This window comes from Flavihumibacter sp. ZG627 (assembly GCF_000814325.1).
Lineage (GTDB): Bacteria > Bacteroidota > Bacteroidia > Chitinophagales > Chitinophagaceae > Flavihumibacter.
This window is the reverse complement of sequence record NZ_JPHF01000008.1, coordinates 115,343-165,586: the sequence shown is the minus strand read 5'-3', so window position 1 is coordinate 165,586 and position 50,244 is coordinate 115,343. Positions and strand designations below refer to the sequence as shown.

Sequence of the window (50,244 nt, the reverse complement as noted above, 5' to 3'; positions counted from 1 at the left end):
GGTTTTTTCAGGACGAGTCATGGGTCTGGAAATTCCACTGAAGCTGACCACCTTATTCCGGGTCTGAATGACCACTATTAGTCGGGTACAAATTTCGAATCAATTCTCTTATGGCAGCGATTTTGTCTCCATTAATTTCTGTGATTAATTATTGACGGAAAATAATGATTATGCAGAGTGGAATTTCCACTTAAGAATAATGAAGGACTTTTTTTCGGCATCCCTCCAAACAGCAGAACAAGAATGAGATTACGAAATGGTGAGTGAAAGGGCTATGACCCGTTCGTGCTTATTGGTTCGACAATCCTTCGAGGGTCCTTCGAGCATCCTTCGAGCGGGGTTCGGAACGCCTTAGAATCGGATGGATTTGCGAGATATTTTAATCCAAATAATACTTGAGTTTCCATTGACCATGATAGAACAATTATACGTTACGGAGGCAGGGGTTTCCAAATCAAACTGGACAAACAGACAATTGATATACACAAACGCCATATTTGATGCACGAACCCCCGATTTAGTAACCCATTTTTTATTTTTACCCCCCCCCATCCCTCCCAATGAGCCAATCGGGGTGGTTGGTGAAGCCCCGGTGCCTTCTCGGTTGGGCCTCGGTTAAAATTATGCCGGAGGATCCCCGGAGGATCCCAGGTTGATCCCCGGTTGATGATTTTTCATAAAAAGGGGAGATGTGGCTGCACCCCGCCTATTTCCGGATATAATAAGGTTTGGCTATCTCAATTCGAGCTCAAAGATTCCATCACAAAAGTTGAAATTGAAAAGAATCCATTTACAAAAGAACCCGGTTAATTGGCTCATCCATTCAAATAATTGGCTCATCAGCCGGTGACAATCGGCTCATTTCCGAATAATTGGCTCGCGCGGTTTTTCTTTTAAAATTTCTCAGGATAAAGGCTCCGGCCTCGGCGCACTGCCCGCCGGACGTGAATTATCATCTGGTAATGGAATGAACTCCTCATTATCGGTAGGGGGCAGGAGTATCCTTCCCTGCTTCCAATCCTCCTTTGCCTGCTCTATCCTTTCTTTACGCGATGAAACAAAATTCCACCAGATAAACCGCTCTCCCAATGGCTCACCGCCCATCATCATCAGCGTGCTGCTGGTTATGGCACTTATCAAGGAATCGGCGCCTTTTGTGAATACCAGCATTTGTCCTTCCCGGTAGCTGACACCATTTACTTCCAGCACACCTTTCGCTATATAAATGCCCCTTTCTTCATGCTCAGGGGGTAATCCAAAACGGGCACCCTGCTCCAGCTCAACATGTAAATAGAATAGGGGAGAATGGGTGGTCACTTTACCCGCTAGTCCATAGGCATTGCCGGCTATTAATCGCATCCACACTCCCGTATCAGTGAACACAGGAAGTTGTTCCGGCTTATAGTTTGCAAACGATGGAGCTGATTCCTCATCTTTCTCCGGTAACGCCACCCATGTCTGGATCATCTCCAATGCCCCACCCGCCAAAGCAGCCGGATTTTCAAATCGTTCCGAATGTGCTATGCCACTGCCGGCAGTCATCCAGTTCACTTCCCCGGGTCGTATCACCTGCTCCACTCCAAGGCTATCGCGATGCGTTACCTGTCCATTGAACAGGTAGCTCACCGTTGATAACCCGATATGCGGATGCGGTTTTACATCAAGTGACGACCATGTTTTAGGAACCTCTGCCACCGGACCTGCATGGTCAAGGAAAATAAATGGTCCAACCATTCGACGCAGCCTGAAAGGAAGTATCCGCTTTACTTTCATGGCCTCGCTGATATTTGCAATGCGCGCTTTTATAACTATATCGAGCATGAGTTCATTTGGTTGTGGCTAAGGTACGATACAGCATTCTTAATAGTAAACTCTTCTGATCTAGTCAACATACATCTTAATCGCCAGTATAGGAATGCCAAATGATTTTGTTTCATCTCAATAATTATTGGGCAAATTAAAAAAATAGAGGCCGGTAATCTTACCGGCCTCCTTCAAGCATAATACAAACGACTGCTACTAAAAAAGAAAAGATTTATTCTAATGCGCCCATATTAGCCTCCAAAGGCCAACCAGGGTTTTGATAAATTACTGAACTATTTATATCACCCGCTGTGGTTGAAGCCTGCAGGAAATGGTTAATTGCTATTGGCTCCAGGTAATGAGCAAAGGCCCACTTATAACCATTAACCCAAAAATTGCTGGATGTAAGGTTCACACGATAAGGCCTTAGGTAATTGCTTTCAGTTTTCAGTGAAACGTTGGCGGTTTTACCGGGAGTGCCTGCTTCTATAAGCCTCGATTGTCCCGTTGCATCTTTATACCAGTCCTGCATCGGTCCCCACAATCGGAAGCCTTCAATGATATATGGACTGGTTTTTAGCTGGTCCATTGATCGCCAACGTTTGAGGTCGAAGTAACGAAGTCCTTCGGCAATAAGTTCCGACCTTCTTTCGCGGCGGATATTGTACAGGATTGGATCAGATAATATTTGTGCGGCGGAATATGCCCCGAAATCATTTAGTGCCTCTTTATTCATATCGGTAGCCGCCACGGTGATCATATAATCAGGGTTAATGCCTGCCCGGCTACGTATTGCTTTCCAATACTGATCGGCCTTGCTGTTAATAGTACCCTCTTTTAAGTAGGAGGCCTCAATATAGTTAAGGTAGGCTTCTGCAGCGCGGAATACAATACTGCCAGTGGTACCCACATTTCCTTCAGCCTGTGCCGATAGGTATGACATTCCTTTTTTCAGCGCGTACCCGGTAACGTAACGTGTTTCCGCCAGACCGATGATATCAGGATTTCCTTCCACAATTGGATTTCCACCGGCCATTTTATCAGTAAAGCGGAGGTCGCCCGGCACCTTCATGAACAGTTGCAAACGGTTATCCCTACCCGATTTAACATCGTTCACATATTCGTCGCCCTCATACCCTGATCCCACTGCATAAATAGGCAGGCCGTTGGCCATAAGGAAATTATCCACTAATCCACGGGTGAATCCGGTATTTCCACCATTCTGATTCACATAATGATTCACGTTATGGTTGATTGTTTTTGTAGCGTCATAAGCCCTCCATAACAATACTTCGGAGTACTTGCCTGCATTTATGTCGCCGAACATAGTGAAGTAGGGATTAGCCGATGAATTGTAGCCGTCTTCCTTAGTATTATTCACCAGTTGTATAGCATCAGCCACTTCAGCAGATGCTTCCATAGCTTCTGTGAGGAAGTGACTTATTTCAGCATCTATATTTATGCTGAAATTCTCCACCTTACCGTTACCTGGCCAGTTGGCACCTCCCGGAACTTGTGCCGTTCCTTTGTGGTATTTTAGCCAGGTGGCTTCATGGAGTGCAACCCTTGATTTAAAGAGCAGAGCGGCATATTTGTTCAAACGGTTTTTTGCCCCCTGTGGTGCGCTTACACCTAATAGTGAGATGGCAGAATCAAGATCACTAAGTATAAACCGCGCTACCTCATTACGTGGCCTTCGTTTGGATGCTTCAACCAGCAATTCCTTAACATCGGGTAAGGTTTGGCGTATGATCGGGTAATCACCATAGGCTTGAACTTTGTCGAAATATTCATATGCCCGAAGAAAATATCCCTCTCCTACATAATGGTCGATGGCTGATGCAGCACCTGTGAGCGTTCCTGCTTTCCAGCGGGGCACCACTGTTTCCAGGTAATAGTTCAGATGTCTGATATTACCAAAGTTCCAGCTGCCCCCGTCTTGTGGTACGCGCCATTCGCCGGGAACCCAACGGGTAGAAGCTCCGCTGCTGGCCTGGTTATCTGTATGATTGTCGATACTGAAAGTACCCGGCCCCCAGCCTCCATGAGTTGGGAAATTATAGCGGGCAACAGTGTAGGCCGCAAGGTCAGCTTCCCTTAAAAGAAACTGATCAGGAGTGATACTGGATAAAGGTGGTCGATCGGTGAATTTATTACAGGCGGCTGCTGAAATGGCCAGCAACATCACGATACCTGTCTTCCTGATATTGATCATTGATATTTTCATTTTCTGTTTCATTTTTCCTGGCATGATTAAAAGTTAACATTGAGGCCGCAGGACAATACCTTGGCCAGGGGGTAGGTTTTACCATCGTTCCAGCCACTAAGAGCAACAGTTTCCGGATCAAACGTGTCTATCATCTTGGTGATGGTGAAAAGGTTCTCTCCTGATAAGAATATCCTCAGGTTGCTTACACCAATCCGGCGTAACATATTCCTTGGCAATGTATACCCAACCTGTATATTCTTTACGCGCATATAGGCTGCATTCTGCAGGTAGCGGGTTTGGGTCTGCTGGTTTTTACCTGTATTGAAATAGGGCTTTGGAAAATATGAATTCGTATTTACACCTGCCACGCCTGCTTTTACCATGGTGGAGTTCTCATCCCTGAAATAATCCATATGGGTTTCGAAACCTGCGGACTGCCACATGCCTCCGCTTGCCCCCCAGAAATAGGGACCATTCGGCATCCAGTCGCGCTTACCAACTCCCTGGAGGAAAACTCTCAAATCAAAACCATTGTAATCAGCACCCAAATCAAAACTGTACCTGAACCTGGGTGCAGACGATCCGATAATTTTGCGGTCGCCGGGATTACTTAATGTATTTGCACCACCATCAACTTTACCATCACCGTTCAGGTCGGCGTACATGATATCACCAGCGCCCCAGTTACCACCAAGCGGCTGGGTCGTTTTTGCCAGATGTGCATCCATCTCCTCCTTCGTCTGCGCTATACCGATAGTAGTGAATCCCCAGATCTCTCCAACCATTCTACCTTCATACCAATTGGCAAGTGATCCGGAAGTATTGGGATAACGGGTGATCTTTTGCTGGTCATCGGCTAGTACTGCCCGAACAGAATAATTTAGTTTTCCGATATGGTCTTTCCAACTGGCCTCCAATTCAAAGCCATAAGATTCCATATCTGTATTATTGATCTGTGGCACTCCAGTGCCCAAAGTCACCGGCAACTCCGGTGCGGGCCCAACCATATCAAATGTTTTCCTTTTGAAGTAATCGAAATTCAGTTGCAACCTGTTATTGAGCATACCGAGGTCAAATCCATAATTCCAGGTCTGCACCCTTTCCCAGGTCAGGAAAGTTGAGATCAGTCCAGGTGCGCTGGCAGTATTGGGTCGTTCGCCGTTGATCAGCCATCCGCCATTGTTAACTCCAACCGGCATGGTGAGGTAAAAAGGATACCAGCTATTGGTATTCTGATTGCCCAGTTCACCAAATGACGCCCTCAGTTTAAACATATCAACTTTATCAACAAACCAGAACTTTTCTTCTGCAACATTCCATCCAATTGAGGCTGATGGAAAAAAGTTCCAGCGCTTATCACGCATATACCTACTCGTTCCATCATACCTTGAGTTGATCTCCAGAAGATAGCGGCTCTTGTAGTTATAGTTGATTCTTCCAAAGAAACCCGATGTTGCCCAATGCTGGTACTCGCCGCCAATGCCACGGTTCTCACCAACAGCAAGGTTCAGAACAGGTATGTCTGGATTTATCAATCCATTTCTGCTGGCACTGATTGTTTGATGCTTATTTAGCTCCGAATTGAAGCCAGCCATCACTTTAAAAGCATGATCCTGCTTCAGTTTGAATTCATAATCGGAATAGATATTCGTATTGAAATAATTGCCTTTACTGTTGTATTCACCAACCGAAGTATAGTTGGCAGAATTCCAACCAACAGAAAGAGGGAAAGGATTGCCATTCACATCATAGCTGTAAGCGGGCTGGTATGCCTGGTGCCAGTTGTTATTGGTGATACGGAAGTTTCCGTCAGCAACAATGTTCCATCCTTTCAGGGGAGTAATGACCAGTTGAGCCTGCTGGTAGAGCCAGTCGGTCTGATCTTTTGTTCGGCCTCCCTGCCTGAGTTGTGCGATCTCACTTGCATCGGACCAATTGCCGTTTGGATCTTTTGCCGGAACTGTTGGCCACCTGCGTGCAATGTTATGATAGAACAGATCGAACATATGTGTTGCTTTCTCATAGTCTTCGCGGATATAGCGGGAAGTATAATTCAGTTTTATGTATTCGTTCAACTTCATATTGAGCTTTCCCGTAAGAGTGTATCGCTGGAAACCATCATTGGCGTGGCGACTCAGGCCTTCCTGGTCGAGGTAACTGCCACTGAACAGGTAAGTGATCATTTCACTTCCACCATTCAGGTTAACCGCGTGCTGTTGAGAGAAAGCTGATGCTTTGTATTGCTCTTTGAACCAGTCTGTATTGGCATTTGAACCTGTATACATCTGCCATCTATCACCATTGGCATTTGGAACAGTTGCATAATCGATCTCACCATTCTGGTATTGCACAATCCTGTCCAGCACTTCCTGACCGAACTTAGGAGCTTCACCATCATTTGCTGCAGCCTCATTCCAATAGAGGGCAAACTTGTGTGAATCCAGCATTTCTGGCAGATTAAGGGGCTTTGTCCAGCGGAAATTGTTGTTATAATTGAGCGTTGGTTTACCCACTTTGCCCTTTTTGGTTGTAATCAGAATTACACCGAATGCGGCCCTTGACCCATACACCGCTGATGCAGATGCGTCCTTCAATACTGAAATGCTTTCAACATCCTGCATATTGATGGCATTGAGGTTGCCCTCCATGCCATCAATTAAAATCAACGGTGCAGAACTGGTGTTACCAATTGTTCCACCCCCGCGGATATTTATAGCCATGGTATTATTGAGTTCGCCGCCAAGTCCACCAACCTGTAGATTAAGTCCTGGGATCATGCCCTGCAGCGCCTGACCCATATTTTGTACGGGCCTGGCTTCAAGGGCCTTTGAATTGATGGTAGAAACAGCACCAGTAAGGTTTACTTTTTTCTGTGTGCCGTAAGCTACCACCACAACATCTTCCAGATTTGTATTTTGCTTATTGAGCGACAAGCTAATTTGCTTATCTGTGGCAGATACTTTAATGGAGGTTTTAGCAAACCCAACCGTCGAAAATTCCAACACCTCTCCCGGCTGCGCCTGGATGGTGAACCGTCCATCGGCATCAGTAGTGGTTCCTCTGCTGGTACCGGCCACGGTTACTGACACGCCCGAGAGAGGATTGCCCTCATCATCGGTGACCCTGCCGCTGATTTCTACAAGCAACACTTCATCCATATATCTGCCTGTTGGGGCAGCTATTGATGCAAAAGGCACAGTGATAATCAGAAGCGTAAGGAGTTTTAAAAAGAACAATGAATGGCGAAGCGTTCTTCCTGATAAACAGGAAGTCATGCAAAGAAAGTTTTGCATAATTTTGGTTACATTTTAAGTTATTAATGAATCAATCTTCCCGGATTGAAAATTTCAAAGCTTCTTAAAGTGATGCCATCTTGTTTTGCACAACAGGATGGTTTTTTATTTTAAGGAGCCGGATGAAAATAAAGTATTATGTACTACAATATTCTTTTTGATAAGAAAGTGTTAATACAGGGTAAAATTTAGTTAAGTAGGGCCTGAATGAGCTGATTAAATGCATTCAATTATTAAGCAATCAGATTAGTGTAGTCTGGTTATCAATGAATTATGCACATTAATAAACAAAAACAACTTTCTTAAAGAAGAAAGTTGTCTGATACATATTTGAGTCATATTTTATTTCTTGCCGCTTTCCGCCGACCTGATCACCGATCTGTCGAGGTACATTATCACTCTGTCGATCTTATCATTGGCATCAAAATGCATATCGGTGTGTATCCACTGGCTCATGCTGTTGCCTGATTTATATTTTGCATTCACCCTGTACCAGCTCATCAGCCATACACCCGGCGCTTCAATGCTCTGTGGTTGGTTAACCCTCACCGGTAGAAAGATGGCATCATGAAAGGTGATTGAATCGATCACTTCTGTCCTCCTTTTTTTCCAATAAGCAGTGATGGCCGGCTTTCCTACAATACTGTCTCCATTGTTCCAGGCATAGACTGCATTGTCGGCATAGTCTTTCATCCAGCCGTCAATATCTCCGCCCGATAGCGCAGCGATGGCATTTTTGCCCATATCAATGTACTTTGACTCCGCTACAATTTCTGCCGGCATCCTGGTAGCAGCGGTGGTAGTGGTAGTGGTGGTGGACTCATCTGCGTTTTCGGCAGCAGGCTTCTCATTGTTGCAGGAAATAAGGAACATGGCAATCATGCCCCATAGGAATAACTGTTTCATTATATGGTTATTTGGGTTAAAGAAACAATGTTGGGGGCAACGAAACTAAAGGAGGGTAGTAGAGGGGTAGGATCTTCTCTCTGAATTTAGTTACTTAAATTAGCTCTGGCAAAAATATCTGCGTTTGCATTTCCCAATCAAATTATCTGAATGTTAGCCAGGTCAATAATTTTCTTGTTGCTCTCCTTATCTGCTTGTCCGCTGTTTGCGCAGCAGAAATACATCATGACGGTTAGAGGTAAGGTTAAAGCCGACGCTATAGGAAGAACGCTCGCTCATGAACATATCGTCACCAATTTCATTGGGGCTGCCACTGTGGTGGATGTTCCGGGAGATGATAGTGTTGTGATCGCAAAAATCCTTCCCCAACTGCTTCGCCTCAAAGGCCAGGGTATCAACACGCTTATTGAATGCACGCCCAATTTTATCGGCAGGAATCCCGCCCTGCTGAAGAAGCTTTCGGAGCTCTCCGATCTTAATATTGTTACCAATACCGGACTCTATTCTGCGGTTGATAAAAAGTACCTGCCACCCTATGCCTTCACTGAAAATGCTGCGGGTATTGCTTCACGTTGGGAAGCAGAATGGACCAATGGTATCGGGGGTACAGGCATCAGGCCGGGCTTTATAAAACTCGGTGCCGGCAGTTCTGCCCTCGATTCAATTGAAGCAAAAATGCTGGCGGCGGCTATACTGCTAAGCAGGAAATCTTTACTGCCTATAGCCATTCACTCGGGGAGTGGACAGGCAGCCATTTCTGCGTTTGAGCAACTAAAGAAATCAAACTGGAAACCGGAGAAACTGATCTGGGTGCATGCACAAAATGGTACCGATGAAGAAAGGGCAATGCTGGCGAATGAAGGTGTGTGGATCAGTCTGGATGGGGTTAGTGAAAAATCATGGGAGCAATATGCAGGTATGATCCTTTTCCTCAAAAAAAGGAACATGCTTCATCGACTGCTGATTTCTCATGATGATGGATGGGCTGTACTTGAGAATGGCTCTTACAATAAACTGGATCTTTTCGAAAATGGTAATAGTATCCCTTATAGCACCCTGTTTACGAAACTACTCCCTGCCCTGAAAAAAGCGGGAGTAACAGAATCGGAAATTGATATGATCCTGCGAAATAATACCGGTGACTGTTTTTCTTTTTAAAGCGCAGAGAGCTTTACAGTTTTTTCCCTTTCGCAACAATATACCTGATCCATAAAAAATCATCGTAGATCTTCTTTACTGATTTTAAGGTGAAAATGGTTGCCTTTCGTTTCCCATATCCCTTCTCTGCTTCAAATACACTAAGCGCGCCGATGGTGCCATCAGCAACTGGCGCCAGCACGAGGCTGAATTCGTCTATAAGTCCGGCTTTCAGGAATGATCCATTCACATGGCCGCCACCATCAATGCGCACGGTCTTAATACCGAATAGCTTATTAAGTTTTTCTAAAACAAGTTTCAGATCCAGTTCTGCCTGGCCGCCAAAAATATAGGAAACATTTTTCTCCTGCAGGTGTGCGAGGTATGCAGATGAAACCTTTTCGGTGAGCACTTCAATTACATGCTCTGTTGAAACCATATTAGTATCCCAATAACATTTGCCGGAAGGATCAATCACCACCGCAAATTTCTTGGCGGGTTGTTTGGCAACAAAATCAACTTTGGGGATGCGGATACTCACACTCTTCTTCGCGGGAATTTTCTTGCTTGAAAATTCCTGCATCGTAACGCGACCTACCAGCCAGGCATCGGCCTTTATTTTTGCGGCCGGCTCTTCAAAATATTTATGGTGGTCTTTGAATCCCCAGATATCCTGTTTGATCTTTCCATCTACTGACCCAAGCATGTGACAAATAACGTATGGTTTCATAATCGGCTCTTGTTTTGAATAATTCTTTTTTTCACGATCTCCTTAACAACAGTTGCTGGCAAAGGATTTTCTGGTGTGAAGTGAATAGTAGTTCCTGAGGTCTTGTAAGGTTGCAATTCTTTTTCGAAGTCTTTCAATAGCTGTTTGTTTACAACAAAAAATGAACAGTGATCTTTAAAGGCTGCGAAATGTACCAATGCTCCATTGTATTTATAGCTGGGGATCTGATAACTGATTATTTCCTCTGCCTTTGGTGCAGCAGATCGTATTGTTTTACGCAATTTTTCCAGGGCGCTTCTGATTTCTGGTTCCTGCAATTCCAGGTACTCATCCACCGTTTTTGGCACAATACCCTTGAATCCTTTTCTCATAATTAAATTTACTTCTTCCTTCCCATTTCCAGCACCCCTAAATCAAAACGCCTCTGAAGCTCTTCACTGCTCCAAAGGCGTTCTCTCCCCAAATCTCTCCTCAAATCTTACCTCTTACCTCTTACTTCTTACCTGTCATAGACTCTAAGATAATCCACCTCGAAAGTAGCGTTCGTAAATGCGGGATCAACTGCTCCTGCAAAATTTCCGCCAACGGCCATGTTGATGAGGAAGAAGAAATTCTGATTGAAGGGAAGGGAAGAACTGTTGTTAACTGTATGGATCGGCTGGTCGTCAACAAGCATCTGGATAGTGCTTGCCGTCCATATCAATGTATACTTATGGAATTCGGTGGTTGCATTGGCGATGGTTCTGGTATTGCCATCAGCATTGCCCCCTGACCTGCCCGGGTAATGAAGTGTTGCATAGATCTTATTCAGGTCGCGACCAAGATGTTCCATGATATCTATCTCGCCACATGCGGGCCAGCTAACGGCATCAATATTATTCCCCAGCATCCAGAGTGCTGGCCATGTTCCAACACCTTCCGGCATTTTTGCACTGATCTCCACACGGCCATACTTCATACTGTATTTGCCCTTGCTCAGTAACCTCGCTGAGGTATAGGCGGCACCGCTGTAGTTTTCTTTTCTGGCTGTGATCTTTAGCTTGCCATCCTGCACCGAAACATTTTCCGCACGGTTGGTATAATACTGCAACTCTGCATTTCCCCAGCCATTGTCGCCCCTCCCTATATCATATCCCCATTTAGCGGGATCGGGTGCGCCATTGGTATTGAATTCGTCTGACCATAGCAGTTGGGGTTCGGCACTTCCTCCTGCAACGGTTACTGAAACCTGGGTTGATTTCGAAATACTCTGTCCGCTGGCATTACTCGCCTTAACCGTTACCACATAGGTATTGGTTCCTGGTTTTTTATATATATAGGAAGCGATGCCGTTTGTTGACACCAGGCTTTCTCCATCACCGAGATCGTACTGGTAGGTACTGGCATTAATGGCCGTGGATTTGAAATCTACTTTACCGCTGCCATCCATCGATACAGTGCTCTGTATAACCAGGTTGCTAGGGGCAACATTTGTTGGCGCAGCATCACCGTCTGATTTCTTGCAGCTTAAGAGCGCAAGAGCACATAGGATCGAAATTGTTATGCTCATAAGATTTCGCATTATTTATGATTTTACTTTTAATTTCTGGTACCATGCATTTCCATCAACTCCAATAGCTCGCAGGTGCATGGTGGTTTCTGTAATGGAAAGGATCTCATAGCTATTGCTGCCCGTGGCAAAATTAACGATACCATCACCCGGAACAATGAATTGTATGCCGGTTGAATTGCCGCTGTTTGATCCCGATGTTGCATCAGAAAATATCAGCGCTTTGGAGCCGGCAGTGTTAAGGTCATAACAGGCCTCGGGACCGCTGAATCCATAGGCGCCCACAGAAGCACCCTGCACAAAGCTCTGTCCCTTATTATCCAGTTCCATATAAACCCTGTTATTGGCATCTTTCGTAAAACGGATCTCATCGTCATAAAGGCAGCCAACACTTGCTTTTTCATTGGGCGCCGCCTGATACCAGATGGGTTCAAAATTATCTGCCGGTCCCACTCCAATATGACCAGTAGCCTCATTATCTGTTACCCATATTTTACTGTCATTATTGGTTAATGCCGTGAGTATGGCCACCGGTATCTCGAACACAACATTCACTTTGATCTTTTTACTGATGGTGGATACCACTCCAGCCGTTCCGATGGCATTTACCGTGATGGTATATTCATTGGTACCCGGAATGCCATACTTGTATTCTGTTGTTCCGGAAGGCACCATTTTCACAACCCCATCACCGAAATCGATCTGGTAAGTGAGTGTATTGCTCGCAGTTGATACAATGTTCACCAGTCCGGTTCCATTGCCATCAGGATTATTGGCATCGGTTCCGGCAATTGTTATATCGAGCGTTAAGGCATCGGGATTTTTAATTTCACCAAATGCATATTCTGTTTTCTGGCAGCTTAGCAGCAATACCTGCATCGCCATCAGCAGAATGAAAAGAAAAAAGATTTTATTTCGCATGACTGATTAGTTGAGATTAATTAAGCGTGATGTCATCAAAGAGATAGGTGTAGTTGGCGGATCCATCTCCAACAGCGCCAAGGTCAAAGATCAATACGATCTTATGGTATGAATTGGCTGTGTTGATAGCGCTGTAATCGAATGTCAGCTCTTCCCATTCGCCCGACTTTGTGGTGGCTACCTCTTTTTCGAAATTGATTCCACCATCATTCTGGTTCTCTACCTTGAGCAATAATTTTGCACCTGCTCTCGGCGAAAACACTTTCACCTTAAATGTTTTCTTCACGGAGAAATCAATGGCACTGCTTAGTGCGATCCAGCTTCCACCCCAGGGCTGTCCCGGATTCTTGATCATCCTGCCAACTGTATTACTGGTATTGATCCCTGATTTTTCAGGATTGCGGATTACGGTTACAGCCCCTCCGTCGAAATCATTGAATGTATAGGTGAGTGCTGCTGATTCAAAATCGAGTGGCAATCCCAAGCTGCCCGATGATCCGCCAGTTACAAAGGCAACATCATCCCAGTAGAATACCTTCCCGTTACCTGTGGTTCCAAAGTCGAAAAAGATGGACGCCTTGTCATAAGTGGTGGCTAGATTTAATGCCGCTGTTCCGGTTGCATGATTTTTGAAATCAAACACCAGCGTTTCCCAGGCATTGGCAACGGTTGTTCTCGTGATTGTTTCAACCGACAAGGTTGGGTCACGATGGTCTTCTATCTTCAATAAGACCGGTATATCTGCTGCGGGCGAATATACCCTAACACTCATCTTTGTGTTGGTAGCGGTAAGCGGAATAGCAGTTGCAAAGCCGGATGCTGTTCCAATGGTTGTTCCGGCCCATGTTTCTGCACCTGAAGGCTTGGTAGTGATCTTTACTTTATTGGCAGCATTGGTGGGATCAACACCATCAATTGTGCTGTTGTTTCCGAAATCAGTTACAGTATAGTTCACCGCTTCATCATCAAAGCTTACCGGTAAATTTATCTGCGCAGTTCCCGAGGGGAGACTATTGGTAAGGCGGATATCATCAAACAGGAAAGTAAAATTCGCTGATCCATCACCCACAGTTCCCAATTCAAAGATCAGCACGAGCTTCTGGTAACTATTGGCAGTATTGATTGTGCTGAAATCAAATGCAAGGTCTTCCCATCCATTGGCGATTGTGGTAGTTACTTCTTTTTCAAAATTGATACTACCATCGCTTATGTTCTCTGTTTTCAGTAAAACTTTTGCACCCACGCGCGGGGAATAAACTTTCATGCGGAATATCTTGTTGGCAGAAAAATCAATTGGCCTGCCCAGACTGATAACGCTTCCGCCCCATGGCTGTCCGGCATTCTTCACCATCCTTGCCACCTTTGCGGAACCATTGATTCCGCCGGCCTGCGGATTATCAATCACCGTTACATCTCCTCCATCGAAATTGATGAATGGATAGTTTGACGCTGCGCCTTCAAAATCAAGTGGGAGTAATAAAGGATTTTCTATGGTGATCAGTTTTTCTACTTCTGTTGTTGCAACCCCACCGCTTAATGCAACCACCCGGATGGTGTAACTGCCAACTGTTGAATAAACATGGCTGATGGTTTCATTTTCCATGAATGATGCAGGTTCTTCATCTGCTGTTTCGCCGAAGTAAACCTTGAAGAGTGTTTCGTAGTTTGCCTTTGCAGTCACATTTACCTGGAATGGATTTGCCTGATCAACAGATGCCGTCACTTCAAGATCAGTGGGCGCCTTAAAGGAAACAGTCAGCGTTTGTGTACTTTCTGTTGTAAGGCCGTTAATGCCAATCCCCAGGATCCTTACATCATAACTACCTTCGGGATAGGTATGACGGGTGTTTTTTCCCGGCAGTATTTTAACAGGTGCCGTAGTACCATCTCCCAGGTAAACCTGGTAGTAGGCAACGCCTTCACCATTGGGGGTGATGGTCACCAAACCTGTATTGTCCTGCGTTATATCAAATAGTGCCGACAGGTTGGCCGGGGCGGCAGCCTGGTCTGCAAAACCAGTATCATCAAAGCTTTGCTTACTGCAACTAACCATCAGGGTTAGTAGGAACAGCACAGCGTATATTTTTTTTAGCGTATTCATTGCTGATAGATTTAGGGATTAATAACCTGGATTTTGTTCCAGTCCGGAGATATCAATCTCCTGCTGCGGAAGGGGGAATAATTCATTCTTTCCTACAACAAAACCTGTAATTGCTGCTGCTGCCTTACCGGTGCGTACCAGGTCAAAGAACCTGTCGCCTTCCATGGCAAGCTCCAGTCGCCTTTCTTCCCAGATAGCCTCTGTAAGCGCCTGCCCTGATAATGTAATGTTATGCAACTGGTCTCCGAATGCACGTTCGCGTACCATATTCAGGTACTGCTGTGCTTTGGCAGTAACGGGCGAGGGTAAACGATTATACGCTTCCGCAGCCATCAACAATACTTCTGCATAACGGATGGTCCTGAAATTGTTCAGGTAGTTCAGCTCTACCTGCCCGGATGTTTCTCCCTTACGCGGCAGGTATTTTTTGTTGTAAAGTCCCGTGTTTTTATATGGTGCTACCAGGTAGGTAATATTGAATTGCGGATTGGCTGCTTTGTAAGCTTCAATATCGAGGATGGTGGCGTCTTTACGCTGGTCGCCTTCTTCAAATGCATCAGCCAGATCCTGGGTTGGGAGGTTGATACTCCAGCCCTGACCATAGGGACTTGATCCTGTAAGGTTTCTGATGCCGGCCGATTGTACCGCCAGGTTGCCTTGTCCCCTTCCCGGGTTCGACCAATCATAAAACGGACTCTTATTGGAATATTGGATCTCGAATACACTCTCAATTCCATTCTCTCCTGATTGCAGGAAAATATCATCCATATTTTCTACCAGGTCAAATGGCCAGTTCTCAACATTTTCAAGTACTGCCGCTGCTTCTTCAAATTTTTCCTGGTATATCAACACCTTGGCAAGAAGCGCTTTGGCGGCATAGAGCGTGATCCTTCCTTTTTCGGGATTGGTTTCCGGTAAGCTGGCAATAGCACTTGCAAGATCTTTTTCTATCTGTGTATACACTTCTGCCTTTGGACTTCTTGTCAGTTGCCTTGAATCAGATGCACCCAGCCGCCTGTCAACAAAAAGAGGCACATCCCCAAACATCCTGGTGAGCTCAAAATAGTAATAGGCTCTCAGGAAATATACCTCACCATACAGTGCATCTTTTCCACTGAAGTCAAGCTTTGTTTTATTCTCTTCAAGATAGTTGGCGCGATTGATTCCTTCATAGGCGGCTTTCCATGCCTCTGTGAGATAACTGTTAACAGGGTTTACCTGGTAATCATCTATCTGCTGCAGTCCCAATACATCCGTTGCATTTTCTCCTCCTGTAACGGCATTGTCTGAAGCGATATCACCGATCACGGTATTTGCCCATAACCATTGCAGTGGTGAATAAACACCGATCGTCATCTTCTGATAATCATCGGCCGTTTTGAAATAATCTTCGGCAGTGATCTGGAAATCCTCCTTGGGATCGTAGTCAACAAATTTGGTACAAGCCGGTGCCAGCAGAACCAGTATCGCCAGGGTTATTATATAGATAGTCTTTTTCATTGTTAAGTTTTGTTGCATTAAAGTTTAACGTCAATTCCGAACGACCATGTTCTTGCCTGTGGATAGATTCCACGATCAATTCCTGTGTCAAATATGCCGCCTGATATTTCAGGATCATATCCCGAATATTCCGTGAAAGTGAATGCATTCTTCACCTGGGCGTATATGCGCAACTTGCTTATTTTACTGTTCTTCAGTAAGGCTGACGGGAATGTATATCCCACCTGTATATCCTTGATCTTTACAAAAGATCCGTCTTCTATATAGCGGTCGGAAGCCCTTGTATTATTGTTAGCATCTACAAAACTGTAGCGCGGATATCTCGCATCATTGGTGCTGCCTTCGCCGGTCCACCTGCCTAATACCCCACGATATTTATTGGTCATGGCAAGGTTTCTTTCATAAGCGCGATAGATCTCATTTCCCACTGATGCATACACGAAGGAGCTGAAGTCAACGCCTTTATATTCCATCGATAATCCCCATCCCATCGTGAATTCAGGAAAAGGATCACCTATCTGGGTGCGGTCATTTGCATCTATCCTGCCATCTTTATTTAGATCAGCATACCTGATATCGCCAGGCTGTGCGCCGGGCTGCGCTGCATTGCTGCTAGCTTCTTCCTGGTTCTGGAATAATCCATTGGTCTTGTAACCATAGAAATAGCCGGGCGTGAATCCTTTTTCAAATCTTGTGATACTCTGGAAAGGAATACCATAACCTCCACCCGAAATGAGTCCGTTATTGGTTTCTGTTACCAGGTTTTTAGCCGTGGTGAAATTCACATAGGTATTCAGTTTCAGCTTCTTTGCAACAGTTTCTGAATAGCTCAGCGTGATATCAACCCCGCTTGTTTCTGTTGTACCTATATTGGCTGTTGGCAATGCCGCGGTTCCCAGGTAAAGTGAGAGTGTTGGCGTAAACAACAGTCCGCTGATATTTTTCTGATAGTAGTCGGCGCTGATAGAAAACTTATTATTCAGGATGGCCATGTCAAATCCAATATTCATCTGCTCCTGCTTTTCCCATGCCAGCGCGTCATTGCGGAAGCTGCTGATGGTAGCACCTATTGAGGTTGGGTTTTCTCCGAATGTATAGCCGGCATTTTGTCCGAGTCCATAGCTGTAAATAGCTGTGGATATTCTCTGGTACTGCGGACTCACATTCTCATTTCCTGTAGCGCCATAGCTTCCTCTTATCTTGAGATTGTTGATGATTGATGACTTGAAAAATGCTTCATTAGAAACCAGCCATCCCAATGAACCTGCATAGAAATTCGCGAATTTATTCTCCGGACCAAAAGCATAGGAGCCATCGCGTCTTGCGGTAAAGGAGGCCAGGTAGCGATTATCATAATCATAGTTAACCCTTCCGAAATAAGAGAGGTTTCTTCTTTCGTACTGGAATGAACCAACATCAAGTCCCGCCGCTGGTGCAGTACCTGTTGCAGAAGAGATATCGGCATAGTCCCATGAGTTGAAAGGAACATCCTGCCTTGAACCGTTCAGTGCATTACCGGTTGTTTTGGCAACGGAGAATCCGGCTACGATATCAAAGGCGTGAAGATCATTCAGGTTGAAAGTATAGTTTCCGAAATTCTCGAAGGTGTAGTTGAAATAGGTGTTCTTGTATTCCGCAACACTATTATGCGCCCCCGCCCTTGGTGATCCATCGGCATTGAGGGTGGAGTTGATATGAGAAGCGCCATAATAGGAGAGGGGGTTAAAGCTTTTCCCCACAACATTCGTGTAGGTATAACCGTAACGTGATGTGAGCTTCAGATTTTTCAGCAGGCTATACTGCATCTCCAGCTTACCGTACAATTTGTTGGTGGCAGACTCATTATAGCTGTCGGCCAGTTGGGTGAGCGGGTTGATGATTTCTGAAAGGATATAATTACTGGTAGAATATTTTCCATAACTGCCGGGTACAGTATTATATATGGGTAATGTGGGATCAAAATTGAGTGCGTTGGAGATGACCCCGTTGATGGCATTTTCCGGTATACCTGATCCCCTGATATTCACGAAGCTGGTATTGGCGGTAAATGTTAGTTTGGGCGAGAGGTTATAAGATATATTGGAGGTTCCGGTGAGGCGGTCGAAGTAAGATTTTTCGCCACCACCTACTATACCATCCTGCCCCAGGTAGGAAGCAGAGAGAAAATAGATGAGCTTATCACTACCCCCTCTTGCTGTAAGGGCATGCGATTGAAGCGGCGCCTTGTGGAATATTTCATTCTGCCAGTTGGTGCCCACTCCCAAAGAAGATATATCAGGGAAGATGAGTTCGCCGCCGGCAACCTTACTGCCTTCATTGGCAATGGCGGCATACTCAGTTGCATTGAGCACGCCGATGATATTCTGCACTTCCTGAATGCCATAGTTGCCATTATAGCCGAATTCGGTCTTCTGGTTCTTGCGGCCCGACTTGGTTGCAATTACAATAACTCCATTACCTCCCTTAACGCCATAAATGGATGTGGTGGCAGCATCTTTAAGGATATTGATAGATTCAATATCGGCGGCATTGATGGAGTTGAGATCGTCGAGGGTCTGGATGGCTCCATCCACTACTACAATGGGATCGGTTCCTGTATACGAAGGGATACCGCGGATCAGCACCGTGGGTTTGGCGCCGGGTGAACCGGGGGAGATCACTATTACTCCGGAGGCTCTTCCCTGCAGGGCATCTTCTGCCCGAACAGGTTTAAGTTTCTCGATCTCGGTGCCCTTGATGGTGGATATGGCCCCCGAAACCTTGGTTACTTTCTGAACTCCATAACCAACCACCACTACTTCATCCATCTGGCGGCCGGTTAGTTTCAGGACTATATTAAGGGTGGTGCCGGTAATGGCCACTTCCTGCTCCTCATAACTTAAAGAGGTGATCACCAGGGTGGTGGCTGTGGAGGGTACCGTGAGACTAAACTCCCCGGCAACATTGGTGGCGGTTCCAATATTGGTTCCTTTAACAAGGATGGAAGCATTGGCAACCGGGTCGCCTTTTTCATCACTCACCTTTCCCGAAACGGGATTTTGTGCCCAGGTGATTGCTGTAATGAACAGCAGGCAGGCAAAAAGGAAACTCCTTTGCAAGACATTTTTCATAAGCGCAAGCTTTAGTTTTTAGAATTCTTCCGGACCCAGATCCGGAGACATTAAAACTATAACTAAGAAAAGCCGGCTTAAAGAAATCGCCTACAACATGGCTACTACTTGTTTGATTAATCAGCTGATAATCAATAATTATCGACTACATCATTACTACATCATTTCTTATTATTAAGTTTATCGGATGAAATTAGGGCTCTACCTGCTGGCAATGATCCTGCTTTCCTTCCATGGGATGGCACAAAATACCATCGGCCTGCCCCAGATCATCAATTATAGCAAGACCGATTACCACGGCGGTACCCAAACCTGGGATATCAGGCAGGATAGTAGCGGTGTCCTGTTCTTCGCCAATAATGAGGGACTGATCACTTACGACGGTACCTACTGGAAGAACTTTCCCCTTCCCAATAAAACCATTATGCGCTCCCTGGCACTTGACCACCAGGGGAGGGTGTATACCGGCGGACAGGGAGAGATCGGTTTTTTCCAACCCGATAAGGCGGGCTTTCTCCTCTATGAATCCCTCCTTGAATTTATTCCGCCTGCCCAGAAGAATTTTGCGGATATCTGGGATATCGAGATCGTCAACGGCTCAGTTTTCTTCAGGGCCATGGACAGGATCTTTGAATGGAAGAACAACAGTATCCAGGCTTATCCGGCCACCACAGAGTGGGTGCTGCTGAAGAAGGCTGGCTCCCGCCTTTTTGCCCAGGATAAGCAAAACGGACTTTTCCAGTTCAGGAACCGTGAGTGGCAACCCCTGGCCAATAATGACCTGCTCCGTAATAAGAATATCCTCGGCATAGTAGATATCAGCGAAGACAGCCTGCTGCTGGTTACCCTTAATAGTGGCTTTTACCTGGTGCATGGTGATGCCATCAGTCCTTATAACCGCATCGGCTCCGCCACCATCAAAAGTGATATTTATGCTGTGGCCCAGCTGAATGAAAAGGAGTTCGTGATGGGAACCACTTCCGCCGGTTGTATTATAATGGACTTCCAGGGAAAGATCATCCAGCAGTTATCTCAAAAGGAGGGATTGCAGAATAATAATGTGCTCAGCGTTTTTCTCGACCGCGATAAGAATCTCTGGACCGGACTGAATAATGGAATCAGTTTCATCGCCTATAATGCGGCTATCAAATATATACGGCCTAATAAGGAGAATGAATTATCAGGATTTGGGGCACGTATCTATAAGAACAATTTGTATGTAGCATCATCGGATGGCGCTTATGCGGCACCACTTTTCTTTGACCAGAAAGACCTCAGTTTCAACCGGAGTGATTTCAGTTTTATTCCTAACAGTGCCGGCCAGTCGTGGCGATTGGATGAGGTAAACCAGCAACTCCTGCTTGCCCATAATGCAGGAACCTTTCTTATTAAGGATGCGCGGGCCATACCCATTGCACCTGAACCTTCCTGGCTTTTTGTTCCCACTTCACAGGTGGTGCCGGCATCCAATATTATTGTGGGCACTTACACCGGACTTAAATTGCTGGGCTTCTACGGAAACAATTTTATTGATAAGGGAAACCTGAAGGGCACCTATGAATCATTGCGATTCCTGGCTATTGATAACAATGGAATCATCTGGGCTTCACATCCCTACCGGGGAATTTACCTGCTTGAATTATCTACTGATAAAACAGCCTATAGCGCGCGGCTGTTAACCGAAAAAGATGGACTGCCTTCCACCCTCGGAAACCATGTTTTCAAAATAAAGAACCGGGTGGTTTTTGCCACTGAGAAAGGCGCATATGAATATGATGCGAAAACCGGGAAATTTCAACCTTCCCCTTTATTGAAACCTGTTCTCGGCTCAATGGAATTAAGATACCTCAATGAAGACCAGCAGGGTCGTATCTGGTTTTGTAGTGGAAAGAAACTCGGCGTGGTTGAATTCGATGAGACAGATGCAAGTTCAAAACATACCATTACCTATTTCCCCGAACTCTCCGGACAGGTACTGTCGGGCTTTGAGAATGTTTATCCCTATGACCCCAACAACATATTCATCGCTTCTGAAAAAGGGATCGTTCACCTCAACCTCGAGAAATACCTGCAATCCAGAAAAGATCCTGGGATAATCCTGGGTAGTATCAGGGCCTTCGGCAAATCTGACAGCGCCATTTTTGGGGGATATCTTCCTGATTCAGCCCAGCACCTGCTTTATGAAGACAAGAACGACCCAATGCATCTTCCCAGTGGTTATAACTCCCTTCATTTTGAGTACAGCAGTCCGGCTTTTGGCTTGCAGAATAATATTGAATACAGCTATAAACTGGAGGGCTTTGATGATGAGTGGAGTGCCTGGTTACCCAAAACAGAAAAGGATTATACCAACCTTGCCAATGGAAAATATTTTTTCAGGGTAAAGGCAAGAAGCAATCTTGGTGTTGAATCGGAAGCTATCACCTATACTTTTATAATTGACCCGCCATGGTATAAATCTGTATGGGCTTATCTTCTTTATTTAAGTTTATTGATATTACTGGTATACCTGATCAATAAATGGCAGGAGAAAAAACTACTACTGCAGAAACGTAAGTATGAAGAAAAGCAAAGACAGATCAACATACTTCACCAGCTCGAGATTGAAAAGAATGAAAAGGAGATCATCAAGCTGCAGAATGAAAAGCTTGCCAGTGAAATGATCTATAAGAACCGTGAACTGGCTGATACAACACTGCACCTGGTTGAACGTACGGATGCATTAACGAAGGTGAAAGGGGAGTTGCAGAAACTCTATAAGGATAGCGGAGACACCTATCCCATCAAGAAGACGCTTCAGTTGCTTAATGATATTGAAAAGAACAATGAGAACTGGGATAAGTTTGCCACTCACTTTGATGAGATCAATAACGACTTCCTAAAAAAACTAAAAACAAAATATCCGAAGCTCACCAATACAGATCTGAAAGTTTGTGCATACCTGCAGTTGAATCTTTCTTCAAAAGAAATAGCACAGCTGATGAATATTTCTGTGAGGGGTGTTGAGATCAGTCGCTACCGGCTTAGGAAAAAATTGCAGATCCCCACCGAACAAACATTAATTGATTTTCTGAATAATATTGACTAATTAGGCCCCTGCTCCCATTCTTCCCCTAAATCTTACCTCTTACTTCTTACCTCTTACCTGTTTCACCTCTTACTTCTTACTTCTTACCTGTATTAGCTTTCCCACTCAAGTTTGTAGTCGCCGATATGCTTCTCGCTTTCCTTTATCTTTCTTTTCTGCACAAAATAATTACGGAGCCCAATGGTCATGATCGTTACTGAAACTATCCAGCAGATCACTTCTACCAGTACTCCATACTTAATGATAAGCAGGTTGTTGAGGGTGAGTCCGGCCACAGCAAAATAAAGGGATGTCCTTATAAAAGCGAGCAGTGTTGTATTGTTGGTCATGATCGTCCGCTCCAATGCCAGCCGCTCTCTCAGTATAAGGTCTTTGTTAATATTGTTTACTGTTTTTGTATCCATGTTGGCGTTTAAAAGTTGTTTCAAAATTGTTGCAGGTAGCTTATCATTTTTTTTCTTGCGACTTCATCGGGACATTTACCATGACCCGCACCCATATTATCAGCAACATGGTTTGGATTGGATGTTCCCGGTATCACACAGTTAACGGCCGGATGCGAAATGATGTACTTCAGAAAATACTGTCCCCAGCTCCTGATATCAAATTCGGCTGCCGCTGGGGGTAGTGGCTTTCCTTTTACCAATCCAAACAATTCTCCTTTCTCAAATGGTTCATTGATTATGACAGCAACACCATTATCTTTTGCTGCGGCCAGTAATCTTTTTTCCGCATTGCGCTCGCGGATCGAATAGTTGAATTGAACGAAGTCAGGTTTTTCTTTTACAAGTATCCTTTCCAGATCTTCATGCGCCGAGTTGGTATAATGTGTTATCCCGATATACCTGATCCTGCCTTCCTCTTTCCATTTTCGCAGCGTAAGAAAATGTGTTTGCCAATCAACCAGGTTATGGATCTGCATCAGGTCCATCGTTTTCCTGCGCATCTTCTTCAGCGAAGCATTCATTTGGTCAATGCCCTCCTGCTTTCCTCTTGTCCACACCTTGGTGGCATAAAAGAAATCATTGGCATGCGCCGTTTCTGTTGTGAGATCACCGATCACTTCTTCCGACCTTGCATACATAGGCGATGAATCTATCAGTTTCCCGCCATGCCGAACCATTTCCTGCAACACCTGTTTCAACGGTGCTCTTACTGCTGCATCCCTGCCTACATCAAATTGCTGCCAGGTACCAAGACCCACCACCAGAAGTTTCTCGCCAGAAGAAGGAATGATTCTTTGCATCATGGATGATTGTACTGGATGGAATAAATATAGCTATTATCCCATCAGGTAAAAACAATGGTCTTGTTGCCGGAAACAAAAACCCTGTCTTCCAATACCATTTTCAATGCTTCTGCCAGCACAGCCTTCTCTACTTCATGACCCGCCTCGATCATATCGCGCAGGTTATCATCATGTTTTACCGGGATGATCTGTTGTGTGATGATAGGACCTTCATCAAGATCATTGTTCACTATATGCGCCGTTGCGCCAATTAATTTAACGCCTCTTTCAAATGCTTTCTTATAGGGATTGGCACCAACAAATGCAGGCAGGAAGCTGTGGTGTATATTGATGATGCGTTCATTGTATCGGGCTACAAAATCCGGACTTAATATGCGCATGAACTTTGCCAGTACTATGTAATCAGGTTGATACCCATCAAGTAATTCCATCACCTCTTCTTCAAATTGTTCCGTGCTTTTATCGGCATGACTGATCGTATGAAAGGGAATATTGAATTTATCTGTGAATGGTTGGAGGCTGTTATAATTTCCGATCACCGCCAGTATATTGGCATGCAGTTCATTGAAGTAATGACGCACCAGCAGGTCGCTCAAACAATGATGCTCCCGCGTTACCATGATAACTATATTCTTGAGTTTCCTCGGAATGATACTGATCTCTGCTTCCCCCGGAAGCACTTCTTTTAAAGCATCTTCCAGTGCCGGCGCATTTAATGTTCCCGATACTTCAAGTCTTAAGAAAAACATTCCCGTTTCCTGCTCCACAAATTCTTTCATCACCAGGATATTATGATCATTACGATGCATCACGCCTGATATGCCGGCGATCAATCCTTTTTTGTCACTACTTTTGATCCGTACCACGTGATTTTTATCCATCTCTTTTGTTTGCGCTACCAAATATAATGTGGTGCCTGCGCAATTCACAACGCCTTTTTCACAGTCCGTTCCCCTTGACCTTTCCCTGCCCTTTACCATGAAGTAAATTGCTCTACGATTCTTTTAATGTTTAAACCTTGTCTAATGAAAAAGATCATCTTCCTGCTTGCAGCTATGGCAGTTGTTATAGCGGCAGCAATTGTAGCCTGCCAGGATCTTGCCAGCAATGTTCCTACAGCAAAAAAAGAGATACCGGATTCGGCATTGATTGCGCGTGGTGATTACCTCGTAACCTCCATGCTGTGCGACGACTGTCATTCGCCTAAATCAATGGGACCAGAAGGGCCGGTCATCATCCCCGAACTCAGGCTTTCGGGTCATACTGCCGGCACTGTATTACCTGCATTCGACAGCAATGAAGTGAAGAAGGGATGGGTGCTTTTTAGTCCCGATTTCACCGCCATTGCCGGTCCATGGGGTGCATCCTTCGCGGGTAATATCACCAGCGATGCAACCGGTATCGGTAACTGGAGCTATGAGCAATTTAAGAGGGCTATCACACAGGGAAAGTATAAGGGACTTGAAACAGGAAGGCAGTTGCTTCCGCCCATGCCATGGCCTCAGTTCAGCAGTCTCCATGACGATGATATCAGGGCTATCTATGCTTTCCTGAAATCAACGCCCCCTGTTAAGAACATTGTTCCCGCTCCGAAAAAACTATCTCAACTGAATTAATTATTTATATCAATAACCATAATCATTAAACCTTTATCATGAATCAGAAATAAATGATCCTCGTAACCGGTGCCACAGGGGCGCAGGGAGGTAGTGTAGCGAAAGCCTTGCTGGAGCAGGGGAAATTTGGGGTTCGCGTGCTTACAAGAAACGCTGGCAGTGAAAAAGCATTGGAGCTTGCAGCAGCCGGTGCAGAAATTGTTACAGGCGATCTTGACGATAAGACCAGCCTGCTGCAGGCAAAGCAGGGCGTGTACGGTGTATTTGGACTCACCAATTTCTGGTAGCATTTTGGAAAAGAACTGGAACAGGGTAAAACCTGATTGATGCGGTGAGTGAATCAGGGGTGCAGCATTTTGTTTATAGCTCACTAGCCAATTATAAAAAACTTTCGGGTGGAGAATTATCAGTTCCGCATTGCGATATGAAGGCTGCGCTCTCAGATTATACCCGGTCAAAAAACCTTCCCGCTACTTTTGTTCAATATATTGGCAGAACCGTTGGTGTTGTTGGAGCCGATGATAGCTGCCATAAATATGCGGCTACAATGAGTAAGGTATTGGAGAGGGAGATAGTCTATAGTCATATACCCCGCGAAACATATGCTGCCTTTGGCTTTCCGGGTGCGGAGGAACTTGCCAAAATGTTTGATGTACAGCGGAGATTCATCCCCAGCCGTCGCCTCGATCTTATTGAAAGCTATGCCCTTAATGCTTCCATGCAGCCCTTTGAACAATGGCTGCGGAAAAATAAAGCACGCATGATTGCCCTGCTGGATGCAAAAGTTTTAGCAGAGAAATCGTTACTTTCATGCTGTTGACAAGCAGTCATTTTAACGATTAAAACTTAGGTTATGGACAAGAAAGATGACGATAAGTTTCCGGGCTACCCGCATTATCCTGAAAAAGAAGATATCTATAATAAGGAAGAGAAAATTGAACTCGACGAAAATGGTGAGCCTATAACCTCACCGGTAAAGGCGGAAGATTCTCTTGCTGATGATCTTGATATACCCGGCTCTGAACTTGATGATCGCGATGAAGCCATTGGTGAAGAGGATGAGGAGAATAATTATTATAGTCTTGGTGGCGACCGGCATGAAGACCTGGAAGAGAATGACCAGTAGTAATGATGGATCCGGAACACCGCTATTTCGTTTTGCACAAACCCCATGATATGGTTTCACAGTTCGTGAGTCCCGATGCTGTGAACCTGTTAACGCAAATAAATTTCAGCTTTCCCGATGGCACCCACGCCATCGGGCGGCTTGATAAAGATTCGGAAGGGCTTCTCCTGCTCACTACCGATAAACGTGTTACCAATCTTTTATTCAATAGCGCTAAGCTGCATAAGAGGACCTATCTGGTTCAGGTAAGGCATTTCCTTCCCGAAGAAAGGCTGGAAAAGATCCGCAATGGTGTTGGCATTTCCTCCACAGGCGGAAGCACCTATATTACAAGGCCCTGTGAGGTGAGCTATGCCGAAAGGCCCGATTGGCTTACACCAGGCGCCTGGGAAGTGAGGCCCGATCTGCCGCATGCATGGGCAAGCATTACCCTTACAGAAGGTAAATTCAGGCAGGTCAGGAAAATGTTTGATGCCGTAGGAAACAGGGTGATGAGACTGGTGCGTGTATCAATTGAAGATCTTGATATAACTAAACTGCCCCCGGGTGAAGTAAAGGAGTTATCAGCTTCCGAATTTTTCCGCGGACTGCATATCGACCCCGATAGGGACGCTTAGAATATCACTTCCATCATGGTGATGAGTTCCTTGCCGGTTTCCGCAACCTCTTCAACAGGTGCAGGTGACGATAACAGGCAAACAGATAATCCCTTCGCCAAGCAATCGCCGCTCACAAAAAACTATTGTGGCAATAGCAATCAGAAATGAGGAGAATTGATTGCTTTTTCATTTTGCTTCTATTACCACCCAAACATCCAAAAGATAAATCGCATGACATAGTAAATTCCGGCGAGTAGTAGTTTTCTCTGTATGAGTTGTTCCGATCAGCAGATTAAAATGACCTTCCATGTAGTATATTTCAGTACCATTTCAAGAAACACATACCATGACAGCCCGATTTGATACTATTCGCCGATATATTGGCTGGATAGCCAGGATACCCCGTGAAGAGTCTGAAGAAGAAACAAGAGATGAGATACTGGCCGAAGTAAAATTCAGGGGTGCTAATCTTTGGTTGCTGGTATTCACCATGTTTATTGCCTGCATCGGGCTGAACATGGATTCTGCTTATGCGGTTATAGGCGCCATGCTGATGTCGCCCCTTATGGCACCTGTCATCGGTCTCGGTTTCAGTATGGCCACCAACAACTGGAGCCTCCTCAAAGAATGCGGATGGAACTGGCTTATTGGTTTTGTGATCAGTCTGCTTTCCTCCACTTTATTTTTCCTGGTAACTCCTTTCAGCGAACCCACCAAGGCACTTGCAGCATTCAGCAATGCCACCATATTTGATGTGATGCTGGCTTTTTTTGGAGGATTGGCAGGCTTTATTGGCATCACCCGTTTGAGGGGAATTAAGGTGCTTGCGGGTGTTGCAGTGGCTACTGCCTGCATGCCGCCGCTATCTACTTCCGGGTATGGACTGGCAAACCTCCAATGGCATTATTTCTGGGGTGGTTCTTATTTCTATATAATCAACTGTATCTATATCGGGCTTGCCGTAATGCTGCTGGCGAAATACATGAAATATGCCAAAGTGGTCGCTTTCCGCCAGAAACCCATTAAGGCGCGTATCGTATATGTATTGGCTATCGCGAGTCTGATTCCCGCTTCCTATTTTGCCTGGCAGCTTGCCCAAACCCGCAAGGCGACCGGCCGGGTAGAGAAATTCATAAAAGAACAGATCACCCCGCTGGATGTTTCCATCCTGAAAACAGAGATGCAACTGGAAACCGCTCCAAAGAGAGTTGAAATATATCTTACCGGTCACCTGCCCTCTGCTGAAGCCGAGGTGGCCCTCTTGCGTAAAACACCCGATTATGGTATCCCGGATGTTGAATTCATCATCCATAAAACACCTGAACTGGAGAACCTCCAGGATGACCCGGCACTGATCCGCCAACTCACCATCAACCAGGAAAAAAAGCTGCTCAGGCAGGATAGTACCATCAGTTTACTGACCCGCCGGCTCGACAGTTTGACGGCCGCCCTAAAAAAATAATACCTTTGACCCTTCCAAAGAATAAAATTCATTATGGTAAAGGTTGGTCAGTACAATACGCTAAAAGTATTAAGGGCAGTTGATTTCGGGGTTTTCCTGGATGATGGTAATGAAGGCATCCTGTTGCCAAAAAGATTTGTTCCCCCCGGCATCAAACCGGGTGATGAGCTTACCGTTTTTGTTTATCATGATTCCGAAGACCGCATCATCGCCACCACCCAGAAGCCTTTTGGTGTTGTGGGGGATATCGTTCCGCTTAAAGTTGTTTCAGTAACCAACCAGGGTGCATTCCTCGACTGGGGACTCATGAAAGATATTTTCGTTCCCCGTACCAAACAGCTCATGCAGATGCGCGTGGGCGGCATCTACATCGTTAAGATCTATATCGATGAACAAACCGGCCGCGTTGCCGCCACCGAAAAAATAGAATCATTCCTCAGTAACGATACGCTTACCGTTAAAGAAAAAGACCTGGTAGACCTCATCGTTTATCGCCGCACCGATATTGGCTATGTGGTTATTATCAATGGGCTGCACACAGGGGTGCTGCATTTCAGTGATATCTACCGCGATATACATGTGGGGCTTCGGATGAAGGGATATATCAAAACCATCCGCGAAGAAAATAAGATCGACGTTGCCCTCGGTGAGCCTGGCTATGCAAGGGTTGGCGGAGAAGCTGGCAAGGTGCTCAGCCTGCTGGAAGCCAATGGCGGCTTCCTGCCTTACCATGATAAATCGGACCCCGACGATATCTATTCCTTCTTTTCCATGAGCAAAAAAACATTCAAGATGGCGGTAGGTACACTTTTCCGCCAGCGACTTATCAATATCAAAGAACACGGCATCGAACTGGTGAAACCATCCTGAGAATGCTTTCCTTTCGTCTCAGGATTTTGGGGGTTTGCCGCATTTTATCGCCCCAGGCTCTCCATTAAAGGCAAATGGCCTAATTTTCTTGCATGTTAAGGAAACCCTTTGGCCGCAAATGGATCCTGGTATCGTTGCAGATACTGGCATGGGTAGTGCTTTTCTCCCTGCCTTTCCTGCTCCGTCCAGCCATGGGTGACAGGCCCCCGGAAAAGAATAGTACTCCCGGTGGAACCATTTTTTATATTATCAACAACCTGTTCTGGGTGGGATTGTTCTACCTCAATGCGCTGGTACTGATCCCGAAATTGCTTTACCGTCAGAAATTCGGACAGTTTGCAATAGCTCTTGCCGCGCTTTTCCTCCTGTACCTCGGCATCGGATGGATGAATAACCAGATTTTCCTCAAAGGCCACCATTTCAATTTCCGCATCCATATTCTCTTTACATTCTTTATTTATGTTTTCATGATAGCCACGAGCACGGCTATCAGAATGGGGATTGACAGGATCAGGGCAGAGCGACTGGATGATGAGAAGATCAATGAGAATCTCAAAACAGAACTTACCCTGTTGCGATCGCAGGTGAGTCCGCATTTCATGTTCAATGTGCTGAACAATATGGTGGCATTGGCGAGAAAGAAATCAGACCTGCTCGAGCCCTCGCTGATAAAGCTCTCCTCCCTCATGCGCTACATGCTCTATGATATTGATGGCGAAAAAGTTTCTCTCGATAAAGAGATCGATTACCTCGGGAGTTATATAGATCTCCAGCGTCAGCGGGTTAGTAAAAATGTAATCATCAATGCCGACTTCAGTGATGTAGACCGCAGTTATGAAATTGAACCCATGCTGCTGATACCCTTTGTGGAGAACGCTTTCAAGCATGGAACGGGAATGGTGGAAAATGCTGCTATCAATATTGTGCTGAAGGCCCGCAACCATGAACTCAGCTTTATTGTGAGCAATAAGTTTCGCGAAGATGCCGCCGAAGTTAAAGACAAGACCTCGGGTATTGGCCTTACCAATGTGAAACGCCGACTTAACCTGCTTTACGGAAAAGATCATACATTGAATGTGGAGAAGCAGAACGACCAATTCATCATTCACCTCTCCCTTAAACTTCACTGATGCTGAGATGCATGGCTATAGACGATGAACCACTGGCACTTGAGCTGCTGGAGGATAATATCAGCAAGGTTCCCTTCCTTGAGCTGGTAGCCTCCTGCGAGCATCCGCTGGAAGCCATGAAAGTGCTGGAGAAAGAATCGGTTGACCTGATTTTTCTTGATATACAGATGCCGGGATTAACCGGACTCCAGTTTATCCAGAGCCTTGCGGTAAAGCCATTATTCATCCTGATCACTGCCTATGAAAAATATGCACTGGAGGGATATAATCTCGATGTGGTGGATTACCTCGTGAAGCCGGTACCCCTCGACCGTTTCATCAAAGCCTGCCATAAGGCGAGAGAACTCTTCGAACTCAGGAATAATAAAAATCTTACGCCGGCCTCACCAATAAGTTCTGCAACATCCGCACCCGGCTATTTCTTTGTAAATGTTGATTATAGTCTCCTTAAGATCACTTTCTCCGATATACTCTGGATCGAATCACTAAAAGATTATGCGAAGATCAATCTCAAGAGTTCTTCCAAGCCGGTAGTTACCCGTATGAGCATGAAGCAACTGGAAGAAACACTTCCCGCCGATAAATTCATAAGGGTGCATAAGTCATTCATTATTGCTAAAGACCAGGTGACTGCCATCCGCAAAAACAGTCTCTTCATCGGCACCATGGAAGTGCCGGTAGGAGAGAACTACCGCGAAACCATCGCCCAGATCACGGGTAAATCAGCTTAAGCTTTCCCTGAAAGAAGGTTAGGTCGCATCATTTTGGGTGATCGTCTCATTTCTCCCCGCCACGCCTCTTACCTGTATAGTTTTGTGTCATAATTATCAAGTAATGAGACAGCTATTATTCCTTATCTGCATTTCCATCCTTTCGGTTAGCGCTTTTGCGCAACCACCTGCCGGTCGCGCTCCCGGTGCTGGCATGCCCGGCGCCATGACCGGAACAGTGTATGGAAAGATCACCGACAGCGATGGTAAGCCCCTCGCAGATGTATCGGTTGTATTGCTGCAAAGCAAGAAAGATTCTGCATCCGGAAAACCAAAGGATATCCTTGTTGCAGGCCTTGCCACTAAAGCAAACGGCGATTTCAGTTTTGCTGACCTGCCTATGGCTGGTTCACTCAAGTTGAAGATATCTGCCCTCGGCTTTGCTGAACAGGAACAATCCATAAGCTTCGGAATGGGGGGAATAATGAAAGACCTCGGTAATATTAAACTGGATCGCCAGGCGCAGGAGCTTTCCGGCGTTACCGTTACTGCTGCCAAACCACTGATAAGAATGGATGGCGAGAAGAAGATCTTCAGCGTGGAGAAAGACCTGGTAAGTGCAGGCGGAACAGCGCTTGATATCATGAAGAATGTTCCATCCGTACAGGTAGATATCGATGGTAATGTTACCATGCGTAATGCACAGCCAACTATTTTCCTCGATGGCCGGCCTACAACGCTAACACTCGACCAGATACCTGCCAACTCTATTGAATCAGTTGAAGTGATCTCTAATCCATCTGCAAAATATGATGCCTCCGGGGGTAATGCTGGTATATTGAATATTGTTCTCAAGAAGAATAAAAAGACCGGCTATAACGGTAACCTGCAAACGGGAATCAATAAGTATGGTGCCATCACCGCGGGTGGTGATCTTAGTTTGCGCCAGCAGAAGTTCAACTTCAGTGCCAATGCGATGTACAACCAGAATAAAGGCAGAAGTACCGGGTCTACTGATCGCTTCAATTTTGCTGAAACACCTGTTACCAATATATTCCAGGATAACAGTGGTCGTAATGATGGCGCTTTTATGTTTGGCCGGCTGGGCTTCGATTATTTCGCTACCAACAGAACCACTATCTCTCTTGGTGCAGTAAAGGTGCGTGGCGAATTCAATCCCACAGAAATGATCAGTACAAGCACCGACTCATTGTATTCTTCCGGCACCACCAATAGCTACTCCGAAAGAAGTACAGCAAGCGGAAGAACTTTTAATGGCACCGGACTTCAACTGGGCATAAAACAACTCTTCCCCCGCGATGGTGAAGAGTGGACTGCCGATATCAATTATTTCGGTGGTAAGAACAATGGTAATTCACTTTTCCATACTGACAACTTTACGGCAAAAGGTGGGGCCGTTGCTGATTTCCAGGAGCAGAAAATGCTCAGTGAAGGCAACATGAATTTTATCACCCTGCAAACTGATTATGTTAGGCCATTGAAGGGAAAGGCAAAGATAGAAACCGGTTTGCGTGCGCAGCTTCGTAAAACAGAAAACAATATCGATAACTATTTACTCGATGTGGCTGCCAATGAATTTGTTCTTGCCCCGGATGCTACCAGCCATTATAAGAATACCGATAACGTGTATGCTGCTTATATTTCTGTATCCAATACCATTAAGAATTTCGGTTACCAGTTCGGACTTCGTGGTGAGAGTTCTTCCTATGAGGGTGAACTGGTAAAGAGTGGTGCAACTTTCAGCAATAAATACCCCATCAGTTTGTTCCCATCCCTTTCACTCAGCCAGAAACTTAATGACGATCAGCAGTTGCAGTTGAGTTATACCCGCAGGATCAACCGCCCGAATTTTTTCCAGTTGATTCCTTTCACCGATTATTCTGATCCCCTGAATATCACCCGGGGTAATAGTGCCCTTGTTCCTGAATTTACACAGAGCCTGGAGATGTCATGGACAAAAACATTTACCGGAAACCACAGCTTGCTGGCATCAACTTATTATAAGTACACCAACAACCTGATCACACGCTACCAGGATCTGCAGTATGATGAAGTACTTGGCAAAGAGGTACTGATCAACAGTTTTATCAATGCAAATAATAGTCGCAGTTACGGTATGGAATTCACGGCAGTTAATCCGCTTTCAAAGTGGTGGGATATGACAACAAACCTGAATCTGTACAATAGTAAGATCAATACCGACGAGGTTCAGGGTGCAGACCAGGATGCAATGTGGAGCCTGTTTGGAAAATGGAATAACACCTTCAAACTTCCAAAGTCAACGAGCATACAGTTAAGTGCTACCTATCAATCAAAAACCAACCTGCCTATCAACCAGAACAGCGGTTTCGGTCCGCCCATGATGCAGAGCCAGAGTGCTTCACAAGGATATATCAGTGCCAACTACGGAATAGATATCGCCATAAAGAAATCATTCCTGAAGAACAATGCAGCTTCTGCAACACTGAGCTTCAATGATATTTTCGGAACAAGGAAAATGAAGCAGTATTCATATAATGAATTTTTTAGTCAGCAGTATTTAAGGTTGAGAGATCCACAGATGATCCGCCTCACTTTTGGCTATCGTTTTGGTAAGATCGATGCCACACTTTTCAAGAAGAAGAATATGAAAGGTGATGCCATGCAGGGAGTAGAGATGTAATTACGCGGTTAATGCGCGATGCCAGTATCTTTGATGAATGAGCAGGTCAACACAGGCAAGACTGTTGCGGCAAACCCGCAGAATTCATCGGTGGACAGGCATCGCGCTTTTCCTGTTTTTTATTGTGATTGGAATTACGAGTGTGTTGTTGGGGTGGAAAAAGAATTCGGGCGGTTACCTGCTTGCCGCCACCAGCACCGGAAGCCAGATGAATGCTGCCAGTTGGTTATCGCTCGATAGCCTGCAGCGGCTCGCGGTTACACATCGCATCAATAAAGGTCATATTGAAGCCAACATTGATCGCCTTGATATAAGGCCCGATAAGGGCATTGCAAAAGTTCTCTTCAAAGACAGTTATGATGCGCTGCAACTCGATATGGCAACGGGACAGGTGCTGCTGGAAGAAAAGCGCAGGGCCGACTTTATTGAACATCTCCATGATGGCAGTATTGTAGATGAATTGCTGGGATTAAAATCGGGTGCTTTCAAACTGATCTATACTACTATCACGGGACTTGCATTATTAACGTTTTCCCTCACCGGTTTCTGGCTCTGGTATGGTCCGCGGCGGATGCGGCATAGTTCCTAATTATGTAACAATCATCCCATATACTGTAATGACCGCGGGCTCTTTTTGAGGGAACTTTGGGTCATGAAAAAGATTAACCTACATGTAACCGGCATGAGCTGCGCATCCTGTGCCATCAGTGTGGAAAGCATGGTGGCTGCACAGGGTGGAGTAGGCGCTGCTACAGTTAATTTCGCGGCGCAGCAGCTGCAGGTTGAATACGATCCCGCCCTTATCAACACCACCCGGATGCAGCAGGTGGTGCAATCCATCGGATATGATCTCATCATTGATACCGACAATGTTAGCGAAAAGCAGGAGGCAGCCCTTGCCAGTCATTACCAGGATCTTAAAAGGCGTACAACGAGGGCTGCTATCCTAACAACACCTGTTTTCATAATCGGGATGTTCTTTATGGATATGCCCTATGCCAATTATATCATGTGGGTGCTTAGTACCCCCGTGCTTTTTTATTATGGTGCTTCTTTTTTCAGGAATGCCTGGAAGCAGGCAAAGTTTGGCAAAGCCAATATGGATACCCTTGTTGCATTGAGTACAGGGGTGGCTTATGGCTTCAGTGTTTTCAATACGCTTATTCCTGAATTCTGGCACCAGCGCGCACTGCATCCCCATGTTTATTTTGAAGCAGCGGCGGTAGTGATCGTTTTCATTATGCTGGGTAAGCTGCTGGAAGAAAGGGCAAAAGGCAATACATCTTCCGCCATTAAAAAGCTCATGGCCCTGCAGCCTAAAACTGTTTGGGTTTTGCAGGATGGGGTGGAAAAGGAAATTCCGATTTCTTCTGTGCAGGTGAACGACCTGGTGCTTGTAAGGAGTGGAGAGAAGATTGCGGTGGATGGTATTGTGGAGAGTGGATCTTCCTATGTTGACGAATCAATGATTACCGGTGAGCCTGTTCCGGTGCATAAAGAAAAAGGGGTTGCAGTATTTGCAGGAACCATCAACCAGAAAGGAAGTTTCCGTTTCCGTGCCCAGAAAGTTGGTGCCGGAACAATGCTGGCCGGTATCATCCGGATGGTGCAGGAAGCACAGGGCTCTAAGGCACCGGTACAGAAATTGGTAGATAAGATCGCCGGCATTTTTGTTCCGGTAGTTATTGGAATAGCCTTGCTCACGCTGGTGGCCTGGCTGATGCTGGGGGGTGAAAATGCGCTTACTCACGGACTGATGGCAATGGTGACTGTGCTGGTTATCGCTTGTCCCTGTGCGTTAGGGTTAGCCACTCCTACCGCCATCATGGTTGGCATGGGAAAGGGTGCTGAAAACGGTATCCTTATCCGCGATGCCGATAGCCTGGAGAGGGCCCGTAAAGTAAATGCCCTGGTGCTTGATAAAACCGGAACCATTACTGAGGGCCGCCCGGAGTTGATGGCAATAAGCTGGGAGAAGGGTGTGGAGGAGAAGCGGGTTTTGCCTATCTTATACCAGCTCGAGAAGCGATCAGAACATCCGCTGGCAGAGGCTGTGGTGAAAGCACTTTCAGCTAAATGTGATGAGGTGGTTGATATCCAGGATTTTCATAGTATTACCGGTATGGGTGTGGAAGGAAGATCTGCCGGAAAAGAATACTGGGTGGGGAATAACAAGTTGGCGCAAATTAAAAAGGCTGCTATAAGTGAAATGCTCGATGAGCAGGCGGAGAAGGGTAGAAAAGCTGCCCATACAGTGATCTATTTCGGTGAAGAGAATAAGATACTGGCAATTCTTACGATCGCTGATAAAGTAAAGGCAACATCAGCGGAAGCGGTGAGCGCATTGCAGAACATGGGTATTGAAGTGCATATGTTCACCGGTGATAATGCGCATACGGCAGCAGCAGCAGCCCGCGAAGTGGGGATCCAATCATTCCGCTCAGAAGCCCTGCCCGATGATAAACAGGCATTTGTTGCCAAATTGCAGATGGAAGGTAAAGTGGTAGCCATGGTAGGAGATGGGATCAATGATTCACAGGCACTGGCGCAGGCAGATCTTGGTATCGCCATGGGAAAGGGATCTGATATCGCGATGGATGTTGCTAAAATGACACTGATATCTTCCGACCTGCTGCAGATCCCGAAAGCCCTGAAGCTTTCAGGAAAAACGGTGATGGCTATACGCCAGAATCTGTTCTGGGCTTTCATCTATAACCTGATAGGAATACCGGTTGCTGCCGGACTGCTCTATCCCGTTAATGGCTTCCTCCTGAATCCTATGATAGCAGGGGCTGCCATGGCACTCAGTTCTGTTAGTGTGGTGGTCAATAGTCTAAGACTGAAATGGAGTAAGCTTATATAATTTTCTAAAACATTGCAGATGAAACTTTATATCAGGAATATGGTTTGTAACCGCTGCAAGTATGTAGTGAAGACCGAACTTGAGAAACTGGGGGAAGAAGTGCTGGATATTGATCTCGGCGAAGTGGAACTTAAGGGCGAACCCGATGCCAGCCAGTTGGAATTGATTTCGAAGGTGCTTGCCGGTTTCGGATTTGCGTTGATCAATGATAAGGCATCCCGAACTATCGAAGCTATTAAAACAACCATAATTGAAGCGGTTAAGGATCCGGAATTACTTGAACAAAAGAAGCTTTCCGATATATTAACCACCAAACTTAACCGTGATTATTCCTCCCTCAGTAAGTTGTTTTCCGAAGTGGAAGGCATAACGTTGGAACAGTTTTTTATTCTGCAAAAGATAGAGCGGGCAAAAGAAATGTTGGTTTATGACGAGATGAGTCTTACCGAGATATCTTATGAATTAGGATACAGCAGTGTGGCGCATCTCAGCAGCCAGTTCAGGAAGGTAACCGGGTTAACCCCCAGCCATTTCCGGAAACTGCGGGTGAAGCCAAGGAAATCACTTGATGATCTTATTTAAAAATTAAATACGAAATATATGACACACCAGTATGAAGTAAGCGGCATCACCTGCGGGGGATGCATCAGTAATGTTACAAAAGCGTTGGAAGCTGTACCGGGGGTTACCGCGGTTAGGGTTCAGAAGGAAAGTCCACAGGCAACTGTTACCATGTCGGGACATATCCCCACAGAGCAGCTTGCCGAGGCGGTAAAATCCTATGGCAATTATATACTTACTGAGGCAGTGCCCGGTAAGGGTAATTAATGCTTCTTCTTTCTTTGTCCGGGAGCAAAAGGCTTAGCCGATTTGGTTCCATAAACCTTCTTGGCATGGCCGGGAGGCATATGGTAAAAATGCTTGCGGTGGGGCGGTCCTTTACGAACAATAACGGTGCGACTGCAGGAACTCAGGGCAACTGAGCCGATAATAGCAAGAGCCAGGATCGAACGGAACATCATAGGTATACAAATTGATCTCCAATATTAACGCAAAAAGAATCAGAAAAGTATAATACCCGTCTGACATATGTCCTGACATGTGTCAGACGGGTATCTTTGATTAGCTGTAAATCCGCTCGATTGCATCCTGGTATTTCTCCATGATCACTTTGCGCTTGAGGCTCATTTTGGGGGTGAGCTCACCGGTATCGATGCTCCAGTCGAGCCGCAGCAGTTCAAATTTCTTGATCTGCTCTACCTGGTTGAAGTACTTATTGAAATTTTCCACCAGGTCCTTATAAAGCTCCACCACTTTAGGATGGCGGATCATTTCATCATTGGTGGTATAGGCAATATTATTCTGGCGGCACCAGTCTTTCAGGTTAGGAAAGGAGGGTACAATAAGAGCACTTACAAATTTTTTATCGGCCCCAAGCACCATGAGCTGTTCCACGTACAGAGATTCTTTCAGCCTGTTCTCAATAGGTAGCGGTGCAACATATTTTCCCCCGCTGGTCTTGAACATTTCTTTCTTGCGGTCGGTGATCTTGAGGAATTTATTGTCCACCATCATGCCTATATCGCCGGTTGCAAACCATCCGTCTTTGATCACTTCTGCAGTAAGATCGGGGCGTTTGTAATAGCCCATCATGATATGCGGTCCCTTACTCAAAATCTCGCCGTCTTCGGCGATCTTCACTTCCACATCATCAAGTAACAATCCCACCGTACCAAATTTTCTTCCCGCCTCGGTATAGCGGTTCACCGATATAACGGGGGATGTTTCTGTTAGTCCATAGCCTTCGAGGATCGGAATTTTTGCGGCAGTAAATATCCTGATAAGCTTCACCTGGCAGGCAGCGCCACCACTCACGATGGCTTTGATATTTCCGCCGAGCGCCTCCCGCCATTTACTGAACACAAGTTTATTGGCCAGGGAAAGTTGTGCCTTGTACCATACTCCCTGGTTGGTATCGGGATTGTATTTGTCGGCCAGGTCGTGTGCCCAATAAAAAAGTTTTTTCTTGATGCCTTCCAGTTCCATGCCTTTCAACATGATCTTTTCATAGACCTTCTCCAGCAGTCGCGGTACCGTTGTAAAGAGGGATGGCTGCACTTCTTTCAGGTTATCGCCAATGGTCTCAAGGCTCTCCGCATAATAAATATGTGTTCCCGAGAACATATATATATAGGTGACCATCCTTTCGAAGATATGATTGAGCGGAAGGAAACTCAGCGAGCGCTGTCCCTTTACTCCTATCTCCGTGAAAACAGGATTAATGCTGCTCATCACATTGCTGAGAATATTATTGTGGGATAACATCACTCCTTTTGGCGTTCCCGTAGTGCCGGATGTATAGATAATGGTTGCGAGATCCTCCGATTTTATTTTATCTGCAATCCCTTTGATGCGGGCTTCTGCATCGGGTGAGGAGGCATGAAATACATCCTTCCAATGAGCCGCATTGGCAACATGTTCAAAAGTGAAAATATGTTTGAGGGATGGCACCCTCGATTGTACACTGAGTAATTTAAGGTAGAGGTCTTCATCATTCACAAAGGCGAGTTTCACCTGCGCATCATTCAGCACAAATTCCAGCTCCTTCACATTGATGGTGGGGTAGAAGGGCGTTAATACCGCACCGATCTGCTGTACGGCAAGGTCAACCATCATCCACTCGGGACGGTTCTTTGAGAGTATGGCAACTTTATCTCTTCCCTGCTCGGTCATATCACCGCAACTGATGCCCAGGTTAAGCAATCCCCCGCTTAGTTTATTCACCATCTCTGAAACCTCTTTCACGGAGTAGGTGCGCCACTGGCCATTTTCCTTAGCCGCCATCATTCCCTGGTCTGGGTTCTGCTCTAACTGGTATTCAATGCAATCAAAAAGTCTTTTTGGGTGGTCCATATGCAATCGATCGTTGATGAGAAGATTTACTGCTCAAATATATGCTTCCGCTAACAATTTAGGCATTCCACAGCAATCATGGCCGGGCATAAGCGAATAAAAAAAACCGGCAGGTTTACCCTGCCGGTTACATCCAACTCAAAACATCACTAGAAAAAAGCGAGTTATAATTTGTTGGCGTTAATGTTCAACTTGATATTCACCTCAGGACGGATCATTTTATCGCCCAGGCTCTTGTCGTTACCATAGAACATTCCCCACTGGGTGCGGTCAATATTGAAGCTGGCAGTTGCAGAAACTTTGTTGTCAGCAATTGCAACCTTTGCCGGGAAACTTACATTTTTGGTGCTATCCTTCAGGGTAAGGTTACCGCTGATTTTGTGGGTAGCGCTGCTGTCGTTGGCAATTGGTTCTACACCTGTGATCTCAAACTTAGCAGTAGGATATTTTGCTGCATCAAAGAAGTCGGCACTCTTCAGGTGACCTTCCAGTTTCTCTTTTCCTTCACCTGCTTTGAGGTCGTGGTTGTTCAGAGAATTGATATCGATGGTGAAATTTCCTGCCGCGATGTTGCCATCTGCAATGCTGAAATTACCATTAGTGATCTTGAAAGTTCCGTTGTGCTGACCAACCGGCTTGCTTCCCAGCCACTCAACTGCACTTGCAGTGGTGTCGATGGCGAATGATGCGCCGGCCGCTGCTGCTGCTTCCTGCTTTTCAGCAGTAGTTGCTTCGGCTGCTTCGGGTGTTGTGTTACAGGCTGTTGCGATTGCTGCAATGGCAGCTGCGAATAAGAATGCTTTTTTCATTGTGTGTATAAAATTTTCAGTTACGGAGGCAAATATAGGGCTTCTCTCTGGTTTAATGTTTAGACATTAAACTAAAGAAATGCTAAATAGATGGGAAGGCAGGTATTTACTGTGGGATTACTGCTAAATGCCCTTTTTGCAGACGCAATATTGGGGTGAGTTTTACCCAATATAGTTGCACTGTTGTTGCAAAAAAGTCTGAAACTCCCTGCCCGCGCGGCTTTTGCAAAATATGAGACAAGGTTTAGACAAGGATTAGACAACTATAAGACATATATAAAGGAAATAATGGGGGCAAAAACCATTATTTCAGGCCATGGTCATGGACATATATAATTGGACAATCACCTGTAATTCTGCCCTTCCGGAAGTTTGAAGACCCGTCCTTTCTGGAAATTGCTGAAGGCCTCATAGGCTTTCTGGTTGGCGAGAGTCCAGGCCTGGAACTCTGACAGGTTCTGCGCTGCCCCAAAGATCCACTGGTTATATGCATCAAACAATCCTTCCTGCAGCAGCTGGCGGTGATATTCAAATAACCTGTAGGGGTATTTCACCGGTTCCTTTTCAAACCAGTCGAGAATAAAACGGGTACGCATGATGGTGATGGACGGAGTTGTAATGCCCGAACCAACAACAGCAGCATGTTTATTCAGCAATCCCGTGAAAGCCATCTCAAAACCATTTGCTTTATCAGGGGCCTTCATCCCATTCATGTTGGTGTAATATTTCTTATAGGCATCCAGCAGCAGTTGTTTTATTTCGGGTGTTCTCCTGCTATAGCTCTCCAGGTTCAGGAAGATCTCACCATATAATAATGCCCATGTTTTATCGGTGCTTCGGTAATAATGTTTTGCTGCATTATAATAATTGCCGGAATAATTAGGATCTACCGCAATGCCTTTTTCCCATTGCTCTGCCGCCTCTTCATATTTCTTTCTTCCATACAACAGCTCGCCATATTCATTGTAGAGCACTCCACTTTTCGAATATGCTTCAATTCCTCTTTTATAGAGTCGCTCTGCCTCTTTAATTTCTTCAATTGCTCTGTAGGTGAGTCCAAGTAACTGGAAACTTCTGAGGTCAGCGCCAGGCTTATCAGTGAGCTGCCTGCCATACTGCATGGCATTACCATAATCGGCCGAGAGGTAATAATTGAAAAGCAGGTCATTCTGGATCTCCGTGTTAGCGGGATTTTGTTCCAGCGCTTTCTTAAAAACAAGGGTGGCATTGGCATAGTCGCCCGACTGCATAAATGTTCTCCCTTTCTGGTGCAGACTGGCAGCGTCATCCTGCGCCAGCGCAACCATTGAAGCAAGGAAAAAACTCATGGCCAGTATGATATTCTTCGGGATAAATTTCATTTACTCGTAGATTAAATGGGTAAGTAAACCATCACGGAGTTTTGGTTCAAACCAGGTGCTTTTCGGTGGCATAATATTGCCACTATCGGCAATATCAAAAAGCTGCTGGATGCTCACAGGGTGAAGGCTGAAAGCAACTTTCATCTCACCACTATCAACACGTTTTTCCAGTTCATGCAAGCCCCTGATGCCACCAACAAAATCGATTCTTTTATCTGTACGCTGGTCATGTATATCAAGTAATTTACTCAATATCTTATCTGATAATATAGTTACATCAAGAACACCAATTGGATCTTCTGAATAGCTGCCTTGCTTAGCGGTGAGTTTATGCCATTGTCCACCAAGATACATGCCGAATTCATGCAGGTGAGTAGGAGAGAAGGCAGAGGGCATTCTTTCCACTTCAAAATCTTCATAGAGGGCGCGGAGAAAATCAGCTTCCGAATGATTGTTCAGGTCTTTTACCACCCGGTTATAATCCATGATATGCAACTGTGCAGCCGGGAATAATGTTGTGAGGAAATAATTCGCATTATCGTGGTAGCCTGCATCCAGCGACTGGCGCACTTTTGCTGCAGAGGCAGCACGGTGATGGCCATCTGCTATATAGGTGAATGGCACACTACTATTGAACAGATCGCTGATGTGGCTGACGGTATTTTCATCATCTACAATCCACACGCGGTGACTGATACCATCTGCTGCAGTGAAATCATAAACGGGTGCAGATGTTTTCCATTTTTCAATCAGATCATTGAGTGCATCCACATCGCGGTATGCAAGGAATACATTACCTGTTTGTGCCCCGCTGGTGCGGATATGGTTGATGCGGTCCTGTTCTTTTTCTGGCCTCGTGTATTCATGCTTTTTGATGATATCCTTTTCATAATCATCAATGGACGAAACTGCTACCAACCCAGTCTGTTGCCTTCCCTGCATAACCAGTTCATAGATATAATAACAGGGCTTTTCTTCGCGGAGCAGAATACCTTCTTTCCTGAATGCTTCGAGGTTGGTCTTGGCCTTTTCATATACTTCAGGAACATGAATGTCGGCGATACCCGGAAGGTCGATCTCTGATTTGGTGACATGTAAAAAGCTATTGGGATTTGATGCTGCCTGCGCGGCTGCCTCGGCAGAATTCAAAACATCATAAGGTGGCGCTGCAACAGCTGCTGCTGCGTTGGGTTGTGGGCGTAATGCCCTGAATGGTTTTATTATTGCCATGATATCTTCAGTATATTTTTATCCGTTCTTGTTTGCAAAATCTTTCATAAGGTCGGTCAGTACAACTACACTTTCAAGAGGAAGTGCATTGTACATGCTCACGCGGAAACCTCCTACAGAGCGATGTCCTTTCACGCCATACATTCCATTTGTTTTACAGGTAGCGAGAAATGCTTTTTCCAGTTCAGCATCGGGCATGGTGAATACAGCATTCATCAAACTCCGGTCTTCAGTTGCCACGGGTAAATTGAAAAGCGGAATGGATTCCACTGTATCGTAAAGCAACTTTGCTTTCTGTTCATTAATTTCCTGGATTGCTTTTACCCCACCCAGCCCTTTAAGCCAGCGCAGCGTAAGCATACAAACATATACAGCAAATACAGGGGGTGTATTCAACATCGAGCCATTCTTTATATGCTCGCGGTAGTCCATCATGGTGGGGAGCTTTCTGCTAACCTTGTTGAGTATCTCATTATCAACGATCACCAGGTTAACTCCCGCCGCGCCAATATTTTTCTGTGCACCAGCATATATCAGAGAAAACCGGTTGAAATCCATAGTTGTACTAAGGATATCACTGCTCATGTCGGCTACAAGGGGTATACTTGTTTCCGGAATGGCATGCATCTGTGTACCCTCAACCGTATTGTTTGTTGTATAATGGAAATAGGAAGCATCTGATGGAATGGCATAACCCTTAGGGATATACGCATAATTCCTGTCTTTCGAACTGGCCACTACTTCAACGCTTCCATATAGTTTAGCTTCCTTGATTGCCTTTGTGCCCCATACCCCGCAATCGAGGTAAGCTGCTTTTGCATTATCATCGAGGAGGTTCATGGGAACCTGGAAAAACTGGGTGGATGCTCCTCCATGGAGAAACAACACTTCCTTATTACTATCCAACCCCATGAGTTCTTTTACAAGGCTCTGGGCCTCATCCATCACCGACTGAAATGCATCGGTACGATGACCGATCTCCAGGATGGAGAGCCCCATATTATTATAGTTAACGATTGCTTCACTTGCCTGCCTGAACACTTCTGCCGGCAGGATGGATGGTCCTGCATTGAAATTATGTACCACGTTGCTTGCGTTTGGTAAGAGCGCAATTTCCTTAAAAAATACCATATCCCGAAGCTCTAAAGCATTTCGGGTAATGATCAGTCGCAGGATTTGCCCTTGATAGGTTGATGGCGCCACTGCTGCTCGAGGCTATCAACAGCGGGATACATGCCAGGTGTTATCAAACTGTTCAGTTTTTTCAGGTCTGGTTGCCCGGCGTTCACCCAGGCGGTATACCATATACTTGCAACAGCATGAATGGCCTGCCGCATTCTTCTTTCCACCATCCCCCGCAGCACTGCATCATAGCGGCGACTATAGAAAGTTGAATACTGCCTTATCACCAGCTGGTTACGCCATTCCCAGGCATATTTTTTATCAGGAGATATTGTTGCCGATAATTGAGCTTCCATCCTTAATACAGAATCAACAGCATCGGCACTTTCCAGGACACATCGCCATATAAACTCAGCTGGCTTCTCTATATAGATAGCTTTACCTGTAAAGAGATCCCACTCATTATCGGCAAGCAATTCGGGCAGGCGGCTCTCCCAGAAAGCGTGTATGCCATGCTGGTTGGTATGTTGCCCGTTGTGGTTAGAACTGGTATGCAGGGGCACATGCGCATCACCGATATAATGACCCAGATCGGCAGCAATGCGTAGGATATTATTTGTTTCAGCATTCCGGAAGGCCTTGGTCAAAGAGCTCGTGAGCTGCAATATCCGCCAGGGAAGAATGCCATGTGCCTGCAGGCTATCCTCTGAATATTTAGCAACAGCCTCCTCCCACTTGCGGGGAAGTTCATTGAAAGGCCATTCACCATATTTATCAAGATCAATATAATGGCGGGGGGCTTCAGCTTTAAGGATATAACGGCGCTTGTCTGCATCAACGGCATGCTCCCGGAGGTACTCCAGCCGGGGCTTGAAGAGAACCAGCATTTCGGGTGGCAGGAGGTAGATGGCGTATTCATTGATACGCTTATGCCCGAAGAAACCCCAGCAATAAAGCTCTTTCACCGGAAGCAGTAAAGCCACCAGTAACAATATCCGAATCATAGATCATCAGCCCTTTTTAGCGGGCGGTCCTTCAGTATCATGTGCGGGTTCAGCCACTCCGCCCGATACCACATATTTCATGGCATCAGCAGCTTTTATATGTTCTAAAGGCCTAACCCTGCTGCGGGGAACAAGAAATGTTTGTCCCGCAAAGGAGTATGAAAGAGGAATATAAACAGTGATATAATCCTGGAAGCCGAATTCACTGGCATCTTCATCGGTTACAAATCCGATTTGGAAAACATCTTCCTGGTAAATGGAAACCGCCACGGCTTTATTGAATTTGCGTTTATTACCGGCAAAGGCTTCAAAAAAATCTTTTATTGAACTATAGATAAACTTAACGCCTGGCGCGCGTTCCAGCCAGTGATCAAAGAGGCTGAACAGGCGGCTGGTGATGAAATTGGTACTTAGGTATCCCAGAACAATAAGGCCTATAATGATGGCAATAAAGCCGAGTCCGTAATTACGTGTGATGATGTTACCTGCACTGTCGCGCACTTCAAAAATCGGGATCAGGTTATCGATGGAAGTAACAAACCAAAAGATAAGGTAGCCCGTTATCACCACAGGTGCAGTTACTAATACCCCCTGCAGGAAATACTGGAAAATTTTCCTCCACCTCCAGCCATCGGTTCTTACCGGTTGATTGTCCATACTGTAGTTTCAACTGCAAACCTACTAAATGCCATGCTATGCTTACATGATAATTTCACGGAAAACTGGCAGGTGTTTTGTCGGTTTTATTCAAATCCTTCACCGGGGGCTTTATTGTATTTATGTTATGAATTGCAGAAAATGATGATGGAAACTTTGGTAACGATAAAAGTTTCTATAGTTTTACGGCCCAATGACAGAAATCGATAACAGGGAGCGGATACTGGAAATGTCCAGGGATATGTTCATGCGCTATGGCATAAGGAGCGTTAGCATGGATGATATTGCCGGGGCGTTGGGGATGAGCAAGAAGACCATCTACCAGTATTATGCCGATAAGGATGAGTTGGTATTGGCGGTGATTCGTTACAAGACCTGTGAGTCGGAAGAATTGTGCAAGGTGGATAAGGAGAATGCATCCGACGCAATAGATGAAATGTTCCGTGCCATGGATATGGTGGAGCATATGTTCAGGACGATGAACCCGGCAGTGCTTTTTGACCTTCGAAAATATCATCCCGCCGCCTTTGGCATTCTGGAACAACATAAGCACGAATATCTCTACAATACTATCCGCAAAAATCTCGAGTGGGGCATCCGCGAAGAACTCTATCGCCCCGAGATCAATGTTGATATCATCGCAAGGTATCGGGTAGAAAGTATGTTGCTCCCATTTGACCCCTCTTTCTTAAGCAGGCAGAAAGCGAATCTTGCAGATGTGGAACAACAGGTGCTGGAACATTATCTCTTTGGCATCGTTACGTTGAAAGGTTATAAACTGGCTCTGAAGTATCAACAAAAAAGACGTAAACAAGCTCAAAAATGACAAAGCAAATGAAAAGAGTATGGTTGAGATTTCCGCTTATTACCGGGCTGATCTTTTCCATGATCACCGTGTACAGCCAGGACGAGAAAAAAGTTCATTCATTCACTATTAAGGATGCTGTCAGTTATGCAAAGCAGAACAGCAACCAGGTAAAGAAGGCGTTGGAAGATATCCGGATACAGGAGCAGGTGAACCGTGAGGTTACCTCCAACGCCCTCCCACAGATAACAGGATCGGCCGCGCTGAATTATTTCCCTCGTGTTCCAGTACAGAGCTTCCCCAACTTCATCGCCGCAGCAACTTATGGCGTACTGGAAGAGGAAGGCGTAAAAGATGGCGATGGTAATGCCATTGTATCACCCGGGGATTTTGGATTTGTACAGGCCCAGTTCGGAACAAAATGGAATGCGAGCCTTGGCCTGGCATTGAACCAGGTATTGTTTGACGGACAGGTGTTTGTAGGTCTTCAGGCACGTGATGCCGCCATGTCGCTGGCACGAAAAACCAGCGAGATCACAGAAGAAACAATCGCCATCAATGTCCACAAAATTTATTACCAGTTACTGATCGGACATCAGCAGATCGAATTGTATCATGCCAATATCCAGCGTTTTGAAAAGCTGTTGCATGATACAAGGGAGATTTACAAAAATGGTTTCGCGGAGAAGCTGGATGTTGATAAGGTGAGTGTTTCGCTTACTAACCTGAAAACGGATAGCCTCAAGCTCAATACACAATTGGCAAATGGATACCTCGGACTCAAAATGCTGATCGGTATGCCGCTTCGCGATAGTATTATTCTTGCAGAAGAACTCACGGAAGAACTCGTCAAGAACCAGATACTTGATACGGCGTATGACTATAAAGATCGTCGGGAGTACCAGTTGCTGGAGATCGGAAAAGAATTGAATGAGTTCAATGTGAGGAGATACAAACTGAGTTATATCCCCACGGTGGCTTTATACAGCCAGCTTAATACCCAGGCCTTGCGAAATGAATTCAATTTCTTTAAGTCGGGAGGAATGTGGTTTGCCAACAGCCTTGTAGGCCTTCAGATCAACGTTCCCATATTTGATGGGTTCCGCAAAAGTGCACAGATCGCCCAGGCTAAATCAGCGGTAAAAAAATCGGAGTATGATATGGAACTCCTGAAACTGAATATCGATTATGATGTGGCCTCTTCGCGTAACCGTTTCCGTGATGCCGTGCTGGCAGTGGATGCACAGAAAGATAATATGCAACTGGCAGAACAGGTTTTCGACCAAACCAAAAAGAAGTATGAACAGGGACTTGGTTCTAATACCGAGATCAATAATGCTCAAACAGAACTGAGGCTGGCCCAGACCAATTATTTCGCCGCGCTCTATGATGCAGCCATTGCAAAAGTTGATTACCTGAAGGCTGTAGGAAAAATCTATTAATTAAACCTGATCTATAAATAGCAAAAATGCAAACGAGAATAAAACAATTACTGACTGCAGCGATAGTGCTTTTGGCTATGGCCTGCGGAACGGGTAATGCCAATAAACAACTGGAATCGAAAAAAACTGAACTGACCAAATTAAAGGGAGAGCAGAAAAAGATCGATGAGAAGATCATTGTTCTGGAAAAGGAAATACTGGCGCTCGACCCGGCTTCCGCCGTGAAGGAGAAGCCGAAACTTGTTTCTCTCACTACATTATCAACCGCGCCGTTCACCCATTATATTGACCTGCAGGGAAAGATCGATGCGGAGAATGTTTCTTTTGTAACCCCCAGAGGAATGGGTGGACAGGTAAAGGCGATCTATGTTAAGACAGGCGATGTTGTTTCAAAAGGTAAACTTCTGTTGAAACTGGATGATGCTGTTATAAGGCAGCAGATCGAAACAGCAAAAACACAACTGGGCTTCGCGAAGAATTTATACCAGCGGCAGAAGAATCTTTGGGACCAGAACATTGGAACAGAAGTGCAGGTAATAACAGCAAGGAACAATGTTGACCAGGCCGAGCGGCAGATCGCCATACTGAATGAGCAATTATCAATGTCAAATGTTTATGCAAATGTTAGTGGCATTGCCGATGAAGTAAATATTAAGGTGGGTGAAACTTTTACCGGTTCTCCCATGAATGGCATTCGGATTGTTAATTCAAACAACCTCAAAGTTCTTGCACAGGTTCCGGAAAATTATCTCGACCGGGTTAAAGTGGGAAGTCCGGTGATTGTGACTTTGCCGGATATAGGAAAAACAATTACCAGTAAGGTAAGTGTTGCCGGAAAGCTCATTGATCCCAACAGCCGCTCCTTTTATATAGAAGCCAAAATGCCTGCAGATAAGAGTTTAAGACCAAACCAGATCGCTAAGGTGCGGATTGAAGATTATACTGTGAAAGATGCCCTGACCATTCCCGTGAATGTTTTACAGAATGATGAAAAGGGAAAATTTGTATTGGTGGCAGTAAATGAGAACGGACAACTGCGCGCAAGAAAGCGGGTGGTTACAATTGGTGAGCTTTATGGTGATCAGTTAGAAATACATACCGGCCTCAAGGCGAACGATGTGCTGATCACGGAAGGTTTCCAGAGTTTGTATGACGGCCAACTCATCAGTACAGAGGCCGGCAGGATTTAATGCTGATAGATGAACAGTATATGGCATCAGATCAGTAGCAAGCAATAATCAATAAACCAGCAACTATCCTTCCATGTTCGATAATATAAAACATACGTTCAAGCAATTTGGACCAACAACCTGGAGTATCCGCAACAAGACCTCCATCTACCTGATGATGGTATTTGTGAGTCTTGCGGGTGTGTTTCAGTTTGTTACTCTTCCAAAAGAACAGTTCCCAGATATTGTGATCCCTACCATTTATGTTCAAACCATTTATGTAGGTAATTCACCCAAAGACATAGAGAACCTGGTAAGTCGCCCAATTGAAAAACAGATCAAGGGAATAACCGGCGCCAAAATTAAAAAGACAACATCCACTTCGCAGCAGGACTTCAGTGCCATCATGGTGGAGTTTGATACGGATGTAAAAACTGATATTGCCCTTCAGAAAGTGAGGGATGCGGTTGATAAGGCAAAAAAGGACCTGCCTACTGATCTTACAGAAGAGCCTACTGTACTGGAAGTAAGTTTCTCCGAGCAGCCTATCATGTATGTGAACCTCAGTGGTGATTATGACCTGGTGCGTTTGAAAGAGTATGCAGATGAATTGCAGGACAGGCTCGAGGAACTGCCTCAGATAAACAGGGTTGACCTTGTAGGTGCACCGGAAAGGGAGTTCCAGATAAATGTTGATAATGCCCGCATGCAGGCATCCAACATTACATTCGACGATATAGCCAATGCAGTAGGAAGAGAGAATCTTGATATATCAGGAGGATTGCTGGAAGTGGGCAATATGAAGCGTAACCTGCAACTCAAGGGCCAGTTTAAAACCGCTTTTGATATACAGCAGGTTATCGTCCGAAATACAGGTGGTGCACCTATTTACCTAAAGGATATCGCATATATAGTTGACACGGTAAAAGAGAAAGAGAGCTATGCCAGGTTGAATGGTAAGAATGTAATTACACTTAATATCATCAAACGTGCAGGGGAGAACCTGATAGAAACATCAGATGATGTGAAGGCCATTGTTGAAGACCTGAAGCGAACACAATTTCCGAAGGATCTGAA

General features: G+C 45.4%; 42 protein-coding genes (1 of these 42 running past the window's edge). 20 read left to right on the top strand and 22 right to left on the bottom strand.

All coding sequences use genetic code 11. The annotated features are described in order from the left end of the window. Window positions 1-903 precede the first annotated feature (903 nt). From HY58_RS15075 to HY58_RS15060, 4 genes are all read right to left on the bottom strand, one after another. Window positions 904-1,821, bottom strand: a complete 918-nt coding sequence (locus HY58_RS15075) for a pirin family protein (protein ID WP_039133714.1) — start codon at window positions 1,819-1,821, stop codon at window positions 904-906. A 214-nt stretch (window positions 1,822-2,035) separates the two neighbouring features. Next, the gene (locus HY58_RS15070; protein ID WP_216593815.1) at window positions 2,036-4,054 is read right to left on the bottom strand and encodes a RagB/SusD family nutrient uptake outer membrane protein; all 2,019 of its coding nucleotides are present in this window, start codon (window positions 4,052-4,054) and stop codon (window positions 2,036-2,038) included. 2 nt (window positions 4,055-4,056) lie between these two features. Further along, complete coding sequence (locus tag HY58_RS15065) at window positions 4,057-7,287, bottom strand: TonB-dependent receptor (RefSeq protein WP_052324181.1); 3,231 nt, start codon at window positions 7,285-7,287, stop codon at window positions 4,057-4,059. A gap of 360 nt (window positions 7,288-7,647) precedes the next feature. Next, a complete protein-coding gene (locus HY58_RS15060) occupies window positions 7,648-8,211 on the bottom strand; it encodes a nuclear transport factor 2 family protein (protein WP_039133711.1) in 564 nt (187 codons plus the stop codon). A gap of 150 nt (window positions 8,212-8,361) precedes the next feature. Between HY58_RS15060 and HY58_RS15055 the strand changes: the two genes are divergently transcribed. Continuing rightward, window positions 8,362-9,369 (top strand): phosphotriesterase, encoded by a 1,008-nt coding sequence (locus tag HY58_RS15055; protein WP_039133709.1) that lies wholly within the window; start codon window positions 8,362-8,364, stop codon window positions 9,367-9,369. 13 nt (window positions 9,370-9,382) lie between these two features. Here the strand turns inward: HY58_RS15055 and HY58_RS15050 are convergent, their stop codons facing one another. The 7 genes from HY58_RS15050 to HY58_RS15020 form a co-directional block, all read right to left on the bottom strand. Further along, window positions 9,383-10,078, bottom strand: coding sequence for a RibD family protein (locus HY58_RS15050; RefSeq protein WP_039133706.1), 696 nt, complete (start codon window positions 10,076-10,078; stop codon window positions 9,383-9,385). After that, window positions 10,075-10,449, bottom strand: coding sequence for an iron chaperone (locus tag HY58_RS15045; protein ID WP_039133704.1), 375 nt, complete (start codon window positions 10,447-10,449; stop codon window positions 10,075-10,077). Before HY58_RS15045 ends, HY58_RS15050 begins: the two co-directional genes overlap by 4 nt. 128 nt (window positions 10,450-10,577) lie before the next feature. Next, window positions 10,578-11,627, bottom strand: a complete 1,050-nt coding sequence (locus HY58_RS15040) for a family 16 glycosylhydrolase (protein ID WP_216593814.1) — start codon at window positions 11,625-11,627, stop codon at window positions 10,578-10,580. Between the two features lie 15 nt (window positions 11,628-11,642). Next, a complete protein-coding gene (locus tag HY58_RS15035; protein ID WP_039133698.1) occupies window positions 11,643-12,548 on the bottom strand; it encodes a PKD domain-containing protein in 906 nt (301 codons plus the stop codon). Between the two features lie 16 nt (window positions 12,549-12,564). Next, window positions 12,565-14,649, bottom strand: coding sequence for a hypothetical protein (locus HY58_RS15030; RefSeq protein WP_039133695.1), 2,085 nt, complete (start codon window positions 14,647-14,649; stop codon window positions 12,565-12,567). 18 nt (window positions 14,650-14,667) lie between these two features. Next, window positions 14,668-16,149, bottom strand: a complete 1,482-nt coding sequence (locus HY58_RS15025; RefSeq protein ID WP_039133693.1) for a RagB/SusD family nutrient uptake outer membrane protein — start codon at window positions 16,147-16,149, stop codon at window positions 14,668-14,670. A 17-nt stretch (window positions 16,150-16,166) separates the two neighbouring features. Further along, complete coding sequence (locus tag HY58_RS15020) at window positions 16,167-19,259, bottom strand: TonB-dependent receptor (RefSeq protein ID WP_039133690.1); 3,093 nt, start codon at window positions 19,257-19,259, stop codon at window positions 16,167-16,169. Window positions 19,260-19,446: 187 nt separating this feature from the next. On the opposite strand from HY58_RS15020, the gene HY58_RS15015 reads away from it, so the two are divergent. Then, window positions 19,447-22,347 carry a triple tyrosine motif-containing protein gene (locus HY58_RS15015; RefSeq protein ID WP_039133687.1) on the top strand — a complete coding sequence of 967 codons (2,901 nt, stop codon included), beginning with the start codon at window positions 19,447-19,449 and terminating at the stop codon, window positions 22,345-22,347. A 92-nt stretch (window positions 22,348-22,439) separates the two neighbouring features. Here HY58_RS15015 and HY58_RS15010 read toward each other — a convergent pair whose 3' ends face one another. From HY58_RS15010 to purU, 3 genes are read right to left on the bottom strand one after another with little or no spacing between them, the layout of a single operon-like run. Then, a complete protein-coding gene (locus HY58_RS15010) occupies window positions 22,440-22,751 on the bottom strand; it encodes a DUF202 domain-containing protein (protein WP_039133685.1) in 312 nt (103 codons plus the stop codon). A 20-nt stretch (window positions 22,752-22,771) separates the two neighbouring features. Next, window positions 22,772-23,593 (bottom strand): aldo/keto reductase, encoded by an 822-nt coding sequence (locus HY58_RS15005; RefSeq protein WP_253271587.1) that lies wholly within the window; start codon window positions 23,591-23,593, stop codon window positions 22,772-22,774. 44 nt (window positions 23,594-23,637) lie between these two features. Beyond that, window positions 23,638-24,477, bottom strand: a complete 840-nt coding sequence (purU, locus tag HY58_RS15000) for a formyltetrahydrofolate deformylase (protein WP_039133784.1) — start codon at window positions 24,475-24,477, stop codon at window positions 23,638-23,640. 144 nt (window positions 24,478-24,621) lie between these two features. Here purU and HY58_RS14995 point away from each other — a divergent pair, with 144 nt between their 5' ends. The 14 genes from HY58_RS14995 to HY58_RS14930 all read left to right on the top strand — a co-directional run bounded on the left by HY58_RS14995 (window position 24,622) and on the right by HY58_RS14930 (window position 37,483). After that, window positions 24,622-25,212, top strand: coding sequence for a c-type cytochrome (locus tag HY58_RS14995; protein WP_039133682.1), 591 nt, complete (start codon window positions 24,622-24,624; stop codon window positions 25,210-25,212). A gap of 53 nt (window positions 25,213-25,265) precedes the next feature. Further along, a complete protein-coding gene (locus HY58_RS14990; RefSeq protein ID WP_039133680.1) occupies window positions 25,266-25,499 on the top strand; it encodes an NmrA family NAD(P)-binding protein in 234 nt (77 codons plus the stop codon). Between the two features lie 32 nt (window positions 25,500-25,531). Further along, on the top strand, window positions 25,532-26,032 hold the full coding sequence (locus HY58_RS14985; protein WP_082022188.1) for an NmrA family NAD(P)-binding protein: 501 nt from the start codon (window positions 25,532-25,534) through the stop codon (window positions 26,030-26,032). 33 nt (window positions 26,033-26,065) lie between these two features. After that, window positions 26,066-26,338, top strand: coding sequence for a hypothetical protein (locus HY58_RS14980; RefSeq protein WP_039133675.1), 273 nt, complete (start codon window positions 26,066-26,068; stop codon window positions 26,336-26,338). Window positions 26,339-26,340: 2 nt separating this feature from the next. After that, on the top strand, window positions 26,341-26,955 hold the full coding sequence (locus HY58_RS14975) for a pseudouridine synthase (RefSeq protein ID WP_039133672.1): 615 nt from the start codon (window positions 26,341-26,343) through the stop codon (window positions 26,953-26,955). Between the two features lie 328 nt (window positions 26,956-27,283). Continuing rightward, a complete protein-coding gene (locus HY58_RS14970) occupies window positions 27,284-28,399 on the top strand; it encodes a DUF389 domain-containing protein (RefSeq protein WP_052324177.1) in 1,116 nt (371 codons plus the stop codon). Window positions 28,400-28,432: 33 nt separating this feature from the next. Continuing rightward, a complete protein-coding gene (locus tag HY58_RS14965) occupies window positions 28,433-29,269 on the top strand; it encodes a S1 RNA-binding domain-containing protein (RefSeq protein WP_039133669.1) in 837 nt (278 codons plus the stop codon). A 92-nt stretch (window positions 29,270-29,361) separates the two neighbouring features. After that, the gene (locus HY58_RS14960; protein ID WP_039133666.1) at window positions 29,362-30,399 is read left to right on the top strand and encodes a sensor histidine kinase; all 1,038 of its coding nucleotides are present in this window, start codon (window positions 29,362-29,364) and stop codon (window positions 30,397-30,399) included. Further along, window positions 30,399-31,130 (top strand): LytTR family DNA-binding domain-containing protein, encoded by a 732-nt coding sequence (locus HY58_RS14955; RefSeq protein ID WP_039133663.1) that lies wholly within the window; start codon window positions 30,399-30,401, stop codon window positions 31,128-31,130. The genes HY58_RS14960 and HY58_RS14955 overlap by 1 nt, the downstream gene beginning before the upstream one ends. A gap of 103 nt (window positions 31,131-31,233) precedes the next feature. Further along, window positions 31,234-33,792: a TonB-dependent receptor gene (locus HY58_RS14950; protein ID WP_039133660.1), complete on the top strand. Its 2,559-nt coding sequence runs from the start codon at window positions 31,234-31,236 to the stop codon at window positions 33,790-33,792. A gap of 37 nt (window positions 33,793-33,829) precedes the next feature. Further along, window positions 33,830-34,381, top strand: a complete 552-nt coding sequence (locus tag HY58_RS14945; protein ID WP_039133658.1) for a PepSY-associated TM helix domain-containing protein — start codon at window positions 33,830-33,832, stop codon at window positions 34,379-34,381. A gap of 63 nt (window positions 34,382-34,444) precedes the next feature. Continuing rightward, the gene (locus HY58_RS14940; RefSeq protein WP_039133656.1) at window positions 34,445-36,655 is read left to right on the top strand and encodes a heavy metal translocating P-type ATPase; all 2,211 of its coding nucleotides are present in this window, start codon (window positions 34,445-34,447) and stop codon (window positions 36,653-36,655) included. Between the two features lie 18 nt (window positions 36,656-36,673). After that, window positions 36,674-37,237, top strand: a complete 564-nt coding sequence (locus tag HY58_RS14935) for an AraC family transcriptional regulator (protein ID WP_039133653.1) — start codon at window positions 36,674-36,676, stop codon at window positions 37,235-37,237. 18 nt (window positions 37,238-37,255) lie between these two features. Next, a complete protein-coding gene (locus HY58_RS14930; RefSeq protein WP_039133651.1) occupies window positions 37,256-37,483 on the top strand; it encodes a heavy-metal-associated domain-containing protein in 228 nt (75 codons plus the stop codon). Here HY58_RS14930 and HY58_RS19020 read toward each other — a convergent pair. From HY58_RS19020 to HY58_RS14890, 8 genes are all read right to left on the bottom strand, one after another. Then, entirely contained in the window at window positions 37,480-37,677 is a 198-nt protein-coding gene (locus tag HY58_RS19020) for a hypothetical protein (RefSeq protein ID WP_156123710.1), read from the bottom strand. The two genes, HY58_RS14930 and HY58_RS19020, sit on opposite strands and share 4 nt — an antisense overlap. 100 nt (window positions 37,678-37,777) lie before the next feature. Continuing rightward, a complete protein-coding gene (locus HY58_RS14920; RefSeq protein ID WP_039133648.1) occupies window positions 37,778-39,568 on the bottom strand; it encodes a long-chain fatty acid--CoA ligase in 1,791 nt (596 codons plus the stop codon). A 164-nt stretch (window positions 39,569-39,732) separates the two neighbouring features. Further along, window positions 39,733-40,377: a YceI family protein gene (locus tag HY58_RS14915; RefSeq protein ID WP_039133645.1), complete on the bottom strand. Its 645-nt coding sequence runs from the start codon at window positions 40,375-40,377 to the stop codon at window positions 39,733-39,735. Window positions 40,378-40,721: 344 nt separating this feature from the next. Continuing rightward, on the bottom strand, window positions 40,722-41,738 hold the full coding sequence (locus HY58_RS14910; protein WP_052324175.1) for a lipopolysaccharide assembly protein LapB: 1,017 nt from the start codon (window positions 41,736-41,738) through the stop codon (window positions 40,722-40,724). Next, window positions 41,739-42,968 carry a DUF1015 domain-containing protein gene (locus HY58_RS14905; RefSeq protein ID WP_039133642.1) on the bottom strand — a complete coding sequence of 410 codons (1,230 nt, stop codon included), beginning with the start codon at window positions 42,966-42,968 and terminating at the stop codon, window positions 41,739-41,741. Between the two features lie 18 nt (window positions 42,969-42,986). Beyond that, window positions 42,987-44,054, bottom strand: coding sequence for a 3-phosphoserine/phosphohydroxythreonine transaminase (gene serC, locus HY58_RS14900; protein ID WP_039133772.1), 1,068 nt, complete (start codon window positions 44,052-44,054; stop codon window positions 42,987-42,989). Window positions 44,055-44,131: 77 nt separating this feature from the next. Continuing rightward, on the bottom strand, window positions 44,132-45,094 hold the full coding sequence (locus HY58_RS14895; RefSeq protein WP_052324174.1) for a zinc dependent phospholipase C family protein: 963 nt from the start codon (window positions 45,092-45,094) through the stop codon (window positions 44,132-44,134). A gap of 6 nt (window positions 45,095-45,100) precedes the next feature. Beyond that, window positions 45,101-45,751 carry a DUF502 domain-containing protein gene (locus HY58_RS14890; protein WP_052324173.1) on the bottom strand — a complete coding sequence of 217 codons (651 nt, stop codon included), beginning with the start codon at window positions 45,749-45,751 and terminating at the stop codon, window positions 45,101-45,103. Between the two features lie 193 nt (window positions 45,752-45,944). On the opposite strand from HY58_RS14890, the gene HY58_RS14885 reads away from it, so the two are divergent. From HY58_RS14885 to HY58_RS14870, 4 genes are all read left to right on the top strand, one after another. Continuing rightward, entirely contained in the window at window positions 45,945-46,577 is a 633-nt protein-coding gene (locus HY58_RS14885; protein WP_039133639.1) for a TetR/AcrR family transcriptional regulator, read from the top strand. After that, on the top strand, window positions 46,574-47,998 hold the full coding sequence (locus tag HY58_RS14880; protein ID WP_156123709.1) for a TolC family protein: 1,425 nt from the start codon (window positions 46,574-46,576) through the stop codon (window positions 47,996-47,998). Before HY58_RS14885 ends, HY58_RS14880 begins: the two co-directional genes overlap by 4 nt. 26 nt (window positions 47,999-48,024) lie before the next feature. Next, window positions 48,025-49,188: an efflux RND transporter periplasmic adaptor subunit gene (locus tag HY58_RS14875; RefSeq protein WP_039133637.1), complete on the top strand. Its 1,164-nt coding sequence runs from the start codon at window positions 48,025-48,027 to the stop codon at window positions 49,186-49,188. A 73-nt stretch (window positions 49,189-49,261) separates the two neighbouring features. After that, window positions 49,262-50,244, top strand: partial view of an efflux RND transporter permease subunit gene (locus HY58_RS14870; RefSeq protein ID WP_039133634.1) — the 5' end (the start) only. Its footprint extends 2,632 nt past the window's final position; only the first 983 of its 3,615 coding nucleotides appear in the window; the start codon lies at window positions 49,262-49,264; its stop codon lies beyond the right edge, outside the window.

Coding starts and splice junctions, on each gene's coding strand:
- HY58_RS15040 (WP_216593814.1), bottom strand. CDS start 11,627: ATGAGCATAACAATTTCGATCCTATGTGCTCTTGCGCTCTTAAGCTGC.
- HY58_RS15050 (WP_039133706.1), bottom strand. CDS start 10,078: ATGAAACCATACGTTATTTGTCACATGCTTGGGTCAGTAGATGGAAAG.
- HY58_RS14975 (WP_039133672.1), top strand. CDS start 26,341: ATGATGGATCCGGAACACCGCTATTTCGTTTTGCACAAACCCCATGAT.
- HY58_RS14935 (WP_039133653.1), top strand. CDS start 36,674: ATGAAACTTTATATCAGGAATATGGTTTGTAACCGCTGCAAGTATGTA.
- purU (WP_039133784.1), bottom strand. CDS start 24,477: ATGGATAAAAATCACGTGGTACGGATCAAAAGTAGTGACAAAAAAGGA.
- HY58_RS14885 (WP_039133639.1), top strand. CDS start 45,945: ATGACAGAAATCGATAACAGGGAGCGGATACTGGAAATGTCCAGGGAT.
- HY58_RS14880 (WP_156123709.1), top strand. CDS start 46,574: ATGACAAAGCAAATGAAAAGAGTATGGTTGAGATTTCCGCTTATTACC.
- HY58_RS14930 (WP_039133651.1), top strand. CDS start 37,256: ATGACACACCAGTATGAAGTAAGCGGCATCACCTGCGGGGGATGCATC.
- HY58_RS15055 (WP_039133709.1), top strand. CDS start 8,362: ATGTTAGCCAGGTCAATAATTTTCTTGTTGCTCTCCTTATCTGCTTGT.
- HY58_RS15020 (WP_039133690.1), bottom strand. CDS start 19,259: ATGAAAAATGTCTTGCAAAGGAGTTTCCTTTTTGCCTGCCTGCTGTTC.
- HY58_RS15075 (WP_039133714.1), bottom strand. CDS start 1,821: ATGCTCGATATAGTTATAAAAGCGCGCATTGCAAATATCAGCGAGGCC.
- HY58_RS14915 (WP_039133645.1), bottom strand. CDS start 40,377: ATGAAAAAAGCATTCTTATTCGCAGCTGCCATTGCAGCAATCGCAACA.
- HY58_RS15025 (WP_039133693.1), bottom strand. CDS start 16,149: ATGAAAAAGACTATCTATATAATAACCCTGGCGATACTGGTTCTGCTG.
- HY58_RS14945 (WP_039133658.1), top strand. CDS start 33,830: ATGAGCAGGTCAACACAGGCAAGACTGTTGCGGCAAACCCGCAGAATT.
- HY58_RS15035 (WP_039133698.1), bottom strand. CDS start 12,548: ATGCGAAATAAAATCTTTTTTCTTTTCATTCTGCTGATGGCGATGCAG.
- HY58_RS14895 (WP_052324174.1), bottom strand. CDS start 45,094: ATGATTCGGATATTGTTACTGGTGGCTTTACTGCTTCCGGTGAAAGAG.
- HY58_RS14950 (WP_039133660.1), top strand. CDS start 31,234: ATGAGACAGCTATTATTCCTTATCTGCATTTCCATCCTTTCGGTTAGC.
- HY58_RS14940 (WP_039133656.1), top strand. CDS start 34,445: ATGAAAAAGATTAACCTACATGTAACCGGCATGAGCTGCGCATCCTGT.
- HY58_RS14990 (WP_039133680.1), top strand. CDS start 25,266: ATGATCCTCGTAACCGGTGCCACAGGGGCGCAGGGAGGTAGTGTAGCG.
- HY58_RS15060 (WP_039133711.1), bottom strand. CDS start 8,211: ATGAAACAGTTATTCCTATGGGGCATGATTGCCATGTTCCTTATTTCC.
- HY58_RS15045 (WP_039133704.1), bottom strand. CDS start 10,449: ATGAGAAAAGGATTCAAGGGTATTGTGCCAAAAACGGTGGATGAGTAC.
- HY58_RS14875 (WP_039133637.1), top strand. CDS start 48,025: ATGCAAACGAGAATAAAACAATTACTGACTGCAGCGATAGTGCTTTTG.
- HY58_RS14920 (WP_039133648.1), bottom strand. CDS start 39,568: ATGGACCACCCAAAAAGACTTTTTGATTGCATTGAATACCAGTTAGAG.
- HY58_RS14995 (WP_039133682.1), top strand. CDS start 24,622: ATGAAAAAGATCATCTTCCTGCTTGCAGCTATGGCAGTTGTTATAGCG.
- HY58_RS14955 (WP_039133663.1), top strand. CDS start 30,399: ATGCTGAGATGCATGGCTATAGACGATGAACCACTGGCACTTGAGCTG.
- HY58_RS14980 (WP_039133675.1), top strand. CDS start 26,066: ATGGACAAGAAAGATGACGATAAGTTTCCGGGCTACCCGCATTATCCT.
- HY58_RS14910 (WP_052324175.1), bottom strand. CDS start 41,738: ATGAAATTTATCCCGAAGAATATCATACTGGCCATGAGTTTTTTCCTT.
- HY58_RS14905 (WP_039133642.1), bottom strand. CDS start 42,968: ATGGCAATAATAAAACCATTCAGGGCATTACGCCCACAACCCAACGCA.
- HY58_RS15010 (WP_039133685.1), bottom strand. CDS start 22,751: ATGGATACAAAAACAGTAAACAATATTAACAAAGACCTTATACTGAGA.
- HY58_RS14960 (WP_039133666.1), top strand. CDS start 29,362: ATGTTAAGGAAACCCTTTGGCCGCAAATGGATCCTGGTATCGTTGCAG.
- HY58_RS15005 (WP_253271587.1), bottom strand. CDS start 23,593: ATGCAAAGAATCATTCCTTCTTCTGGCGAGAAACTTCTGGTGGTGGGT.
- HY58_RS14890 (WP_052324173.1), bottom strand. CDS start 45,751: ATGGACAATCAACCGGTAAGAACCGATGGCTGGAGGTGGAGGAAAATT.
- HY58_RS15065 (WP_052324181.1), bottom strand. CDS start 7,287: ATGACTTCCTGTTTATCAGGAAGAACGCTTCGCCATTCATTGTTCTTT.
- HY58_RS15070 (WP_216593815.1), bottom strand. CDS start 4,054: ATGCCAGGAAAAATGAAACAGAAAATGAAAATATCAATGATCAATATC.
- HY58_RS15030 (WP_039133695.1), bottom strand. CDS start 14,649: ATGAATACGCTAAAAAAAATATACGCTGTGCTGTTCCTACTAACCCTG.
- HY58_RS15015 (WP_039133687.1), top strand. CDS start 19,447: ATGAAATTAGGGCTCTACCTGCTGGCAATGATCCTGCTTTCCTTCCAT.
- HY58_RS14970 (WP_052324177.1), top strand. CDS start 27,284: ATGACAGCCCGATTTGATACTATTCGCCGATATATTGGCTGGATAGCC.
- HY58_RS14965 (WP_039133669.1), top strand. CDS start 28,433: ATGGTAAAGGTTGGTCAGTACAATACGCTAAAAGTATTAAGGGCAGTT.
- HY58_RS19020 (WP_156123710.1), bottom strand. CDS start 37,677: ATGATGTTCCGTTCGATCCTGGCTCTTGCTATTATCGGCTCAGTTGCC.